Here is a 43,480-nt window from a genome sequence, read left to right as displayed (position 1 = left end):
ATTCAATATGTCTATGAACGTGTCATTCTTTTTTTGTTCGCTACTGTTTCAGTTAGCGGGTGCAAAAGTACAACTCTTTTTTAATCTGGCAAGCTTTTTTGAAAAAATTTTTTGATTATTTTTTCTTAACCACTTACCCAATATTTTTAAGAACTTGTACGCTCCGATTCTTTCGTTTCGGGTCAGCAAAGATACTACCTTTACTTTTTATTATCCAAATCTTTTTTCAACTTTTTTTAAAGTTTTTTTGATTTGTTTAATCTTCCAGTTTGTGTGTGAACTTCTGCTCTAATGCGGGTGCAAAAGTAGAAATCTTTTCCGTAACCACAAGCCTTTTGCAATCTTTTTTTTGTGTTTTTTTTCATGTTTTTCTTAACTCTCTGATAACAAGTATTTAATATAAGAAAGTTTTTTTAGGGTTTAACCGCAAAGTGCACAAAGAAGGCGCAATGGTCGCGAAGAGTTTGTTAAACATATAAGTCAGATAAGTTTTTTGCTACTTATATATAGTATTGAAAAAGTTCATAGAAGAGATTCGTGGGTGGATGAACTGGGCGCAACATCCCCCTAGCCCCCTTCAAAGGGGGAATTATTATACATATATATAAAGTGGTTTGTTAAATATATAAGTCAGATAAGTTTTATTTACTTATATATAGTGTAGGAAAAGTTCATAAAAGTGGGTTGGCGGGTAGATAAACTAGACGCAACATCCCCCTAGCCCCCTTCGAAGGGGAAATTTCTTTACTTAATATATAGAATGTAATTACGTATTCAGTTGTGATGGCTTAACTGCGTTAAGCGGCTGCCTGCTGCGCAGGAGATTCCTACTTCGGCGGAATGACAAGTTCAAGGACAAGTTCAAATTCAAGGGCAAATCATTGCTCGCTTCGCGAGCCAATGGAATAGTAATCTGGAATACTGAACGTCTTATCTAGCCCCGATGGGAGTGGAAATCTTTTTTCTTTTTTGTTGCCTTCGAGTGCCTCAGGCAACAAAAAAGAAAACCTCAGGCAACAAAAAAGAAAAAAATTGTAGCGGACAGCGGGACTAAGAGTTTTTATGGAATGCAGAACATCTGCTTCTAAAAAAATTATTCTTTAGGCTCCGTTTTTGGTTGGATTTTGATTTTATTAATCCAGTGTTCGTTTAGTTTGTCGAAGTCGATGGGTTTTGAAGGTTCTTGTTTGGAAAGTTGCCCTTGATTAAACGCGGCATTTAAGATACCTTCTATATGGTAATCTTCTTTTACATCGAAAGGTTTGTATTGCGTTTTTAAATTAATGTCAAATAAATACGCGGTGGAGTTGGCCCAAAAGGCTTTCCAACTACTTTTGTACTCCTTAATTAAATCGAAAGTAGTGCTTCCAGTTTGGCGGTAAATGAGTTTGACTAGGATTTGACCGTCTTTACGCGATAGTTTTTTTAAACGTGGCTCGAATTCTTCCTCTAAATACTTTTCTACGATTTTAAAGTATTTCTTTTTTTCGCGACTGGTTTTTAGTTTTGCCATCGTAGCATTTAACTGCGTTAGTTTATCGGCCGTTAATTTGGCATACGGATATACTTTAAAGATTCTTCTCTTTAATATTAACTTGGCTTTTTTGTCTTCGTCCATCGAATACACATTGTCGGGCGTGAAAATGATTTCCTTTAATTCGATAGAATATATAATAGACGAATCCTGTTGCGTCATTCGTAACGTATCGGTTTCGGTTTGGGCGAAGGAGAAAGTAGCTATTAACAAGAAAAAACTACTTAATAATGATTTGTACATGATGATTGATTTTAACTTTTTAACTCACTGCAAAAAGTAAACCAAAATTATTGAAATTATGTGAAACTCTAATATCTTATTTTTAAATTAGCAAAAAATTATATTTTAAGATGAGTACAAAATCGATATTAAAGAAGTCGTCGATGACTTTTTTAGAAAATTATTTGAATAATGCCTCGCCAACGGGACATGAAGCGGAAGGGCAAAAACTTTGGATGGACTATTTAAAACCCTACGTTGATACCTTTATTACCGATACGTATGGAAGTGCAGTTGGCGTTATCAATCCAGACGCTCCTTATAAAGTAGTGATTGAAGGGCATGCGGATGAAATTTCGTGGTATGTGAATTACATTACCGATGACGGATTAATCTACGTGATTAGAAACGGAGGTTCGGATCATCAGATTGCGCCATCAAAGCGTGTGAACATTCATACGAAGAAAGGCATTGTGCGTGGTGTTTTTGGTTGGCCAGCGATTCATACTAGAGGAAGAAGCGGAAAAGCAGAAGAAACAGCAAAAATTGAAAACATATTTATTGATTGTGGTTGCTCTACGAAAGCCGAAGTAGAAGCTTTAGGCGTTCATGTGGGTTGTGTGATTACGTATCCTGATACTTTTGAGATTTTAAACCACGATAAATTTGTATGTAGAGCCATTGATAACCGCATGGGTGGTTTTATGATTGCTGAAGTAGCGCGTTTATTAAAGGAGAACAAAAAGAAATTGCCTTTTGGATTGTACGTTGTGAACTCGGTGCAGGAGGAAATTGGTTTACGTGGTGCCGAAATGATTACCCAACGCATTAAACCCAACGTTGCCATCGTAACCGATGTTTGCCACGATACGACTACGCCAATGATTGACAAAAAAATTGAAGGTGATTTAAAAATGGGTAAAGGACCTGTTATTGCCTACGCTCCTGCGACACAAAACATTTTACGTGAAATGATTGTAGACACAGCAGTAGAAAACAAAATACCTTTCCAACGCCATGCAACTTCTCGCGTTACGGGAACCGATACCGATGCTTTTGCGTATAGCAATGGCGGTGTTGCCTCGGCTTTGATTTCGTTACCGTTGCGTTATATGCACACGACGGTTGAAATGGTACACCGCGAAGACGTAGAAAATGTAATTAAATTGATTTACGAAACGCTATTGAAAATTGAGAATAACGAAACGTTTAGTTATTTTAAGAAATAAAAACGTCAGTTCGAGCGAAACGAGAATCGTTTTTTTTAATAAAACCTAAAGTCCTCAAGTATTTGAGGACTTTTTTTGTGCCTTTTTTTTTAAGTTTTCGAAAATATGCAGAAAAACTACAGCAATTAGGTGGGGAGAATTTTGTTATATTGCAGGTTAATTACGTTGTCAGAAATATTAAATATATGAAAGACATTTTTTAATAGAACTAATAAAATACAATTTAAATATATAATAACTTGGATAAAACTCTAAAAACATTACACTTAAGACTTGATAGCACTTCAAAATCTTTAACTAAAAATGCAATTTCCCAATTAATTATTAAGGTTTTATTTCAACATGAAAAACCATTAAAAATTCTACAAATTGAAACTGATTTAGAAAAAATTTTAAAAACAAAAATTGAAACTAACAGAGTGCTTGAGGGTTTAGAAAAGTTAATTGAAAAAAAAGAAATTAACTTTGAAAAAGATTCATACGAACTAACAAGACCTAATAGAAGAGAACTCGAAAAACGTTATTCTGAATCCAAAAACAGATTAAATAGAATTATAGAAAAATATTTCAGCCCTTTTCACTCAGATAAAGATGTAGTAATAGAATGGTTCTCTGATGCAACTGTTGAATTTTTTAAATCTTATTCTATAGAATGGATTTCAGATTTATGTTACACAAAATCAGAAAAATTAAAAACAAAAAAAGAAAATATTTTTAAACATATTGAAAGAAGAACTCAACATAATACAGAATTAGATAAAGAAGACAAAACAAATCTAATTGAAAGTTTTGTTGAATGTATAGTTCATAAAAAAGATTCTGATTTAGATGCGCTATTATGGGAATATGGAACCTCTGCTTTTGCAGCTAACTTACTTCAATCTTCAATTGGAGCAGATCCAATATCAATAAATGCTTTTCGAGACTCAAAATGTGTTTTAGACACAAATGTTCTAATGAATATTGGACTAGAAGCAAGTGAATATCATTATGCTATAAAAAAACTTGACACAATATTTAATGAATTGAATATAAACACTGGTTATTTTCATATTACTGAACAAGAATATATAAAAACAGTTGCTAATAAAAAGAAAGATATCTTAAAAACAGCATCAAAATTTGCTTTTGAGGTAATAAAGGAAACTGACGATCATTTTATTCAATCTGCAATAAAAAGAAAATGTAGATTATATGAAGATTTTGAAACATTTACAGAACAAATTTCCCTACCACCAAAACGATTAGATGAGAAAAAAGAAATAAACTTATTTAATAATGATGAAAATTTAGATATTGAAATTCAAAATGCTCAAAATGATGCAAAAAAGAAAGAACATCTAAATTCACTTTTTAAGGATGTTACAGGAAATAACAAAAAAGAAGCTCCCTTACTTCACGATGTAGGTTTAATCGCTGGAATAGAATATTATAGAAAGACTGAAAAAGCATTTGTTCTCTCACAAGAAATTTCTATAAACAAATACTCACATACTAAACCAATTAAAGACAATCTACCAATTGCAATAAAACTTGAAACATTAATAAATATGTTGGCAATTGATAATGGTGGAACTGATGTAAATCCAACAGATTTTTCAAATCTTTTTGCAGATATGATTAGGTTTAATTTACAACCTGATAAAAATACATTTGAAATAGCAGATTTATCAAAATTATTAGAGACTGAATTGCAAATTGAGCAATTACCATCTGAAGAAGTTATTAAGATTGCAAACAACTTGCATAAAAACAGAATTAAAGGATTACCAGAAGACGAAATCAGTTTGGCATTAAATAGAGAATTTCAAGATGTCAAATTAAAGTTTGTGGCTGATTTAGATGTTGCATATGAAAGCTTATCTTATGAAAAACGTGAAAAAGAAATAAAAACAAATCAATTATCAAAAACAGAAAAAGCGTTAAGAGATATTATATATGCAGAAGAGTTAAAAAAATTCGATAATAGAGTTTTTAAAAATCAACTAATTTGGTATGGTGCAATTCCATTATGTATTACTATTTTAACTTGTATCGGAATTTATTATTTCAATAATGACAATCAAACTGATTATATGAATTTTGTTATTAGCATTATCATAAATATTGTTTTTTGGGTTTTTACATCATTAATAATCATTACACCAAAATTGCGTAAGAAAAGTTTATACGAAAAAAACTTAATCGAAAAAATTGTTGAAACTAGATTTGAAAATGAGGTTAACTAAAAACTACTCTGCATTCTATGACAAAAACCACACAAAAAATCCCGCTTTCGCGGGATTTTATTTTATCTTCTTTTACGAGCGTCGTTGACCCCTTTTATAATTTCTTCTGATTTAAAAATTGAAAAGTTTAATTGTAGGAATTTGTAAAAGAAATAGTATTTTTATAATTACAAAACCACACGAAAGGGTTCGTGCGGGAGTGATGAAAAAAATATGAAGGGAAATCAAGCCTATTTTATCGAAATTTTAAAAAACGCCCTTAAATGGTTTGTTTTTCCAAATCTGATATTATTTATATTGTGGCAGTTGGAAAGCGAAACTAGCTTTACTCCTTCTTTAACTTTACTTTTTAATATTGCTATATTGCCACTTTCATTACTTGTAACCACAAAATCAATTAATCAAAAACATCAAAAAAACTGGTGGCATTTGAATACTATACTCTTTTCTATTCTTTTAATTTCCTCAATTTATCTCAACTTATTAAATTGGATTTTGTCAGCGGAGCGAGACGGTGGAAATTATGGCAGACATAACATCGATAATGGAACTTGGATGATTATCAATCTAGAATTGACAATAGGTTTTGTTATCTTAGGAATTGGGTTGCTTTATTTTATATCTTTAGGTAATCCAAAAAGTAAATAAAAATAGAAAGTATACCTAGATCGGATTACTATATCAAAACCAATATAATTCAAAAATTGAAACATGAAAAAAAACACTTTAGCTATAATATCAATTCTTGTGATTATTGGTTCTATTGTAACTTTCAAATTATTTTTTCAAGATAATGATGATATTAAAAGTGCACTTTCAACTAAAGATTATTTGAAACTTGAAAACTGTATTGAAAAATTATTTGATGAAGATAAAATAAATGGTCGTTTGAAATACTTTCGAGAAGTAGCTCCAGGTTTTAACGAAGGTTTTTTTGAATATTACCAATACATTTATAAAAATGGAAAGAAAACAAGTTCATTAGAAGGTTTTCAAATTAAATTAATTACTTCAGAAAATGAGATTATATATTACGAATTTAATGAAGAAAAAAACAAAAAAGTAAAATCGAGCTGGTCAGATTCTTACGAATGGGAACCTTATTATGTATTGATAGAAAAATTCCAAAACGATAAAGAATTTGAGAATCTAAAAACTTCATTCAAAAATAATTTTCAAGCAGAACTAAATGAAAAAGAATTATTTCTAACCAACATAACTTTTGGAAACGGATGTGGAGCAGCTGCAATGTATTCAAAAGAGAGAATGCAATTGAATGAATTTGTGGATAAAAAAGACAAGAAGAGCATTTTAAAATGGCTACAATCAACTAATACTGAAAAACAAATGTTTGCAGTTGAAGGATTCTTGAAATTAATGAAATCGGGGACTAAATTTAGTCAACAAGAATTAACTTTACTTAATTATATAACTAATAAGAAAGGAACTGTAAGAGTTTGCTATGGCTGTAGTTATAGAGTCGAAGAAATTAATATTGTATTAAAAATTCTAAAAGAACAATTAGAATAGTTTTTAATACAAAAAATCCCGAGCTAACTCGGGATTCTTTCTATATAAATGTATGTTTATCTATTCTGTAAATAATTCAAAACGTTTTTCTCTATTCTTTCATTGATGTTAGAAATATCCGCTTTTACGAATTTTTCTCCAATGATGTTTTCGAATAACTCAATATAACGTTCTGAAACGGTTTCAATGTATTCGTCTGACATAAACGGAATTTGTTGTCCTTCTTTTCCTTGAAACCCGTTTTCTATTAACCAACGACGCACGAACTCTTTTGATAATTGTTTTTGTTCTTCGCCATTTGCTTGTCTTTCAGCATATCCTTCTGCGTAGAAATAACGCGAAGAATCTGGTGTGTGGATTTCGTCGATTAATACGATTTGCCCGTCTTTTGTTTTCCCAAATTCGTATTTCGTATCTACTAAAATTAAACCGCGAGATGCTGCAATTTCAGTTCCTCTTTGGTATAAAGCTCTAGTATATTTTTCTAAGGTTAAGTAATCTTCTTCAGTTACAATTCCGTTTGCTAAGATAGCTTCGCGCGAAATGTCTTCGTCGTGCGAACCGTTATCCGCTTTCGTAGTTGGCGTGATGATGGGTGTCGGGAATTTATCGTTTTCTTTTAAACCTTCTGGCATTTCTACACCGCAAAGAATTCTTCTTCCTGCTGCATATTCACGCGCTGCATGTCCTGATAAATAACCACGAATTACCATTTCTACTTTAAACGGCTCACATAAATGTCCTACCGCCACGTTTGGATCTGGTGTTGCTACTAACCAATTCGGTACAATATCAGACGTTAATTCCATGAATTTAGTCGCAATTTGATTTAGGATTTGCCCTTTGTAAGGAATTCCTTTTGGTAAAACCACATCAAATGCCGAAAGACGGTCGGTAGCGACCATTACTAATAAGTCATCGTTGATATTGTAAACTTCTCTAACTTTTCCACGGTACACCGATTTTTGACCTGGAAAATTGAAATTGGTAGTCGTAATTGTGTTCATTATGTTGTGTTGTTGTTTGTGTGGTGCAAAAGTAAACTATTTATTTTCTTTCAAAAAATGATTTCATAAAAAAAGAGAAGCTCTTTTGAACTTCTCTTTGTAATATCGATGTGATGAAAATTTATCATCCCGAAAATTTATTTAAACATAATATTATACGTTACCCCAACTCCTAAGGAACGAATAGCAATGTCTTCGGCAAAGGTGTTTTGGTAATAGCCGTAGATATTCCATTTTTTGTTGTGATAACCGATTTGTGGATTAATATACAATCCGCCCGAATTATCAACATTGGTTAGGAATCCGTAACCGAAATCAGCACCTACAAACACACCTTCAGTTTGAAAATAATATCTAGCGAAACCTGCTAACGGAATCACTCCGAAGTCATCAAATTCATCTTTTCCAAAAAAATGATTGTACCCAGAAGCAATACCAACACCAAAATGCGGTGTAAATAAATATTGTCCTCTTACGTCAACTCCCACATTGAAAGACGAAATATCTTTTGCATCTCCCATAGGCACACCAGCAGTTAATCCTGCTTTAAACCAAGAATTCTTTGTGGTAATATCCACTTCAGGAATTTCTTGACCATAACTTAAACCATAACATAACGTGGCTAAAAACAAAACAACTTTTTTCATACTTGTAAATTTTAAGGTTTACATTTTTTAACGATGAAAATTGGGGTTTTATTTTTGTAATTGGCGAATTATAAGATTTTTTTAACGTTTATAAAAATGTTTAAATTAGTAAAATTAAGATGTGCATTACTTTAAAAATTCTCTTCCTTCAACATTTTCTAGAATACTCATTTGCTGAATAGCAATACGGTTGAGTTTGATTAATCGTTCACTTTGTGGAATATTTTCATCAATTAAAACGGCGTTTAAATTTTCCATATTACTCAAACAAATCAATTCATTAATAGTTGCATAATCACGCATATTCCCTTTTAAATCTGGATTTTGTTCACGCCATTCTTTAGCAGTTATTCCAAAAAGTGCCACATTTAATACGTCTGCTTCGTTAGCATAAACTAAAGCGGTTTGTTGTAATGTTAGCTCTTGTGGAATTAAATTATGTTTAATAGCATCAGTATGAATTCGATAATTAATTTTAGCTAATTCTCTTTTAGCAGACCAACCAATTTGTTTTTGTTCTTCTTCTTTAAGACGCTGGAATTCTGTTATTAAATAGAGTTTAAATGGTACACTTATGGCTGAACCAAATTCAAAAGCAATATCTTTATGCGCATACGTTCCTCCATATTTACCTTTTTTTACTATAATTCCAACTGCACTTGTTTTTTCAATCCATTCTGAAGCACTTAAAACAAAATTTGTTAATCCTGCTTGCATTTTAAAGTGGTCAGATTCGACCACTTTAAAAAATGGATTATTAATTTGCTCCCAAACACTTAAAAACTCAATAGCATATCTATTTCTTATCCAGTTTTTTATAATATCTGCAGCTCTACCATCTCCTTCTTTAGAATTAGCCATATCTGTAAGTGATATGTAATCTTTTTCATTTATAGATATAACCGTTATTTCATTATCATTTACCTTTATTTTAGCCATAATTATAACTTAAAATGGAATATCTAATCATTATTCTCAATACTCTTATATGCATCAATAATTTTCTTCACTAATCTGTGACGTACGATGTCTTTATCATCTAAGTAAATGATTCCGATGCCTTCTACATCTTTCAATACTAAAAGCGCTTCTTTCAATCCTGAAATGGTTCTTCTCGGTAAATCCACCTGACCTGGGTCGCCCGTGATGATGAATTTGGCGTTTTTTCCCATACGGGTTAAGAACATTTTCATTTGGGAATGTGTCGTATTTTGAGCTTCATCTAAAATTACAAAAGCATTATCTAACGTTCGTCCACGCATAAAAGCTAAAGGTGCTATTTGAATGATTCCTTTTAACAAATAGTCTTCTAAAGTTTGTGGTGGCAACATATCGCGCAACGCATCATACAACGGTTGCATGTACGGATCTAACTTTTCCTTCATATCACCCGGTAGAAAGCCTAAGTTCTCCCCTGCTTCCACAGCTGGTCGCGTTAAAATGATTCGCTTGACTTGTTTTTCCTTCAACGCTTTTACGGCTAATGCTACACCTGTATACGTTTTTCCAGTTCCTGCAGGTCCAACAGCGAAAACCATATCGTTTTTATGCACATAATCAACCAATTTTTGTTGATTAGGCGTCATGGCTTTGATTAACTTTCCTCCTATTCCATGCACAAGAATTTTATCTCTGTCGTGCATGTGTTCGGCATCATGTTGATGACTCGTTTCTAAAACCCTCAAAATAACATTATCATCAATACTGTTGTAACGCGTAAAATGATGCATCAATCTTCTGAAGCGATTTTCAAACTCATCCAAAATTTCAGGCTCACCATACGCTTTAAGAGTAGTTCCTCGTGCTACGATTTTAAGTTTTGGATAATACTTCTTAATGGTTTCAAGATGAGCATCTTGCGCACCCCAAAATTCTTTTGGAGCAATGTCGACTAATTCAATGATTCTTTCGTTCAAAGGCTTTCTTTTTTTAATTATTTTTGAAACGCTAAAATTATAGTAGCTTTGCAATCAAATTTAGTAAAAACTACTGTTGGATTTCAAATAAGTTATAAACAAAAAAATGTCAATAATTACTTTAACTACCGACTTTGGACACAAAGACTACTTCGTAGGTGCTTTGAAAGGAAAAATTCTGTCGGAACATAAAGAAGCGGTTATTGTAGACATTTCACACGAGATTGACTTATTCAACACATTAGAAGCGAGTTACTGTATTGAAGCCGCTTATCACAATTTTCCAAAAGGTACGATTCATATTATTGGCGTAGATAGTGAACGTGTGGGCGATACCCAACATATTGCGATGCAATGGGACGATCATTATTTTATTTGTGCCGATAACGGAATTTTAAATACCTTAATTCAGAAGAAAATTCCACAGAAAATCGTAGCCATTACCATCCACGACCGATTGAATACAGATGTTAGCGATATGGATGTTTTCGTAGCAGTGGCGTGTCATATTGCACGAGGTGGTTTATTGAATGTGATTGGTAAAGAAATTCCATCGCTGAAACCTGTGAGTGTTTTAACCTCATCGATTACTGATGATTTATCGGAAATAAAAGGACAAATCGTTTATATTGATTCGTTTGGAAATTGCGTTACTAATATTTCGCAAAAGCAATTTAACGATACGATTAGAGGTCGAAAGTTCGAAATCGTTATTAAAAACAAAAAGTTCAGTCGTTTGCACAAAAGTTATTCAGATTTTCCTGTTTCTGATGTGAAACAATTGAAAGATTTAGAAGGTGATTTCTTAGCGTTATTCAACGAAAACGGCTATTTAGAAATTGCGATATATAAAAGTAACCCAAAAACGGTAGGCTCGGCAGCGACCTTATTAGGGTTGCATTTTAGAGATACGGTATCCATTAAATTCAAATAAAAATATGTTCATAAGAATTGTAAAAATGCGTTTTCACGAAGATAAAATCGAAGCTTTTTTAAATAATTTTGAAGAAGTGAAACACCACATACGAAACTTCGAAGGAAACCGTTTCTTAGAATTGTATCAAGACAAAAACGACAAACGTATTTTCTTTACTTATAGTTATTGGGAAAACGAAGAAGCGTTAGAAAATTACAGAAAGTCAGCTTTGTTTGATGGCGTTTGGACATACACAAAAACTCTATTCAGCGATAAACCTGAGGCTTGGAGTGTGGATAGATTGGTAACATTAGAATAAAACAGTTAAACAAATAAACGTTTCAACAGTTAAACAATAAAAAATGAAAGCATTATTATTACGAGAAATAAAATCCTTTTTTGGTTCGCCGATTGGATATTTAGTCATCGGGATTTTTCTTTTACTCAATGGATTATTTCTTTGGGTTTTTGAAGGCGAATTCAATATATTAAACTCAGGTTTTGCCGATATGAGTCCGTTTTTCAAATTGGCACCATGGATTTTAATTTTCTTAATTCCTGCCGTAACCATGCGCAGTTTTTCGGATGAGAAAAAACAAGGAACGATTGAGTTGTTGTTTACCAAACCGCTTTCAAATTGGGACATCGTAAACGGAAAATTCTTAGGTGCTTTGGTTTTAATCATTTTAGCGATTGTTCCAACAATTATTTATGTGTTGACGATTTCGCATTTTGGAAATCCGCAAGGCAATATTGATATGGGAAGTACACTTGGTTCGTATTTCGGATTGTTATTCTTAATTGCAGCTTACACGGCGATTGGAATTTTTGCCTCTACTTTATCAGATAATCAAATTGTGGCATTTATAATTGCCGTTTTTTGTTGTTTCTTTTTCTATTTCGGATTTGATGGCATTGCTTCTTTCCTTGGAAATTATAGTTCGATGTTTGCTGCTTTAGGAATGGATTATCACTTTAAAAGTATGAGTCGCGGTGTGTTAGATACACGTGATATTGTGTATTTTGTTAGTGTGACGTTTTTATTTTTATCGGCAACGGTTTATCAACTTAAATCTTTGAAATGGTAATGAAAGAAAACAAATCAAAAGCTTTAAAGCAATTAGGAATTGTATTTTTAGCAATTATCGTTATCAATTTAATTAGTAACTTCTTTTTCAAACGTTTCGACTTAACGCAAGACAAACGCTATACTTTATCAGAAACGACATTAAACATCATAAAAGATGTGGAAAGTCCGTTATACATTGAAGTGTATTTGGAAGGGAATTTTCCGCCAGAATTCAAACGTTTACAAAACGAAACCAAACAACTTTTAGAAGAATTCACAGCTTATAATTCAAACATCATTTTCAACTTTAAAAATCCGATTGAAAAAGAGGAAACACGAGTAGAAAAAATGAAAGAATTCTATGCGAAAGGCATGCAACCGCTAAGCATCACCGTGGAAGACAAAGGAAAACAATCGCAAGAAGTAGTTTTCCCTTGGGCACAAGCAACATATGGCGATAGATTCACGAAAGTGGCGTTATTGAAAAATCTAATGGGTGCTTCAACCGAAGAAAAAGTAATTAGTTCGGTACAGCACTTGGAATTTGGTTTTGCAGAAGCCATCAATAAAATTTCGAAAGAAAAACAAAAGAAAATTGCGGTAATCAAAGGAAATGGCGAGTTAATCGAACCGTTTATGGCTGATTTCTTGAAAACTGTAAAAGAAAGTTATTACATCGGACCTTTTACATTGGATTCGGTAGCAAAACAACCTACTCAGACTTTAGAAGCACTTAAAAAATATGATTTGGCCGTAATTGCAAAACCCACGGAAGCGTTCACAGAAGAAGAAAAACAAGTGTTAGACCAGTTCATCATGAATGGTGGAAAAACCTTGTGGTTAGTAGATGCCGTTTCAGCCGACATGGACAGTTTGTACAACGAAACCGGTACGATTTTAGCCGCACAACGCGAGTTGAACTTAACCGATATGTTCTTCAAATATGGAATCCGTATCAATCCGTTGTTGGTAAAAGATGAATATGCTACGCCAATCAAACTAGCCTCAGGAAATCAAGGAAGCGAAACCCAAATGCAAGAATACACTTGGAAATTTGCGCCTTTCGTTTATCCAACTTCTACCAATCCAATCGTGAAAAACATGGAAGGAATTAAGTTTGAATTTGCTTCTCCAATCGAAATCCTAAAAAACGACATCAAGAAAACCGTTTTATTGAGTTCGTCAGAATATTCGAAAACCGTTGGAACACCAAGTCCGATTTCGTTAGACATGGTTACAGAAGAAACTACTCCAGAAGAATATGAAGGAAAAGGCTTGCTTCCAGTAGCGGTTTTAATGGAAGGAAAATTCAAATCGATGTATCAAAATCGTGTGTTACCTTTCAAAGACAATTCATTCCAAGCGACTGGAAAAGACAATAAAATGATTGTAATTTCGGATGGTGATGTGGTTAAAAACCAGTTAGACAAAGGCATGCCATTAGAATTAGGTTTCGATAAGTGGACGAATCAATTATATGGCAACAAAGAGTTCTTAATGAACTGCGTAAATTACCTTTTAGACGACAACGGACTTATTAACATCCGAAGTAAAGATGTCGATTTACCGCTTTTAAACAAGGAAGAAGTCTATAAAAATTACACTATGGCACAAATGGTAACTGTCGGATTACCAATAGTTATTTTAGCTATCTTTGGGTTTTTATTTACTTTCTTACGCAAAAGAAAATACAGCCGCTAGTTGTTGATAATTTGTTTTTGCGTTTGAGTAGAATTAGAATATATTTGTGAAATATAAAATCAAATCACGATTTTAAAATACAAGATGATGAAGTTTATAGTATCGAGTTCGTATTTATTAAAACAATTACAAGTTTTAGGAAGTGTTATCAACAGCAGTAACACCTTACCTATCCTTGATAATTTCCTTTTTGAATTAGACAACAACCAATTAAAAGTTTCAGCTTCTGATTTAGAAACAACGATGACGGCTACGTTAGAAATTGATTCTACAAGTCAAGGAAGCGTTGCTATTCCAGCGAAACTTTTATTAGATATCTTAAAAACCTTCCCAGAGCAACCGTTAACATTTACTGTTGAAGACAATTCGACGGTAGAAATTAGCTCAAACTCGGGTAAATATGCAATTGCTTACGCACCAGGAGAAGAATTCCCTAAGGCAGTAGTTTTAGATGATCCTTCAAAAACATTAGTTCCTGCGGAAGTATTAGCAACTGCAGTAAGTAAAACCATCTTCGCTGCTGGAAACGATGATTTACGCCCTGTAATGAGTGGTGTATTTTTCCAATTTTCACCAGAAGGATTAATCTTCGTTGCTACAGACGCACACAAATTAGTAAAATACGCTCGTACCGATGTAAAAGCATCTCAAGTAGCTGATTTTATTATGCCGAAAAAACCTTTAAACATTTTAAAAGGAATTTTAGGTGCATCTGATGCAGAAGTAGCTATCGAATACAACGATTCAAATGCTACTTTTTCTTTCGAGAATTACGTTTTGACTTGTCGTTTAATCGATGGAAAATATCCAAACTACGAAGCGGTTATTCCAAAAGAAAATCCAAACAAATTATTAATCAACAGAGTTCAGTTTTTAAATTCGGTTCGTCGTGTGGCTATCTTTGCTAACAAAACTACGCACCAAATCCGTTTAAAAATCGCAGGAACCGAATTGAATATATCAGCAGAAGATATCGATTACTCTAACAAAGCAGACGAGCGTTTGACTTGTGATTACCAAGGAGACGATATGCAAATCGGGTTCAATTCTCGTTTCTTAACTGAAATGTTGAATAATTTATCAAGTGATGAAATCCAATTAGAAATGTCGATGCCAAACCGTGCGGGTATTTTAACTCCAGTAGACGGCTTAGACGAAGGCGAAACAGTTACGATGCTTGTAATGCCAGTAATGTTGAGCAACTAATTCAAAATATTTGATTTTACAGTTTAACTGAGAATCTTATTACCAACCTTAACTAACTTAAAAACCACTTGGCTTTGCTTTGTGGTTTTTTAATTTTAATTTCATTGGCTCGCGGATAAAACGGATATACAAGCGCGGGTTTTTCTTTTAAACACATAGACACAATAGAATTGCTTTGTGTTGATTTTAGACGTTTCACTTTACATAGTTCACAATAGAATATACGCTTAGTTTGTCATGCTGGTAAGCATCTCTTGAACTAGTGATATATTTTAAGAACGCGGATGAAGCAAATTTGACTGATGTTCGCGAATTGTTATTTAAACGTAAAGAAAAACTTGGTGTAACTCTGTGTTAAACTTCGTGAGACTTTGTGTAACAACTCCAAACAAAAAAACTTCTAACTTCTAACTTCTAACTTCTGACTTTAATTTATCTTTGTAAACTAAATTTAGAACATGATTCCACAAGAAACTATAGTTGCTTTGGCTACACCATCAGGAGCGGGTGCGATTGCTATTATTCGATTATCAGGTAAAGAAGCTATATCAATAGCAGCTGACGTATTTCAATCGGTTTCAGGGAAAGATATTACGAAACAGAAAACTCATACGATTCATTTGGGACATATTGTGGATAATGGAAAAGTGTATGACCAAGTGTTGCTTTCTATTTTCAAAGGTCCGAATTCGTACACTGGGGAAAACGTGATTGAAATTTCATGTCATGGCTCTACTTTTATCCAACAACAAATTATCCAATTATTACTTCGTAAAGGCGCAAAAATGGCTCAGGCAGGTGAATTTACCTTACGCGCTTTTTTAAACGGGAAATTAGACTTATCGCAAGCAGAAGCCGTGGCTGACTTAATTGCTTCGGATAATGAAGCGTCACACCAAATTGCCATGCAACAAATGCGCGGTGGTTTCAGTAACGAGATTGCCAAACTACGTGAAGAATTATTGAATTTCGCCTCTTTAATCGAATTGGAATTAGACTTTGCCGAAGAAGATGTCGAATTTGCCGATAGAACCCAATTTCATGAATTATTAGAGCGAATTGAATTCGTTTTAAAACGTCTAATTGATTCGTTTGCTGTTGGTAACGTAATTAAAAATGGTATTCCAGTAGCCATTGTGGGCGAACCTAATGTAGGAAAATCGACTTTATTGAATGCTTTATTAAACGAAGAACGTGCTATTGTTTCTGACATTGCGGGAACAACACGTGATACAATTGAAGACGAATTGGTTATTAATGGTATTGGTTTTAGATTTATTGATACAGCAGGAATTCGTGAAACAAAAGATGTGGTGGAAAGTATTGGGATTCAAAAGACGTTTGAAAAGATTGAGCAAGCTCAGGTAGTTTTGTTTCTTGTTGACAGTACAGAACTAACAATGGAGAGTTTGGAAGGTTTGAAAGTAGAAGTAGAAAAAATTAAAAACAAATATCCACAAAAAGCATTACTTACGATATTTAATAAAAAAGATAAACTAGATGAGAGTTTACTCCGAAATCTAGAATCTCAAATTGAAAATTCAATTTTTATTTCTGCCAAACAAAAAGTAGGTATTGACGAATTAAAAAATGAATTAATGTCATTTGTAAATACTGGCGCTTTACGCAATAACGAAACCATTGTAACCAATACGCGTCATTACGATTCTTTATTAAAAGCTTTAGAAGAAGTCCAAAAAGTAAAATGGGGATTAGATTCAGGGCTTTCTTCAGACTTGATGGCGATTGATATTCGAAGTGCATTGTATTTCTTTGGTGAGATTACAGGGGAGGTTACTAATGATGAACTCTTGGGAAACATTTTTGCGAATTTCTGTATCGGTAAATAGAAAAAAAATAATACAATATACGTATACAATTAAACACAACCATATTCAATTAGTGTTCCAAGTTTCCGAAAATACTTTTAGTAGAAATGAAAACATTGAATTCAAATACACTGCAATCTTAGAATTCATAAAAATGTTTCTAACAAAATCAATAAAAGGTTTATCGAATCAAAATTGAATCGGAATTAACTCACCTATTCAACCTATTCCTTATATTTGCCTAAATTTTAATTATCATGCAACACATTATCGACCGCTTCATAAGCTACGTTACAATAGATACTGAATCAGATCCAAATTCTGACACTACACCAAGTACTAAAAAACAACTTGACCTAGCCAATCTTTTAGTAAAAGAACTAAAAGCAATGGGAATGACAGATGTAACTATCGATAAAAATGGTTACGTTATGGCAACTTTAGAAAGCAATGTTAAACATGAAGTTCATACTATCGGATTTGTATCTCATTATGATACTACTCCTGATTTTACAGGAGCCAACGTAAAACCGCAAATTGTAAAAAATTACGATGGTGGTGATATCGTTTTAAATAAAAAACAAAACATCGTTTTATCACCAAGTTATTTTAAAGACTTGTTACAATACAAAGGACAAACTTTAATTACAACGGACGGAACTACACTCTTAGGAGCTGATGACAAAGCCGGTATTACCGAAATTATGTCAGCAATGGAATACCTAATTCAACATCCAGAAATCAAACATGGAAAAATTCGTGTTGGTTTTACACCTGATGAAGAAATTGGTCGTGGCGCTCATAAATTTGATGTAGAAAAATTCGGTTGCGAATGGGCATATACGATGGATGGAAGTCAAATTGGCGAATTAGAATATGAAAATTTTAATGCCGCTGGAGCTAAAATCATTTTCAAAGGAAAAAGTGTTCACCCAGGCTATGCAAAAGGAAAAATGATTAACTCGATGTTGTTAGCCAATCAATTCATTTCTAAGTTACCAAAAAACGAAATTCCAGAAAAAACAAAAGGATATGAAGGATTCTTCCACGTGGTAGGAATTTCAGGAAGTATTGAAGAAACAGTGGTTGAATTAATCATTCGCGACCATAGTGCTAAAAAATTCAAAGAAAGAAAAGAGTTTATCCATGAATTAGCGAATAAATTTAATAAAAAGTGGAAAAAACAATTTGGCGAAGAAATTGTAATAGCGGAAGTTAAAGACCAATATTACAATATGAAAGAAAAGGTAAAACCTGTTTTCCACATTGTTGAAATTGCTGAAAAAGCCATGAAAGAACTAGGAATAAAACCTATTATAAAACCAATTCGTGGAGGAACCGATGGTTGCCAATTATCTTATAAAGGTTTACCTTGTCCAAATATTTTCGCTGGTGGTCATAACTTCCACGGAAAATACGAATATGTACCTGTTGAAAGCATGGTAAAAGCTACAGAAGTAATTGTAAAAATTGCAGAAATTACAGCTGCAACTAAAAAATAAATCAATACTAGAATAGAAAACTATTATAAAGACAAGCTTTTTATAGCTTGTCTTTTTTTGTATATTCGTACATCATTTTTATTCATTACAAATAAAAACCAATTATGTTTCAAATTATAAATCTTAGAAAAAGCTTATCGATAGCTGTAATTACTTCACTTTCTATATTTTCTTTTGCTCAAGAAAAACATCTTAAAAACATCAAACAATTAACTTTCGGTGGCGATAATGCAGAAGCTTATTTTAGTCCTAATGGCGATAAATTAACACTTCAAGTTACCAATAAAGCTTTTGGCGTGTCTTGTGACCAAATCTTCATGCTAGATTTAAAAGCACAAGAATTCAATGAAAAAAGCTTACAATTGGTTTCAACAGGAAAAGGAAGAACCACCTGTTCGTATTACATGCCCGATGGAAAACATATCTTATACGCTTCAACACATGCTGCAGACCACGCATGTCCGGCACCACCGAAACCTATTGACGGAAAATATCTTTGGGCAATTTATCCAGAATTTGATATTTACATTGCCGATTTAAATGGAAACATTACTAAACAATTAACTAATTCTCCTGGTTATGATGCTGAAGCAGTAGTTTCTCCTGATGGTAAAAAAATTGCCTTCACGAGTATTAGAAGTGGCGATTTAGAATTGTACACCATGGATATTGACGGAAGCAATTTAAAACAAATTACAACTGGTTTAGGTTATGATGGCGGATGTTTCTTCTCACACGATAGTAAAAAATTAGTATTCCGTTCGTCACGTCCTAAGACGGCTGAAGCGATAAAAGAATACAAAGATTTGTTGGCGCAAAACTTAGTTGCTCCATCTGAAATGGAAATCTACACATGCAACATCGATGGTTCTGATTTAAAACAAATTACGAATCTTGGAAAAGCGAATTGGGCGCCTTACTTCCACCCTTCTGACAAGAAAATTATCTTTTCTTCGAATCATCATTCTACTCGTGGATATGATTTTCAATTGTTCATGATTGATATTAATGGCGAAAATTTACAGCAAATCACCTATCAAAGTGAATTCAATGCGTTTCCAATGTTTTCTCCTGATGGAAAAAAATTGGTTTTCTCGAGTAACAGAATGCAAAGCAAACCAAGAGAAACTAACGTTTTCATTGCCGATTGGGTTGAAGGAGATGCCGCTGAAATTGCACAACCAAAATCGCTAAAAAAACACATTACCTATTTAGCATCCGATGAATTACAAGGTCGCTTAACCGGTTCGGAAGGCGAGAAAAAAGCAGCAGATTATATTGCAAAAGAATTCAAAGCATTAGGATTAAAACCTTATGCGAACAATAGTTATTTCCAAAAGTTCAATTACAAAGTAAAATTAAATCCACATGCTACGGATGGTTCGGGTGATAAAGCAAATCATGGAACCAATGTCATTGCCTTCTTAGACAACAAAGCGTCTAAAACCATCATTATTGGAGCACATTACGACCATTTAGGTTTAAACGAACACAATCATTCTACAAAACCCAATTCTCATGGAGAAATTCATAACGGAGCCGATGATAATTCATCTGGTGTAGCGGGAGTGTTGGAATTAGCTCGTATGTTATCAAAAAATAAAACTAAAGAGAATGCGAATTACATTTTTGCTTTATTTTCAGGTGAAGAAGATGGTTTAATTGGTTCAAAACATATGGCAGAAACTTTAAAATCATTACATCCAAATGTTATCGCAATGATTAATATGGACATGATTGGCCGCTTAAATGCTGATAAAGGTTTAACAGTCGGTGGTATTGGAACTTCTCCAGAATTTACTAAAATCGTTAATAAAAATAAACCAGCAGGTTTCAATGTTACATTAGATCCAGCAGGACAAGGACCATCTGATCATACTTCTTTTTATTTAAAAGATATCCCAGTATTGTTTTTCTTTACAGGAACTCATAATGATTATCACAAACCAAGTGATGATGAAGATAAAATCAATTACTATGGTGTGAGAAATATAACAGATTATGTATTCCGTGTATGCTCAGAAATTGAAAAGTTAGAGAAAGTTGAATTCACTAAAACGGCTATGAATTCAGAAAAAGTAGTTCCAAAATACAAAGTAACTTTAGGAATTATGCCAGATTACACCGACCATGGTGATGGTTTACACATTGATGGCGTTACCGATAATCGTCCAGCACATGCGGCAGGAATTTTAGCGGGTGACATTCTAGTGAAAATTGGAGATTGCGAAATCAAAGAAGTATACGGTTATATGGATTGTTTATCGAAATTAAGTGTTGGTGATGAAAAAGACGTAACCGTAATGCGAAACGGCAAACCAATTACAGTAAAAGTAAAATTCTAAAATCAAATTAAAGAGGACGATGTTCCTCTTTTTTTATGAAGATTCTTTACATTTGATAAATAAATCGTTATCACTTTGGAAAAAGATAATAAATGGAATAAAACCAATCAATGGGAAAACGAATTAGAGCAATTGCATGCTATCATTCGTAAAACGCCTTTAGTTGAAACAACAAAATGGGGCGGCCCTGTTTATACATACAACAATAAAAATGTGTTGGGAATTGGTGGTTTTAAATCCTATTTTGGAATTTGGTTCTATAATGGAGTGTTTTTGAAAGATGAAAAAAAACTGCTTATCAATGCGAATGAAGAAAACACAAAATCACTTCGCCAAATGCGATTTAATTCAGTAAATGAAATTGATGAAAAATTAATTTTAGCGTACATAAAAGAAGCCATTGAAATTGAAGAAAAAGGATTGGCAATTCCAAAAGAGAAAAAAGAAACCATTATCCCTGAATTACTGCAAAAAGAATTAGATAGAAATTTAGAACTATCTTCTAAATTCAATTCGTTTTCTCCATACAAACAAAGAGAATTCATCGAATACATTACTTCGGCTAAGCAAGAAAAGACGCAAATGACTCGTTTAGAAAAAGTCATTACAATGATATTAGAAGGTCGAGGTTTAAATGACAAATACAGAGCATAAAAAAGCCGAATTTCTAAATTGAAATTCGGCTTTTTACTATATTAAAAAATCTTATTTTGCTGCTAATTTAGCACTCATTTCCATTGAAATAGCAGATTTTTCCATTTTGATTTTACCTGCCATAGTTTCAACTACTACAGTATCTTCATTCATCTCTGCCACTTTACCGTGGATTCCAGCTTTAGTGATAATTCTATCACCCACTTTTAGTCCAGTTTCAAATGCTTTTTCTTTTTTGGCTCTTTGTTGTTGTGGTCTTATTAATAAAAAATAAAACACGGCAATCATTAATACAATTTGTATTGCTAAACTTGGATTCATACGTTGCTTATTAATTAGCTACTCCTGTAGCTGGTGTTACTTTTGCTTTAATTTTAAACGTTTCATGACCATTCTCAGTATTAGTCGTTAACGTTACTGTTTTTTCTTGTTCTCCTGGTTTGTTTTTAGAATCAAAAGAAACTTTTATAGGGGCTGATTCTCCTGGTTTAATTGGATCTTTTGGCGGTTTTGGAACAGTACATCCACAACTTCCTTTGGCATCAGCAATAATTAAATCAGATTCACCAACATTTTTCACAATAAATTCAGTTTCAACTTTATCTCCTTCTTTAATTGTACCAAAATCATGAATTTCTTTATCTAATTCAATTTTTGGTAATTTTCCAATTAATGCTTTTTCAGCTTCTATGGTTTGCATATCAGCATCTGTAATTTTATCTGCTGCACTTTCTTGTTTACATGCAGTAGTTAATACAACTAACGAAAGGGCTAAGAACCCAACTGATTTTCTTATCATACTATTAAAATTTATAATAAACCTCTACCTGATTTTTTTAATTTCCCGTTTTGAGTAAATTCTTTAACCAAGTTATCTAAAATTCCGTTTATAAAAATACTACTTTTTGGTGTAGAATACTCCTTTGCAATCTCTAAATATTCGTTAATTGTTACTTTCGTTGGAATAGATGGAAATTTCAACAACTCACAAATTGCCATTTTTAAGATAATCGTATCAATTTCAGCAATACGTTCAACATCCCAATTTGGCGTTTTATCAATATATTCTTTAGATAATTCAACTTCATTTAAAACTGTCTTTCTAAACAAATTCTTTACAAACTCTTTATCGTCAGAATCTTTATATACTTTAGGAATAACCAAAGCCTCATGTTCCGATTTTAATTGTTTGATTTGCTTCACAATTAAAGTATTAATTCCAGGCAAATCATCTACCCAAGTTAATTTATAATCTTCTAAATAATCGTATAAACGATCACTTGGAGCAATTACTTCGGTATATAAATCGGCAATGAAATTTTTATCATCTTCAAAACTACCGACAGGTTTCTGCATGTAATTTTGATATAATTCGCTTTCTTTAATTGTTTCTATTAAAGACAAAATAATATCATCATTCAATTTCCAGTTGTTGATGTTATTATCATCTAAAGCAGTTTCCAATGCTTCCGATTCTGATAATAAAACCAAAACTTTATTATTGATAAATTTTAAATTGGGATTGCGCTCTTCTTTAGTAGCTAAATGTTTTTTAGAAGCCAAATCGATGTATTCCTCTTCTTTCTTTTTGATTTCGATAAGTGCCGAAAGCAATAAAAGATACAAGTTTTGGGTATTTTCGATACTTTGAAAAAGGAATTTTTCTTCTTTATCCAAATTATCAGATTGGTGTTGGTGCATTGCATAAATACTTTGCATCACTTTTACTCGGATATGTCTTCTGTTTAACATACTAATTAAGAACTTTATAAAATTAAGAGAGCGAAAAAGTTGCCTCTTTCGCTCTGCAAAAATACAATTTTATTTAAAACGAATTACTTCTTTAATTCATTTTTTGCATCATCAATACGTTTTTGCGCCATTGAGAAAGCCGCTTGATGCGTAGTGATGTTGTTATCATCTGCAAATTTGAAAATCTCTAATGCTGTGTTGTAGATGTTTTCTGTTTTTTCCATAACCTGAGCATTCGTCCATTTAACTAATTCAGAATACACGTTGATAACACCACCTGCATTGATTAAGAAATCAGGTGCATATAAAATACCTTTTTCTTTTAAGATTTTTCCGTGAACTGCTTCGTTAGCTAATTGGTTGTTAGCCGCACCAGCAATAATAGAAGCTTTAATGTTGTTGATAGTAGCATCATTAATAGTAGCTCCTAAAGCACATGGTGCGTAAATATCTACATCAGCACTGTATAAATCAGCACCTGTAAAGATTTTAGCTCCGTACTTCGCTCCTACTTGATGTACTCTATCTTCGTTGATATCTGTAATCGTAACGATTGCACCACTTTCAGTTAAGTGTTGTACTAAAACTTCGCCAACGTGACCAATTCCTTGTACTAAAACACTTTTACCTTCTAAATTATCAGAACCAAATTTGTATTTAGCTGCTGCTTTCATTCCCATGAAAACACCGTAAGCTGTAACAGGAGAAGGATTTCCAGAACCACCTCTTTCAACAGAAATACCCGCAACGTGTTTTGTTACTTCATTTACTGTATCCATGTCTTTGGTTTCCATTCCTACGTCTTCAGCAGTGATATATTTTCCAGATAATGAATCTACAAATTGTCCAAAACGACGCATTAATTCAGGTGTTTTTTGAGTTTTAGCGTCACCAATGATAACCGCTTTTCCTCCACCTAAATTTAATCCCGAAATTGAGTTTTTGAAAGTCATTCCACGAGACAAACGCAAAACGTCGTTTAACGCTTCCCATTCGTTAGTATAATTCCACATTCTAGTTCCTCCTAATGCAGGTCCTAAAACTGTGTTATGAATTCCAATAATTGCTTTTAATCCTGTATCTTTGTCGTGACAAAATACAACTTGTTCATGACCATCAAAAGATACCTGACCAAAAACTGGATCTACTTTATGAAGCTCATTTGCTTTTAATAATTCTGCTGTCATGCGATTTGAGTTGAGTTGAAAATTATTCAATATTTAATTACAATATTACGAATAATTTTAAAATGATTCATAAAATTATATTTATTTTAATAATTTAGCAATGAAAAGCTAAAAAACCCGATAATCGTTCATTATCAATTGATTATCTTTTTAATGAATTTGATACAGAAATGTTATCGCACTAAAGAATACTATGAAAGAATTACAATATTTAAACAAATACTTTGTCAAATATAAATATCGTTTCCTGCTTGGAATATTTATTACAATTGTAGCGCAAATCTTCTCTTTATTCACTCCAGAGTTGATTGGAAACTCCATAAAAGTAATTGAAGACTACGTAAAAAACCCTGATGGTGACCTACTTAGGTTTCAGAAAACATTATTTCACAACATTTTACTGATTTTAGGAACTACAATTATCGCCGGATTTTTCACATTCTTAATGCGTCAAACCTTAATTGTAATGTCGCGTCATGTAGAATTTGATTTGAAGAACGAAATTTTCAATCACTATCAAACGTTAACCCAAAGTTTCTACAAACGCAATCGCACTGGAGATTTGATGAATCGCATTAGCGAAGATGTTGGAAAAGTAAGAATGTATGTAGGTCCAGCCGTAATGTATTCCTTAAACACTTTAATGCGTTTTACGATTGTAGTGATTTATATGTACAATATTTCTCCAAAACTAACTTTGTACTCCTTATTACCATTACCACTTTTATCATACAGTATTTTCAAAATTAGTTCGATGATTCATAAAAGAAGTGGCGAATTCCAAAAGAACTTATCAACGCTTTCTTCTTTTACACAAGAAATTTTCTCTGGAATTCGAGTAATTAAAGCTTATGCTATCGAAGGCAAAAAGCAAGAAGATTTCACTAAATTAAGTGATGAAAGTAAAGTAAAAGCCATGGATTTAGCCAAAGTAAACTCCCTTTTTGGTCCGTTGATGATTCTGCTTATTGGATTGAGTAACTTGGTAGTAGTTTATGTTGGTGGTTCTATGTACATCAATAACGATCCTGAAATTGCAAGTATTGGAGTTATTGCCCAATTCATTTTATACATCAATATGTTGACATGGCCGGTAGCATCTTTAGGTTGGGTTTCTTCATTAGTTCAAGAAGCAGAAGCTTCGCAAAAACGTATCAATGAATTCCTAAAAGAAGAACCAGAAATTAAAAATACAGTAAGCAGTCATACTCCAATTGAAGGCGCAATTAAATTTGATAAGGTTTCTTTCGAATACGAAGACACCAAAATCAAAGCTTTAGACGAAATTTCATTTGAAGTTAAAAAAGGAAAAACCTTAGCTATTTTAGGAAAAACAGGTTCAGGAAAATCGACTCTTTTAACTTTAATAAGTCGTTTGTATGATACGTCTTCAGGAACGGTTTCTATTGACAATAAAGACATCAAAGACTTAAATTTATTTGATTTACGTAATCAAATCAGTGTGGTGCCACAAGATGCTTTCTTGTTTTCGGATAGTATTAAAAATAACATCAAATTCGGTAATGAAAATGCTACTGACGAAGAAGTAATGGAAGCCGCTAAAAAAGCAGTCGTTCATGATAATATTATGAATTTTAATCAACAATATGAAACGGTTTTGGGCGAACGAGGTATTACATTATCGGGTGGACAAAAGCAACGTGTTTCTATTGCAAGAGCATTAATTAAGAACGCTCCTGTACTTCTTTTAGACGATTGCTTAAGCGCTGTTGATACTGAAACCGAAGAAACCATTTTGAACAATTTATTAGACTATTGCAAAGACAAAACGACTATAATTGTGAGTCACCGAGTTTCTTCTGCCAAAAATGCGGATTGGATTATCATATTAGACGAAGGAAAAATCAAAGAGCAAGGTACTCATTCCCAACTATTAGACCTTAATGGGTACTACAAAGAGTTATACTTAAAACAACTTTCGGAAAAAGAAATTGACTAAAATTTTGTTTTATCCGATTTTTTTTAGATTTTTGAGACGCTATAACACTAATTAATTGACAGTAGGATTATGAGAGAAAATGACATGTTAGAAAAAGAAGATATTTTTTCTAAAGTATTGCGTGCAGGAAGAAGAACGTATTTCTTTGATGTAAGAGCTACAAAAGCAGATGATTACTACATTACCATTACTGAAAGTAAAAAGTTTACAGAAGAAGATGGTTCATTTCACTTTAAAAAACACAAAATTTATTTGTACAAAGAAGATTTCGCTGCTTTCAGAGAAATTTTAGATGAAATGACTGATTTTGTTCTAGACCAAAAAGGAGAAGAAGTAATCTCAGAAAGACATCAAAAAGATTTTAAAAGAGAAATTTATGCTGAAGGAAACGACGAAGTAAAATCAGCGGAAAGTTTTACTAATATTGATTTTGACGATATTTAATCGTAAGATTACAAAATACAAATCCCAAACTCTTAATTGAATTTGGGATTTTTTTTATCCAATACGCAACCCATTTTCAACTGGAATATCAGAAGTCAGCAAAACAATATCATTCTCCTCACCTACCGAACCCAACACCAAACATTCGCTCATAAAATCCGCAATTTGTTTTTTAGGAAAATTGACCACGGCAATAATTTGTTTCCCAATTAAATCTTCTTTTGTATAACGTTTGGTTATTTGTGCCGAAGATTTTTTAATTCCTAATTCAACACCAAAATCAATTGTTAATTGATACGCAGGTTTATTTGCTTTTGGAAAATCTTGTACATCCAAGATAGTTCCAACGCGCATTTCAACTTTTTCAAAATCGTTCCAAGTTATCATAGGGTATAAAATAAAAAAGTACAATTTACCGAAGTAAATCATACTTATACTATAATTTGATAAATTTTTATTTTTTCGGTTTTACTTTACAAGTATTAATTCCTAATAAAGTGTAAAGCGGGCAAAACTGTACTGAAGCTGTAACTACCATAACGGCACCTACACCTAATGCTACCCATTTCATAGTTCCTTCTAACATTCCTGAAAGTCCTAAAATTAGCGCAATAACACCAATCATGACGCGTAAAAAACGGTCACCTGTACCTACATTTTTTTTCATAATTTAAAGTATTAAGTTTATTTAACTGTTGGTTTATTCTCGTTTGTCCAATTGGTGATTCCTCCCTCTAAATCCGAAATATTTTTGAATCCCAATTCTTTTAATCTCGTTGCCGCTTTAGAACTTCTTCCTCCAAGTTTACAATATACCATCACAGGTTTTTCTTTATCTAAACTCGCAACTTTAGCATCAAAATCATCTGCTGTTACATCAATATTTATAGCATTTTCTAAATGCCCCTCATTAAACTCTTCTGGCGTTCTAACATCAACCAATTGTACATCAGACTGAGTCATTTTTTTTTCATATTTGGCTACATCTAACACTTGAACACCATCTGCTTGATTCTTCAAACAAGAAGTCAATCCAAAAAATAGAATGACCAAACTCAATACTTTTAATTTCATTATTTTTATGTTTTAGTTTGTTTTCGTTTATAAATATACAAAAAATCAATTTAAATGATTACTAATTATAGCTGATAAATCTCTAGCACTCAAAACTCCTGATTGGCGCCATAACATTTTTCCTGTTTTAAATAACATTAAGGTTGGCACTCCTCTTACCATAAAATGACTTGCCAAATCTTGGTGTTGGTCAACATTCACTTTAATAATTTTTACAGCATCTTTTAAATCTAACTTCACTTCTTGCAATATAGGCGACATCATTTTACAAGGGCCACACCAATCGGCATAGAAATCTACTAAAACCAAATCATTACCGTTTATTATATCATTAAATTTCGCATTCATAATCTATTATTTTTCTACTTCAAAGATACGATTTGAAAAAGCTTTCTTCTGTAATATTTGTTACACAAATCAAATATGACAATTATCATTTTTTATTTTTCAGAAGCGCTTTAAGTTTGTACAGTGCTAAAAATCTATTGCTATGTCAGTCTCAATTGTCCAAAAATATAATGTTCCAGGACCTCGCTATACCAGTTACCCTACAGTTCCTTACTGGGAGGAAGAAAAATTCCACTTAGATGATTGGAAACGAACGCTGTTACAATCTTTCAAAGAATCCAATGCTACAGAAGGTATTAGTCTATACATTCACCTTCCTTTTTGCGAAAGTTTGTGTACGTTTTGTGGTTGCAACAAAAGAATTACCAAACGCCATGAAGTGGAAGACCCTTACATAGCAGCCGTTATCAAAGAATGGAAATTATATTGCGATTTATTCCCAAGAAAACCGATTATTAAAGAAATTCACTTAGGTGGCGGTACCCCAACGTTCTTCTCACCAGAAAATCTTGAATATTTAATAAAAGGTATATTTCAATATGCAACAAAAGCAGAAGAACATGAGTTTAGTTTTGAAGGACATCCCAACAATACTACAAAACAACACCTACAAAAATTATACGATTTAGGCTTTAGACGCGTAAGTTTTGGTGTGCAAGATTATTCGCCAAAAGTACAAGAAGCCATTCATAGAATTCAACCTTTTCATAATGTGGCTAAAGTTACTTTTTGGGCAAAAGAAATTGGATATACGTCAATTGGTCACGATTTGATTTTCGGATTACCTTTTCAAACATTAGCCGATGTTAAAGATACAATTGATAAAACCAAATCGTTACAACCTGACAGATTAGCATTTTATAGTTACGCGCACGTGCCATGGATTAAAGGCAACGGACAACGTGGATTTAAAGACGAGGATTTACCAAAAGACGACGAAAAACGAATGTTGTATGAAGAAGGTAAAAAACAATTGGCACAAAACGGCTACCACGAAATTGGAATGGACCACTTTGCCTTAGAAAATGACAGCATGTTTACTTCATTTAAAGAAGGAAAACTACATCGTAATTTCATGGGCTATACCGCTTCAAAAACCCAATTAATGATTGGTTTAGGCGTTTCTTCTATTAGCGATAGCTGGTACAGTTTTGCTCAAAACGAAAAAACTATCGAAGATTATTACACGCATTTAGCCGATAATCAATTACCCATTTTCAGAGGTCACGTTTTAACACCAGAAGATTTAATTATCAGAAGACATATTCTGAATTTAATGTGTCAATTTACCACTTCTTGGAAAGACAAAGCTCTAGATTTTCCTGAGTTACCTTCGGTATTAGCCAGCTTAGAAGAAATGCAAGAGGATGGATTTTTAACGATTCAAGACGATACCATAACCGTAACCGAAAAAGGAAAACCATTCGTTAGAAATATCTGTATGGCATTCGATTTAAGATTAATCCGAAAAGCCCCAGAAACCAAGCTATTTTCAATGACGATTTAAGTTCAACTTGAGACTTAAAACAAAAATTAAAACATATAAGTCATATAAGGAAAAATAAGTAAATCGTTAAATTGAATCAAGTTCATAAAAGAGATACTTAGCTGCACAACAAAACTACACTACTATTGTGAGTTATGTTAAGTGAAACACCTAAAATCAACACAATCAAAAACTATTGTATCTATGTGATTCAAAAAATCTGTGTAGCTCTGTGTAAAAACCTGAAACTAAAAAACTATTCATATCGAATATACCCTGGTTTCGACAATTGAAAATCATATAATGATAAATTCGTATTTTCAAAGGAATTAAACTTATTGATTCCATCACCTTCAAAAGGAATGGTTGGATAATAAGAGAAGGATATTTGGAAACTATTAAACACTAAAAAGTCATTATTAATTAAAGCGCCAATACTAAATTTTGAATATACTTTACTCGAAAACAAAGCTTTATCGTTTGCCAAAGAACCAAGCGTCGTGTTGAAATACGGACTAAATCGGAAACCATACCAACTACCAGGTATATACGATTGTGTTTGAAAAGAAACAGTCCATTTTTGTGTACCGTTAAAACGATTATTAAATCCTGGTAAGCCATCTGCTTCCAATAAATTTAAACGATCCTTAAACGATTCATCTCGATTGTTCCCCCAAACATATGTTGGCTTCACAAATTGCCTAAAATGCCATTTCCCCCAAGAAAGTAATGGACTAAAATAATTTAAGCCCATCTTAAAAGTAGTTTGTTCCGTTAATCCGGCATCGTAAAAACTGCCCCATTCAGCAAAACCGCTGGCATAACCAAAAGAACATTTCTTTCCATAAGAAACACTCAAACCTGTATACATTCGAGAATTACTGTTTTTTTCTTGATGCCCTATGATTAATGCTATATTTTCTCCGTATGGAATATCCTCCGTAATATTATAATTGAAAACGAATGTATCTTGATAGAACTTTTGCCTTGAAACCCCAATCATTCCAACCCAATTCTTCTCATTTGAAAAATAATTTGAAGGATCTAAAGTGGCATCAGGTAACCTCCCATAATCTTTTTGATTGTAAGTTAAAGCTAAAACTAGATTAGTAAAATAGCGCTCAGGATTAGATTTTGAATTGATTTTAAAAGCCCTACCATACCAGTATTCCTGAAAATCATAAGATACTTTTTGTAACGAAATCGTATCTAAAACGGGAAACTGCTCTGTTCGTAATCGATTTTCAAAATAAAAACCTCCAGCATTTTTTGTGATTACAGAATAAAATGGTCGATTGATGTTAACACTTCGTTTACTATCATTATTGAATTCATTCGCATAATCCAAATCAAAACGAAAATAGGTATTCTTAATATTATTGATGGAATATTGCGCATAAACCGCACGCTCTTTGGTGTCAAAACGATTTCTAACATTACCACTTATCAAATGCCCAAAACCTAAAATATTGCGTTCGGTTAACTTGACACTACTTTCAGAAGAAGATAAACTTCCCGTAGGAATTAAAGTCCACGAATCCAAAACCCTAATTTTAATATCAATTGAATCTTTGTTTTTAGGAATATCAACAGGTACAATCTTAACTTCTCGAATATAACGTTGACTTCTTATCAAACGTTCTGATTCTAACAATAACTTAGCATCTAATTTATCATACTTTTTAAAAAGCATGATATTTCGAATCGTAATTTCCTTTGTTTTGATATGAACCGAATTACCAAAATTCTCTAATTTCCTTTTTGGAACTTTCTTTTCATTTGTAACCGAATATCCGAATGGATCTAAAGTTTCAATAGTAATATTTCTAATAATTTTCCCTTCTTGATGCTTTTTGACCGCTTTTTCAGCTTTTTTGGGTTTAAAAGGAACTAAATTCTCCGCTTTTAATGCAGACTCTTTAAAGATAAGTTTGTAAACAAATCTCGAAAACTTACTTTTCTTAGATAAATCATTAATATCCTGATAAATCGAAATACTATCTGCTTTTTTTTCAACAGTTTGTGCCTTCCCTTTCAAGGAAATAATACAAATACAAAAAAATAAAATCAGATTCAATTTCATAGCTAGGAATAAAAACTAAACTTCAACGAAATTATTGTTTAAAAATCGAAAGTAGTAATAAAATTAAGCAAATACAACTAGTTTTCACTCGCAACATGACACAAATACCATTCCAAAAAGTTTATGTACCTTTGCAGCAAATTTAATACCCATGAAAACTTTCTTAGAATTCGATTTACCAAAATCACTACAAAAAGCATTAGACGAACTAGGCTTTGTTCACGCTACACCTATTCAAGAAAAATCGCATGCTGTAATTCTATCAGGAAGAGACGTAATGGGAATTGCTCAAACTGGAACAGGTAAAACCTTCGCCTACTTATTACCTATCCTTAAACAATGGAAATTTCAAAATAACGAATCACCAAGAGTAGTTATTTTAGTTCCAACTCGTGAATTAGTTGTACAAGTTGCAGAAGAAGTTGAAAAACTGACCAAATACATGAGTGTGCGAACACTTGGTATTTATGGAGGTGTGAACATCAATACACAAAGAAAAGCACTAGCTGAAGGTGTCGATATTTTAGTTGGAACGCCAGGTCGTGTTATGGATTTAGCGCTTGACGGTGTTTTACGTTTTGATGCCTTACAAAAGTTAGTCATTGACGAATTTGACGAAATCTTAAACTTAGGGTTCCGTGCGCAATTGACTTCCATTTTAACCATGATGCGTGGCAAAAAACAAAACATCTTATTCTCGGCCACCATGACCGAAGAAGTAGATGAAATGTTAGATGAATACTTCGATTTTCCTGAAGAAGTTTCCTTGGCACCAAGCGGAACTCCATTAGAACAAATCGAACAAATTGTATATCAAGTCCCTAATTTCTTAACGAAATTAAATCTACTAAAACACTTAATTCGCGAAACTGAGGGAATGGATCGTGTGTTGATTTTCGTAAACAACAAACGTATCGTAGAATTGGTTTCAGAAACCTTAGAAAGCGAATTTCCAGAGCAATTTGGAGTCATTCACTCAAACAAATCACAAAATTATCGTTTGAATACGATGGCTGCATTTCAGGCGGGCGAATTAAAAGGTTTGGTTACTACCGATATCATGGCACGTGGTTTAGATATTTCTGATATCACGCACGTTATCAACTTACAATTCACTGAAGAACCAGAGAAATACATGCACCGTATCGGTAGAACCGGTCGTGCTGATAAAACAGGGGTTGCCATAAGTTTGATTTCGCCAAGCGAAGTAGAACCAAAAATTGAGGTAGAATTATTAATGAATACCGAAATTAAAGAATTTCCAATTCCAGAAGATTTAAAAATAGAAGAACGCTATTTAGACTTCGAAAAGGAAAAGAAAAAAATGAAGTTCTTGCTAAAACCCCCTAAAAAAGAAGGAGGCGATGCCTTCCATCAAAAGAAAGACAAAAACAAAAAAGTCAACCTAGGCGGTCCAGGAAAACGTACTCCAAGAAAAACAGAATCCAGAAACCGAGCAGTAGAAAGAAAACGCGCAGAGAAGAAAAAGAAGAGGTAGTCTTAAGAACTCAAAATTCCACTTCCGTCACTTCGAGTGATTTTAGATTATAAAAGCCAAAGATTTTATAATCTAAAATTGTATCGAGAACTACAGAAACGATATAACACCACCGTCACTTCGAGTAATTTTAAAAAGGAAAAATGCTAATTTTTACTTTTTAAAATTGTATCGAGAACAACTGTAAAACTTTTTTCTATTTTTGCCGCATGCAAATCTCATACGTCTACATACTAAAATGCGCAGATGATTCTTACTACACAGGAGTAACAAGCAATTTAGAACAACGCATGTACCAACATGATTCTGCATACTTTCCAGATTGTTACACCGCTCCAAGAAGACCAGTCGAATTAGTTTTTTATGCAGAATTCACCAATATCGGATTCGCAATTGACAAAGAAAAACAAATCAAAAAATGGTCAAGAGCTAAAAAAGAAGCTTTAGTAAATGGTAACTATGATGAACTTCCAAATCTTGCTAAGAAAAGATTTGAGAAATAATAGTTTTCATTAGTTCTAGATATAACACTACGTCACTTCGAGTAATTTTTAAAAGGAAAAATGCTAATTTTTACTTTTGAAAATTGTATTGAGAACTATAGAAACGATTTCATCCCAACAGTTCTCGATACATTTTGTATTTGTAAATCTTTGGCTTTACAAATACAAAACACTCGAAGTGACGAAGGTGGAATTACATTTTCTAATCACTTTTTAATCTAAATTTTAGATAATCAATTTAAAGAACTTCAAAACCAAATACTGCTACACCGTCACTTCGAGTGATTTTTAAAAGGAAAAATGCTAATTTTTACTTTTGAAAATTGTATCGAGAACTGTAGAAACGATATAACACCAACGTCACTTCGAGTGATTTTTAAAAGGAAAAATACTAATTTTTGCTTTTGAAAATTGTATCGAGAACTGTAGAAACGCTATAACTCCACCGTCACTTCGAGTGATTTTCAAAAGGAAAAATGCTAATTTTTACTTTTGAAAATTGTATCGAGAACTATAGAAACGATTACATTCCATTAGTTCTCGATACATTTTTTATAAAATAGCTCAGGCAATTTTATAAAAAACACTCGAAGTGACGATAGTGGAATCACATTTTTTAAACTATTACAGTAAAAAATCCGCATAAATTTCTAAAATCCGTGTCATCCGCGTTCCAAAAAAATGACTCAAATATCTATAGTAATCTAAATGGAATTTCGTACTTTTGACAAATTCTAATTATAAATGCAGTTCAAACATCCAGAAATTCTCTACTTCCTTTTTCTGTTGGTTATACCAATTTTGGTGCATTTATTTCAATTACGTCGTTTTAAAAAAGAATATTTTACCAACGTAAAGCTGCTCAAAGAACTTCAAATTCAAACCCGAAAAAGTTCTAAAATTAAGAAATGGTTGCTGTTAGCTACTCGCCTATTGTTGTTAGCTTGCATAATTATTGCTTTTGCCCAACCTTTTTTTGACGCCAAAGACACCACAAACAAAGGAAACGAACTCATCATTTTATTAGACAACTCGTTTTCAATGCAAGCAAAAGGTGCAAAAGGCGAATTACTAAAACGAAGCATCCAAGATTTATTAGAAGAATTACCTGAAAACCAACAATTCTCATTACTTACGAATTCCGAAGTTTTTTGGGATACGGATATCAAATCCATTCAAAAAGAATTACAAAATTTGAAGTATTCTGCGATGCCGTTTCAATTGGATTATTTGATCAATCAAGTAGAAACCAAAAAGAAAAACACTAAGAAAGATTACGTTATCATTACCGATGCGATTCAATCCGAAAGCAAAAAAGCTTTAGATTTAGCAGAAAATAACGTAGTATATTTCATCCAACCCGAAGCGCAAAACAAAACCAATATCAGCATTGATAAAGTTGAGATTTCTCAAGTTTTGGATCAATTTTATGAATTGAAAATCACACTTCAAGCTTTTGGGGAAACGGATAATGAAGTACCACTTTCTGTATTCAGCAATAACAAAGCGATTGCAAAAACCATTGCTAAATTTGAAAATCAAAAGACAGAAATTGCTATCACGATTCCAAAAAACGACTTCCACGGAAATATCAGTATCGAAGATAACAGTTTAAGCTACGACAACGATTACTATTTAAGCATTTCAAAACCAGAAAAAGCAAATGTAATCGCCATCGGAAATTCAGAAAAAAACAATTTCTTAAGTCGCATTTTCACGGCAGATGAATTCAATTTTCAAAGTACCGAATTAGCTACTTTAGACTACAATCAAATTGAAAATCAAGATGCGATTGTACTAAACGAATTAGAAGATTTGCCAGTTGCTTTAGGAACAACATTAAAATCCTTCTACGAAAAAGGTGGCAATATTGTTTTGATTCCGAATGCAAAAAACACGCCATCTCTATTAAATGCTTTCGTAAAAAACTTTGGTGGATTGAGTTATTCCCAACTTTCGACATCTGGAAAACAAATCACAAAAATCAATTTTAATCATCCGTTATACCAAACGGTTTTTGAGAAAAAAGTGAGCAATTTTCAATATCCAAATGTGAAAGAAAGCTTCACTTTATCAGGAATTACGAACATTTTACAATACGAAGACAATTCTGTTTTCGTGGGTTCGACTACCAATCGATTGGGAACTTTTTACGCTTTTTCGGCTCCGATTAATAAACAAAATAGCAACTTTCAAAATGCACCTTTAATTGTTCCGACCTTCTACAACATGGGACAAAATCAAGGTAAAACGGGAATTAACGCTTATACCATTGGTGAAAACGAAAACCTAATTTTAGAAACTACTTTAGCCAAAGACGAAGTGGTTTCGGTACAAAAAGATGGTTATAGTTTCATTCCAATGCAACAAATTTTGAATACCAAATGTAAACTGTCATTTGGTGATTATCCAGAAGAAGCTGGAAATTTTGATGTCATCAAAGCAAACAATTCGCTAAAGAAAATCAGTTTCAACTATCCAAGAACGGAAAGCGATTTAACGCAAGTATCAACTGCCAATTTTGAAAATTTCACTAAAGTAAACAACATAGCCACCGTTCTAAACGACATTGCTTCTGAACGCACAAGCAATGAAATTTGGAAATGGTTTATTATCGCAACACTACTATTTTTAATAACAGAACTACTAATCCAAAAATTTGTAAAATGACGCAAGTTATTCTAAAACAAGCCAAAATTATCGACGCTTCAAGTCCGTTTCACAACCAAGTGATGGACATCAAAATTGAAAACGGAACGATAACGCAAATAGAAAAAGAAATCACCGCTACTTCGGGTTTTGAAGTAGTAAATATTCCGAATTTACACGTTTCTAAAGGCTGGATGGATAGCTCGGTTTCCTTCGGAGAACCAGGGTACGAAGACCGCGAAACTATAGAAAACGGATTAAAAGTTGCTGCTAAAAGCGGATTTACTGCTGTAGCTTTACAACCCAATTCAAACCCAATAATCGATAATCAAGCGCAAGTGCGATTTGTATTGGACAGAGCTAAAAATCAAGCGACAACTTTATATCCCATCGGAGCCTTAACCAAAGGAAGCGAAGGAACGGATTTAGCCGAATTATTCGACATGAAAAACGCTGGAGCTATTGCTTTCGGCGATTATAAAAAAGCGTTACAAAACGCTAATCTTCAAAAAATTGCTTTGCAATACGTACAAGATTTCGACGGCATGTTAATCGCTTTTTGTCAAGACAGTAACTTAAAAGGAGTTGGTATTGCAAATGAAGGGGTGATTAGTACAAAACTAGGTATGAAAGGAATCCCTGCTTTAGCCGAAGAATTGCAAGTCGCTCGTAACTTATTTTTATTAGAATATACGGGCGGAAAATTACATATTCCAACGATTTCTACTCAAGGAAGTATCAAATTAATCAAAGAAGCAAAAGCAAAAGGATTACAAGTAACTTGTAGTGTTGCCGTTCACAATTTAGTTTTAAACGACGAAATGTTAATGGGATTTGATTCGAGATACAAAGTATTGCCTCCATTGCGTGAAGAAGCCACAAGAAAAGCATTAGTAGAAGCGATTTTAGATGGCACAATTGATTGTATAACCTCAGACCACAATCCGTTAGATATCGAACATAAGAAATTAGAATTTGATTTGGCTAAAGACGGAACCATTGGTTTAGAAAGTGCTTTTGGTGCTTTACTAACCATTTTACCACTTGAAGTTGTAGTTGAAAAATTAAATACTAACAAACTGGTTTTCAAAATAGAAAACCCTTCAATAAAAACCGAAAATAAAGCCGATATGTCACTTTTCACTACATCAGATGATTGGACATTTGGAAAGGAAAATATCTTATCAAAGTCTAAAAATTCGGCTTTCTTAGGACAAAAAATGAAAGGAAAAGCCATCGGAATTTATAATAATGGACAATTGATAATGAATAAATAATAGTTCATAAAATTTTGATCACTTCAACTAAATCTTGAACAAATGATAAATTATTTAGTTGGATTGTCCCCTCGAAGTCCCGATAGCTATTGGGATTAGGGGTGTAAAAGAATGAACTGAAAAGAGTAAAATTAACAAGACATTAAAATATGAACGAAATCAAACAAGGCAAACAAACAGCAATTGTTAGCTATTTAACAATCATAGGAGCAATAATTGCCATATTTATGAACCAAGAAGAAAATCGTAGCGAATTTGCAAGTTTTCACATAAGACAAGCATTAGGTATTTTCTTAACCTTCTTTTTATTAGGATATCCTGTTGGGTATTTTGATAACTGGATGGTTTCTGCTTCATTTTGGATATTTATTTTCATACTATGGATTTATGGTTTTATCAATTGTTTGAATGGTGAAATGAAAATAGTCCCTTTTTTAGGAGAAATCTATCAAAAACTTTTCAAATCCTTTTAAGCTTTAAATACCTAAATTTTAACCATTTTATTCAAAATGAACTTATACTACTTAATTCAAGAACCAAAAATCAAACACGATAAAAATCCTTTATTACTATTATTACACGGTTATGGAAGCAACGAAGAAGATTTATTTTCCTTTGCTAGCGAATTACCAAATGATAGTTATGTGATTTCAGTACGTGCGCCTTATGATTTACAACCTTACGGACACGCTTGGTACGCGATTCATTTTGATGCCGATGAAAATAAATTTTCCGATAATGTACAAGCGAAACAATCGGTAGAACTAATTGCTGGTTTTATTGAGGAAGTAGTAAAACAATATCCGATCGATGCTAAAAATGTAACCTTAATTGGCTTCAGTCAAGGTGCCATTTTAAGTTATGCTACCGCCCTAACCTATCCTGAAAAAGTTAGTAAAGTCGTGGCGTTAAGCGGTTATTTCAATCAAGAAATTATGCCAGAAGTTATTGATACTAATGCCATTTCACATCTAAAATTCTTCGTTTCTCATGGTTCGGTTGACCAAGTAATTCCAGCAGATTGGGCAAGAAAAGCTAAACCTGCTTTAGAAAACTTAGGTTTAGAAGTCGAATATAATGAATATCCTGTCGGTCATGGTGTGGCACCTCAAAACTTCTTTGATTTTAAGAATTGGTTACAACGATAATTCCTTGTGGAAGAAGTAAAAATTATATCTATAAAGTCTGATATTTTTGATAGAAAAAGAGACTTAACATTTCATCCTAATTTCTTGGAGTTTGATGATAATGATAGAATTGATGGTAATTCAACAAAATTTGAAAAAGAATCTATCGCTAAATTTAAATTCGGAATTAAATGGATAAATGGGTATGCATTTACATTTGGTCGAATTTATTGTATTGATATTGAAAACAATCAGGGCAAACAAATTGAAATAAGATTAAAATCTTTTTACGGTATAAATCTCAGGTCATTATCTGAAAAATATGCAGTTATTGTGGATGCTCTTCAAGATTATTATTTTGATGATATTTCAAGAAAATATTTAAACGATTTTTCTAACAATATTATTTTCAAAATCAATACTATTGAATACAATAATCAAGGCATTATATTTGAAAACATGTCGATTCCTTGGGAAGATTTACAAACTAAAAACTATAGAAACTATTTTTCTTTGAGTTCAAAATCAGATAGTAACAAATATATTTTGATTGACTACATGAATGATTGGAATGGAACAGTAGTATACTCAGTTACAAGAAAAATTTTAATGGATAAAGGATTGTTTATACAAAAATAAAAAAGCTCTGAACTTTCATTCAGAGCTTTTTGTTTAACCAACTAAACTAAACATTTTGAGAATTATGACTTAGGAGTTACAACAGTATCAACAACGTGAATAACACCATTTTTTTGATTAACATCAGCAATAGTAACTTTAGCACTATTACCATTTTCGTCTGTAATATATAAGTCTTTACCTTTCATCCAAGCTGTTAATGTACCACCACTAACTGTTTTTAAAGTAGCTTTTCCGTTTCCTTTTTTAATAGCAGCATCAATATCTTTAGCATTCATTTTTCCTGCTACAACATGATACGTTAAAATAGTTTGTAACGTTTTTAAATTTTCTGGTTTTAACAAGGTTTCAACTGTTCCTGCAGGTAATTTAGCAAACGCAGCATTGGTTGGGGCAAAAACGGTGAATGGACCATCAGACATTAAAACATCAACTAATCCAGCCGCTTTAACAGCTGCTACTAATGTAGTATGGTCTTTTGAGTTAACCGCATTTTCTACTATGTTTTTACTTGGATACATAGGAGCACCTCCTACTTCAACCGTTTTTTCTTTCATTTGAGCAAAAGAAGTTGTCCCAACTAATAATCCGAAAGCTACAACTGCAGTAGCAAAAAATTTGTTCGTTTTCATAATGTATTATTTTTTAAGTTTTATAATGGCATTTACGCTGAAAACAAATTATTGGTTTTTAAAAAAGAAAAAAAATAATCTTAAGTAAACGATAAGATACACTTTAACCAATTATTCTTTACTTTTGTTACTCAAAAAAAAATTAGGTATGGCATCAATTACATTAGGAGGAAATCCTGTTCACACAAATGGCGAATTGCCAGCAGTAGGCTCAAAAGCTACTGATTTTAATTTAGTAAAAACCGACTTAGGAACTGCTTCATTAGCAGATTTCGCTGGTTCAAAAGTAGTATTAAACATTTTTCCAAGTGTTGATACTGGAACTTGTGCAGCATCGGTTAGAAAGTTTAATGAAAAAGCTAGTGCTTTAGCAAACACTAAAGTATTATGTATTTCTAGAGATTTACCTTTTGCTCAAAAACGTTTTTGTGGTGCTGAAGGTTTAGAAAACGTAATTAACTTATCCGATTTCAAAGACGGTGGTTTTGGAAAAAACTATGGTTTAGAAATCACAGACGGTCCTTTAGCTGGTTTACATTCTCGTGTGGTTATTGTTTTAGACGAAAACGGAACAATTCTTCACACAGAACAAGTAAAAGAAATTGCTGACGAGCCAAATTACGAAGCTGCTTTAGCAGTACTATAAGAAACTAAACTGTCCTAAATGGGCACAACCTGCTTTAGGACAGTTTTTTAATTTAAACGAATATAATGAAATTCGAAAAAGACGAAACCCTTTTTACAGGCCGATTAAAAAGTATTGGATTTGCTTTGAAAGGAGCAATTAAATTGATTACTACCGAGCATAGCGTTATGGTGCAGTCTTCATTAGCTGTTCTTATGACATTGGCTGGATTCTACTTTGAAATTGACCGTGTTGAATGGATGATGCAAATCCTAGTATTTGGATTAGTACTAAGCATTGAAGGCTTAAATACCGCTGTGGAAAAAATTGCCGATTTTATTCACCCAGACTATCATGAACGCATCGGTTTTATTAAAGATATTGCCGCAGGAGCCGTATTTTTTGCAGCCTTAACGGCTATCGCCATCGGATGCATTATTTATTTTCCATATTTGTTTTAATTTAGCTACTTTTGTAAAAATTGTTCCGTTTACATGGCTAAAAAAACAAGTAAAGATTCCGTAAACTCTCCTACCGAAACCAAAGAAAAATTCTCTTGGCGCTTGAATCGTCAACAGAAATTTATTTTTGGCATTTTGTTAATTTTCTTTTCAATAGCACTGTTACTTTCCTTTATTTCTTACTTTATTACAGGAAATAACGATCAAAATATTGTATCTGAATTAGCCAATAGAGGTGCTAAAGCCGAAAACTGGTTAGGGAAATTTGGTGCTTTCTTAGCCGACTTCTTTCTTTACAAAGGATTTGGAGTAGCTTCGTTTATTTTTGTGAGAATCCTTTTTTTAATGGGAGCTTACTTAGTATTAGACATGGCTTTATCGAAACTTAAAAGAAGCTTCTTTTGGGATTTTTATCTAATCATTTTCATTTCAATTATTCTAGGCTTTTTATGGGATTACATACCACAATTAGGAGGAACCGTTGGATATGAAATGAACCTGTACATTCAAGATTACATCGGAAAAACAGGAACTTTATTAGTGCTTTTATTCGGAATTGTACTTTTCTTGGTTTTCAAAATCAAAATGTCGCCTGAAAGCTTTACCAAAGTTTTTGAAAAACCACAAGCGGAATTAAATGAAGATATTGCCGTTGCAAATACAATAGTTCCAGTAACAGAAGAAGCAAACGAAGAAATTGAAGAAGAGGAAATCAATACCGATTTACCTATAACCTCTCCATCCAATTCAAAAGATGATTTTATCTTAACGGAAGACGAAGAAGAAATGGGGAATTTCGAATTGAAAACCTATCCTTCGACTTTTGAAATCAATAAAGAAGCTTTAAAACCAACAATTGCTTCAGCATCGGAATTAACTTTAGACCCAAAACCAAAAGTTGAAACTCCTGAAATAACTAATTTCTCTATCGAAGACAGAAGCATTCCGAAAGAAGATTTCGTAAACGAAGACGCTTTTGTTATCGAAAAAGTAGAAGAAGAGGAAATCGTAGAAGAAAACTTAGCCGCTAAATTGGTTCAAGATTTCGGATTATTCGACCCAACATTAGAATTATCCAACTATCAATTCCCTCCTATCGATTTATTAAAAGAATATTCTTCTGGCGGAATTACCATTAATCAAGCCGAATTAGAAGAAAACAAAAATAAAATTGTTGATACCTTAAAGAATTACAGCATCGGAATTTCGCAAATTAAAGCTACTGTTGGACCTACAGTTACTTTATACGAAATTGTTCCAGAAGCGGGTATTCGTATCTCCAAAATTAAAAACTTAGAAGACGATATTGCCTTGTCATTAGCCGCTTTAGGAATTCGTATCATCGCGCCAATTCCAGGTAAAGGAACTATTGGTATTGAAGTACCAAACAACAATCCTACTATGGTTTCGATGAAAAGTGTAATTGCTTCTCCAAAATTTCAAACTGCAGAAATGGAATTACCTATCGCATTAGGAAAAACCATTTCGAATGAAACCTTTGTAGTAGATTTAGCCAAAATGCCGCACTTATTGATGGCAGGGGCTACAGGACAAGGGAAGTCTGTTGGATTGAATGCGGTGTTGACTTCGTTATTATACAAAAAACATCCAGCCGAAGTAAAATTCGTTTTGGTCGATCCAAAGAAAGTAGAATTAACTCTTTTCAACAAAATTGAACGTCATTATTTAGCAAAACTTCCTGATGGTGGCGATGCTATTATTACCGATAACACTAAAGTAATCAACACATTAAATTCTTTGTGTATTGAAATGGACAACCGCTATTCTTTATTAAAAGATGCCATGGTGCGTAACATTAAAGAATACAACGAGAAATTCAAAAACCGCAAATTAAATCCAGAAAACGGACACCGCTTTTTACCTTATATTGTATTAGTTGTTGACGAGTTTGCCGATTTAATTATGACAGCGGGTAAAGAAGTAGAAACACCTATTGCTCGTTTAGCGCAGTTAGCGCGTGCTATTGGAATCCACTTAATTATTGCAACACAACGTCCATCAGTTAACGTAATCACGGGGATGATTAAAGCGAATTTCCCAGCTCGTATTGCGTTTAGAGTAACTTCTAAAATTGATTCAAGAACTATTTTAGATTCTGGTGGAGCAGATCAGTTAATTGGTCGAGGCGATTTATTATACACACAAGGAAACGAAATCGTCAGAGTGCAATGTGCCTTTG

At 32.9% G+C, this 43,480-nt stretch carries 41 protein-coding genes (1 of these 41 cut by a window edge); 26 read left to right on the top strand and 15 right to left on the bottom strand.

Annotated elements, in window-relative coordinates; all coding sequences use genetic code 11:
- Positions 1–1,093: 1,093 nt before the first annotated feature.
- Positions 1,094–1,777: a DUF4294 domain-containing protein gene (locus tag IM755_RS10025; protein ID WP_194096374.1), complete on the bottom strand. Its 684-nt coding sequence runs from the start codon at positions 1,775–1,777 to the stop codon at positions 1,094–1,096.
- 110 nt (positions 1,778–1,887) lie between these two features.
- Between IM755_RS10025 and IM755_RS10020 the strand changes: the two genes are divergently transcribed.
- The 4 genes from IM755_RS10020 to IM755_RS10005 all read left to right on the top strand — a co-directional run bounded on the left by IM755_RS10020 (position 1,888) and on the right by IM755_RS10005 (position 6,743).
- Positions 1,888–2,985, top strand: a complete 1,098-nt coding sequence (locus IM755_RS10020; protein ID WP_194096372.1) for a M42 family metallopeptidase — start codon at positions 1,888–1,890, stop codon at positions 2,983–2,985.
- 239 nt (positions 2,986–3,224) lie between these two features.
- Positions 3,225–5,213 (top strand): hypothetical protein, encoded by a 1,989-nt coding sequence (locus tag IM755_RS10015; RefSeq protein WP_194096370.1) that lies wholly within the window; start codon positions 3,225–3,227, stop codon positions 5,211–5,213.
- Between the two features lie 213 nt (positions 5,214–5,426).
- A complete protein-coding gene (locus IM755_RS10010) occupies positions 5,427–5,861 on the top strand; it encodes a hypothetical protein (RefSeq protein WP_194096368.1) in 435 nt (144 codons plus the stop codon).
- Between the two features lie 63 nt (positions 5,862–5,924).
- Positions 5,925–6,743: a hypothetical protein gene (locus tag IM755_RS10005; protein ID WP_194096366.1), complete on the top strand. Its 819-nt coding sequence runs from the start codon at positions 5,925–5,927 to the stop codon at positions 6,741–6,743.
- Positions 6,744–6,799: 56 nt separating this feature from the next.
- On the opposite strand, the gene IM755_RS10000 is transcribed toward IM755_RS10005, so the two are convergent.
- The 4 genes from IM755_RS10000 to IM755_RS09985 all read right to left on the bottom strand — a co-directional run bounded on the left by IM755_RS10000 (position 6,800) and on the right by IM755_RS09985 (position 10,313).
- A complete protein-coding gene (locus IM755_RS10000; RefSeq protein WP_194096364.1) occupies positions 6,800–7,750 on the bottom strand; it encodes a phosphoribosylaminoimidazolesuccinocarboxamide synthase in 951 nt (316 codons plus the stop codon).
- 137 nt (positions 7,751–7,887) lie between these two features.
- A complete protein-coding gene (locus tag IM755_RS09995; RefSeq protein WP_194096362.1) occupies positions 7,888–8,397 on the bottom strand; it encodes a hypothetical protein in 510 nt (169 codons plus the stop codon).
- A gap of 126 nt (positions 8,398–8,523) precedes the next feature.
- Positions 8,524–9,336 (bottom strand): KilA-N domain-containing protein, encoded by an 813-nt coding sequence (locus IM755_RS09990; RefSeq protein WP_194096360.1) that lies wholly within the window; start codon positions 9,334–9,336, stop codon positions 8,524–8,526.
- Positions 9,337–9,359: 23 nt separating this feature from the next.
- Positions 9,360–10,313: a PhoH family protein gene (locus IM755_RS09985; RefSeq protein ID WP_026726302.1), complete on the bottom strand. Its 954-nt coding sequence runs from the start codon at positions 10,311–10,313 to the stop codon at positions 9,360–9,362.
- A gap of 106 nt (positions 10,314–10,419) precedes the next feature.
- On the opposite strand from IM755_RS09985, the gene IM755_RS09980 reads away from it, so the two are divergent.
- The 9 genes from IM755_RS09980 (at position 10,420) to IM755_RS09940 (ending at position 21,535) form a co-directional block, all read left to right on the top strand.
- Positions 10,420–11,247, top strand: coding sequence for an SAM hydrolase/SAM-dependent halogenase family protein (locus tag IM755_RS09980; protein ID WP_194096358.1), 828 nt, complete (start codon positions 10,420–10,422; stop codon positions 11,245–11,247).
- 4 nt (positions 11,248–11,251) lie between these two features.
- Positions 11,252–11,548, top strand: a complete 297-nt coding sequence (locus IM755_RS09975) for a putative quinol monooxygenase (protein ID WP_194096354.1) — start codon at positions 11,252–11,254, stop codon at positions 11,546–11,548.
- A gap of 43 nt (positions 11,549–11,591) precedes the next feature.
- Entirely contained in the window at positions 11,592–12,317 is a 726-nt protein-coding gene (gldF, locus tag IM755_RS09970; RefSeq protein WP_133610940.1) for a gliding motility-associated ABC transporter permease subunit GldF, read from the top strand.
- Entirely contained in the window at positions 12,317–13,999 is a 1,683-nt protein-coding gene (gene gldG / locus IM755_RS09965; RefSeq protein WP_394368307.1) for a gliding motility-associated ABC transporter substrate-binding protein GldG, read from the top strand. The genes gldF and gldG overlap by 1 nt, the downstream gene beginning before the upstream one ends.
- An 87-nt stretch (positions 14,000–14,086) precedes the next feature.
- Positions 14,087–15,205 carry a DNA polymerase III subunit beta gene (gene dnaN, locus IM755_RS09960; protein WP_026726307.1) on the top strand — a complete coding sequence of 373 codons (1,119 nt, stop codon included), beginning with the start codon at positions 14,087–14,089 and terminating at the stop codon, positions 15,203–15,205.
- A 458-nt stretch (positions 15,206–15,663) separates the two neighbouring features.
- The gene (mnmE, locus tag IM755_RS09955) at positions 15,664–17,055 is read left to right on the top strand and encodes a tRNA uridine-5-carboxymethylaminomethyl(34) synthesis GTPase MnmE (protein WP_026726308.1); all 1,392 of its coding nucleotides are present in this window, start codon (positions 15,664–15,666) and stop codon (positions 17,053–17,055) included.
- Positions 17,056–17,291: 236 nt separating this feature from the next.
- The gene (pepT, locus tag IM755_RS09950; RefSeq protein ID WP_194096350.1) at positions 17,292–18,536 is read left to right on the top strand and encodes a peptidase T; all 1,245 of its coding nucleotides are present in this window, start codon (positions 17,292–17,294) and stop codon (positions 18,534–18,536) included.
- 104 nt (positions 18,537–18,640) lie between these two features.
- Complete coding sequence (locus tag IM755_RS09945) at positions 18,641–20,881, top strand: M20/M25/M40 family metallo-hydrolase (protein ID WP_194096348.1); 2,241 nt, start codon at positions 18,641–18,643, stop codon at positions 20,879–20,881.
- 75 nt (positions 20,882–20,956) lie between these two features.
- Positions 20,957–21,535 carry a YdeI/OmpD-associated family protein gene (locus IM755_RS09940; RefSeq protein WP_228063931.1) on the top strand — a complete coding sequence of 193 codons (579 nt, stop codon included), beginning with the start codon at positions 20,957–20,959 and terminating at the stop codon, positions 21,533–21,535.
- A 51-nt stretch (positions 21,536–21,586) separates the two neighbouring features.
- Here IM755_RS09940 and yajC read toward each other — a convergent pair whose 3' ends face one another.
- The 4 genes from yajC to IM755_RS09920 form a co-directional block, all read right to left on the bottom strand.
- The gene (gene yajC, locus IM755_RS09935; RefSeq protein ID WP_111565757.1) at positions 21,587–21,856 is read right to left on the bottom strand and encodes a preprotein translocase subunit YajC; all 270 of its coding nucleotides are present in this window, start codon (positions 21,854–21,856) and stop codon (positions 21,587–21,589) included.
- Positions 21,857–21,866: 10 nt separating this feature from the next.
- On the bottom strand, positions 21,867–22,334 hold the full coding sequence (locus tag IM755_RS09930; protein ID WP_194096346.1) for a DUF1573 domain-containing protein: 468 nt from the start codon (positions 22,332–22,334) through the stop codon (positions 21,867–21,869).
- An 11-nt stretch (positions 22,335–22,345) separates the two neighbouring features.
- Entirely contained in the window at positions 22,346–23,287 is a 942-nt protein-coding gene (gene nusB, locus IM755_RS09925; RefSeq protein WP_228063930.1) for a transcription antitermination factor NusB, read from the bottom strand.
- Between the two features lie 83 nt (positions 23,288–23,370).
- Positions 23,371–24,474, bottom strand: coding sequence for a Glu/Leu/Phe/Val dehydrogenase dimerization domain-containing protein (locus IM755_RS09920; RefSeq protein ID WP_026726434.1), 1,104 nt, complete (start codon positions 24,472–24,474; stop codon positions 23,371–23,373).
- Positions 24,475–24,667: 193 nt separating this feature from the next.
- On the opposite strand from IM755_RS09920, the gene IM755_RS09915 reads away from it, so the two are divergent.
- The gene (locus IM755_RS09915; protein WP_194096344.1) at positions 24,668–26,434 is read left to right on the top strand and encodes an ABC transporter ATP-binding protein; all 1,767 of its coding nucleotides are present in this window, start codon (positions 24,668–24,670) and stop codon (positions 26,432–26,434) included.
- Between the two features lie 69 nt (positions 26,435–26,503).
- Positions 26,504–26,878, top strand: a complete 375-nt coding sequence (locus tag IM755_RS09910; protein WP_026726432.1) for a PUR family DNA/RNA-binding protein — start codon at positions 26,504–26,506, stop codon at positions 26,876–26,878.
- Between the two features lie 54 nt (positions 26,879–26,932).
- Here IM755_RS09910 and IM755_RS09905 read toward each other — a convergent pair whose 3' ends face one another.
- The 4 genes from IM755_RS09905 to trxA form a co-directional block, all read right to left on the bottom strand.
- Positions 26,933–27,265 carry a tRNA-binding protein gene (locus tag IM755_RS09905; protein WP_194096341.1) on the bottom strand — a complete coding sequence of 111 codons (333 nt, stop codon included), beginning with the start codon at positions 27,263–27,265 and terminating at the stop codon, positions 26,933–26,935.
- Between the two features lie 67 nt (positions 27,266–27,332).
- Positions 27,333–27,545, bottom strand: a complete 213-nt coding sequence (locus tag IM755_RS09900) for a YgaP family membrane protein (protein ID WP_194096339.1) — start codon at positions 27,543–27,545, stop codon at positions 27,333–27,335.
- Positions 27,546–27,562: 17 nt separating this feature from the next.
- Positions 27,563–27,952, bottom strand: coding sequence for a rhodanese-like domain-containing protein (locus IM755_RS09895; RefSeq protein WP_194096337.1), 390 nt, complete (start codon positions 27,950–27,952; stop codon positions 27,563–27,565).
- Between the two features lie 45 nt (positions 27,953–27,997).
- Positions 27,998–28,300: a thioredoxin gene (gene trxA, locus IM755_RS09890; protein WP_194096335.1), complete on the bottom strand. Its 303-nt coding sequence runs from the start codon at positions 28,298–28,300 to the stop codon at positions 27,998–28,000.
- 142 nt (positions 28,301–28,442) lie between these two features.
- On the opposite strand from trxA, the gene hemN reads away from it, so the two are divergent.
- On the top strand, positions 28,443–29,807 hold the full coding sequence (gene hemN / locus IM755_RS09885; RefSeq protein ID WP_194096332.1) for an oxygen-independent coproporphyrinogen III oxidase: 1,365 nt from the start codon (positions 28,443–28,445) through the stop codon (positions 29,805–29,807).
- A gap of 235 nt (positions 29,808–30,042) precedes the next feature.
- Here the strand turns inward: hemN and IM755_RS09880 are convergent, their stop codons facing one another.
- Positions 30,043–31,869, bottom strand: coding sequence for a BamA/TamA family outer membrane protein (locus IM755_RS09880; RefSeq protein WP_194096330.1), 1,827 nt, complete (start codon positions 31,867–31,869; stop codon positions 30,043–30,045).
- Positions 31,870–32,020: 151 nt separating this feature from the next.
- Here IM755_RS09880 and IM755_RS09875 point away from each other — a divergent pair, with 151 nt between their 5' ends.
- The 7 genes from IM755_RS09875 (at position 32,021) to IM755_RS09845 (ending at position 39,562) form a co-directional block, all read left to right on the top strand.
- Positions 32,021–33,367, top strand: a complete 1,347-nt coding sequence (locus tag IM755_RS09875) for a DEAD/DEAH box helicase (protein WP_194096328.1) — start codon at positions 32,021–32,023, stop codon at positions 33,365–33,367.
- A 209-nt stretch (positions 33,368–33,576) separates the two neighbouring features.
- The gene (locus IM755_RS09870) at positions 33,577–33,870 is read left to right on the top strand and encodes a GIY-YIG nuclease family protein (RefSeq protein WP_194096326.1); all 294 of its coding nucleotides are present in this window, start codon (positions 33,577–33,579) and stop codon (positions 33,868–33,870) included.
- A 744-nt stretch (positions 33,871–34,614) separates the two neighbouring features.
- A complete protein-coding gene (locus tag IM755_RS09865; protein WP_194096324.1) occupies positions 34,615–36,540 on the top strand; it encodes a vWA domain-containing protein in 1,926 nt (641 codons plus the stop codon).
- Positions 36,537–37,796, top strand: coding sequence for a dihydroorotase (locus tag IM755_RS09860; protein ID WP_194096323.1), 1,260 nt, complete (start codon positions 36,537–36,539; stop codon positions 37,794–37,796). Before IM755_RS09865 ends, IM755_RS09860 begins: the two co-directional genes overlap by 4 nt.
- Before the next feature lie 149 nt (positions 37,797–37,945).
- The gene (locus IM755_RS09855) at positions 37,946–38,269 is read left to right on the top strand and encodes a DUF4870 domain-containing protein (protein WP_194096321.1); all 324 of its coding nucleotides are present in this window, start codon (positions 37,946–37,948) and stop codon (positions 38,267–38,269) included.
- 36 nt (positions 38,270–38,305) lie between these two features.
- Positions 38,306–38,944 (top strand): alpha/beta hydrolase, encoded by a 639-nt coding sequence (locus IM755_RS09850; protein ID WP_194096318.1) that lies wholly within the window; start codon positions 38,306–38,308, stop codon positions 38,942–38,944.
- 6 nt (positions 38,945–38,950) lie between these two features.
- Positions 38,951–39,562: a hypothetical protein gene (locus IM755_RS09845; RefSeq protein WP_194096316.1), complete on the top strand. Its 612-nt coding sequence runs from the start codon at positions 38,951–38,953 to the stop codon at positions 39,560–39,562.
- Positions 39,563–39,624: 62 nt separating this feature from the next.
- On the opposite strand, the gene IM755_RS09840 is transcribed toward IM755_RS09845, so the two are convergent.
- Positions 39,625–40,194 carry a fasciclin domain-containing protein gene (locus IM755_RS09840; protein ID WP_026726724.1) on the bottom strand — a complete coding sequence of 190 codons (570 nt, stop codon included), beginning with the start codon at positions 40,192–40,194 and terminating at the stop codon, positions 39,625–39,627.
- A gap of 148 nt (positions 40,195–40,342) precedes the next feature.
- Between IM755_RS09840 and tpx the strand changes: the two genes are divergently transcribed.
- From tpx to IM755_RS09825, 3 genes are all read left to right on the top strand, one after another.
- Complete coding sequence (gene tpx, locus IM755_RS09835; RefSeq protein ID WP_026726725.1) at positions 40,343–40,840, top strand: thiol peroxidase; 498 nt, start codon at positions 40,343–40,345, stop codon at positions 40,838–40,840.
- A gap of 65 nt (positions 40,841–40,905) precedes the next feature.
- Positions 40,906–41,280 carry a diacylglycerol kinase gene (locus IM755_RS09830; protein WP_194096314.1) on the top strand — a complete coding sequence of 125 codons (375 nt, stop codon included), beginning with the start codon at positions 40,906–40,908 and terminating at the stop codon, positions 41,278–41,280.
- A gap of 33 nt (positions 41,281–41,313) precedes the next feature.
- Positions 41,314–43,480, top strand: the 5' portion of a protein-coding gene (locus IM755_RS09825) for a DNA translocase FtsK (RefSeq protein WP_194096311.1). Its footprint extends 350 nt past the window's final position; only the first 2,167 of its 2,517 coding nucleotides appear in the window; it begins with the start codon at positions 41,314–41,316; its stop codon lies off the right edge, out of view.

The sequence above is a fragment of the Flavobacterium proteolyticum genome, from assembly GCF_015223105.1.
GTDB classification, from domain to species: Bacteria; Bacteroidota; Bacteroidia; order Flavobacteriales; family Flavobacteriaceae; genus Flavobacterium; species Flavobacterium proteolyticum.
Note: the sequence above shows the minus strand (reverse complement) of the source record. Positions and strands in the feature narration are given on the sequence as shown.

Coding starts and splice junctions, on each gene's coding strand:
- IM755_RS10025 (WP_194096374.1), bottom strand. CDS start 1,777: ATGTACAAATCATTATTAAGTAGTTTTTTCTTGTTAATAGCTACTTTC.
- IM755_RS10020 (WP_194096372.1), top strand. CDS start 1,888: ATGAGTACAAAATCGATATTAAAGAAGTCGTCGATGACTTTTTTAGAA.
- IM755_RS10010 (WP_194096368.1), top strand. CDS start 5,427: ATGAAGGGAAATCAAGCCTATTTTATCGAAATTTTAAAAAACGCCCTT.
- IM755_RS10005 (WP_194096366.1), top strand. CDS start 5,925: ATGAAAAAAAACACTTTAGCTATAATATCAATTCTTGTGATTATTGGT.
- IM755_RS10000 (WP_194096364.1), bottom strand. CDS start 7,750: ATGAACACAATTACGACTACCAATTTCAATTTTCCAGGTCAAAAATCG.
- IM755_RS09995 (WP_194096362.1), bottom strand. CDS start 8,397: ATGAAAAAAGTTGTTTTGTTTTTAGCCACGTTATGTTATGGTTTAAGT.
- IM755_RS09990 (WP_194096360.1), bottom strand. CDS start 9,336: ATGGCTAAAATAAAGGTAAATGATAATGAAATAACGGTTATATCTATA.
- IM755_RS09980 (WP_194096358.1), top strand. CDS start 10,420: ATGTCAATAATTACTTTAACTACCGACTTTGGACACAAAGACTACTTC.
- IM755_RS09975 (WP_194096354.1), top strand. CDS start 11,252: ATGTTCATAAGAATTGTAAAAATGCGTTTTCACGAAGATAAAATCGAA.
- gldF (WP_133610940.1), top strand. CDS start 11,592: ATGAAAGCATTATTATTACGAGAAATAAAATCCTTTTTTGGTTCGCCG.
- gldG (WP_394368307.1), top strand. CDS start 12,317: ATGAAAGAAAACAAATCAAAAGCTTTAAAGCAATTAGGAATTGTATTT.
- dnaN (WP_026726307.1), top strand. CDS start 14,087: ATGAAGTTTATAGTATCGAGTTCGTATTTATTAAAACAATTACAAGTT.
- mnmE (WP_026726308.1), top strand. CDS start 15,664: ATGATTCCACAAGAAACTATAGTTGCTTTGGCTACACCATCAGGAGCG.
- pepT (WP_194096350.1), top strand. CDS start 17,292: ATGCAACACATTATCGACCGCTTCATAAGCTACGTTACAATAGATACT.
- IM755_RS09945 (WP_194096348.1), top strand. CDS start 18,641: ATGTTTCAAATTATAAATCTTAGAAAAAGCTTATCGATAGCTGTAATT.
- yajC (WP_111565757.1), bottom strand. CDS start 21,856: ATGAATCCAAGTTTAGCAATACAAATTGTATTAATGATTGCCGTGTTT.
- IM755_RS09930 (WP_194096346.1), bottom strand. CDS start 22,334: ATGATAAGAAAATCAGTTGGGTTCTTAGCCCTTTCGTTAGTTGTATTA.
- nusB (WP_228063930.1), bottom strand. CDS start 23,287: ATGTTAAACAGAAGACATATCCGAGTAAAAGTGATGCAAAGTATTTAT.
- IM755_RS09920 (WP_026726434.1), bottom strand. CDS start 24,474: ATGACAGCAGAATTATTAAAAGCAAATGAGCTTCATAAAGTAGATCCA.
- IM755_RS09915 (WP_194096344.1), top strand. CDS start 24,668: ATGAAAGAATTACAATATTTAAACAAATACTTTGTCAAATATAAATAT.
- IM755_RS09910 (WP_026726432.1), top strand. CDS start 26,504: ATGAGAGAAAATGACATGTTAGAAAAAGAAGATATTTTTTCTAAAGTA.
- IM755_RS09905 (WP_194096341.1), bottom strand. CDS start 27,265: ATGATAACTTGGAACGATTTTGAAAAAGTTGAAATGCGCGTTGGAACT.
- IM755_RS09900 (WP_194096339.1), bottom strand. CDS start 27,545: ATGAAAAAAAATGTAGGTACAGGTGACCGTTTTTTACGCGTCATGATT.
- IM755_RS09895 (WP_194096337.1), bottom strand. CDS start 27,952: ATGAAATTAAAAGTATTGAGTTTGGTCATTCTATTTTTTGGATTGACT.
- trxA (WP_194096335.1), bottom strand. CDS start 28,300: ATGAATGCGAAATTTAATGATATAATAAACGGTAATGATTTGGTTTTA.
- hemN (WP_194096332.1), top strand. CDS start 28,443: ATGTCAGTCTCAATTGTCCAAAAATATAATGTTCCAGGACCTCGCTAT.
- IM755_RS09880 (WP_194096330.1), bottom strand. CDS start 31,869: ATGAAATTGAATCTGATTTTATTTTTTTGTATTTGTATTATTTCCTTG.
- IM755_RS09875 (WP_194096328.1), top strand. CDS start 32,021: ATGAAAACTTTCTTAGAATTCGATTTACCAAAATCACTACAAAAAGCA.
- IM755_RS09870 (WP_194096326.1), top strand. CDS start 33,577: ATGCAAATCTCATACGTCTACATACTAAAATGCGCAGATGATTCTTAC.
- IM755_RS09865 (WP_194096324.1), top strand. CDS start 34,615: ATGCAGTTCAAACATCCAGAAATTCTCTACTTCCTTTTTCTGTTGGTT.
- IM755_RS09860 (WP_194096323.1), top strand. CDS start 36,537: ATGACGCAAGTTATTCTAAAACAAGCCAAAATTATCGACGCTTCAAGT.
- IM755_RS09855 (WP_194096321.1), top strand. CDS start 37,946: ATGAACGAAATCAAACAAGGCAAACAAACAGCAATTGTTAGCTATTTA.
- IM755_RS09850 (WP_194096318.1), top strand. CDS start 38,306: ATGAACTTATACTACTTAATTCAAGAACCAAAAATCAAACACGATAAA.
- IM755_RS09840 (WP_026726724.1), bottom strand. CDS start 40,194: ATGAAAACGAACAAATTTTTTGCTACTGCAGTTGTAGCTTTCGGATTA.
- tpx (WP_026726725.1), top strand. CDS start 40,343: ATGGCATCAATTACATTAGGAGGAAATCCTGTTCACACAAATGGCGAA.
- IM755_RS09830 (WP_194096314.1), top strand. CDS start 40,906: ATGAAATTCGAAAAAGACGAAACCCTTTTTACAGGCCGATTAAAAAGT.